This is a genomic window from Herbaspirillum sp. 1130 (assembly GCF_017833835.1).
GTDB classification, from domain to species: domain Bacteria; phylum Pseudomonadota; class Gammaproteobacteria; order Burkholderiales; family Burkholderiaceae_D; genus Herbaspirillum; species Herbaspirillum huttiense.
Map to the genome: position 1 here is coordinate 110,228 of NZ_JAFICQ010000004.1, position 55,897 is coordinate 166,124.

Genomic DNA, 55,897 nt, shown 5'->3' on the forward strand with positions numbered 1-55,897 from the left:
GGCGTCGATCTCGATATCGAGCGCGGCAAGGTGGTGTGCATTCTGGGCGCTTCCGGCTCGGGCAAGTCGACGCTGCTGCGCTGCCTGAACTGGCTGGAACCGCCCGACGCCGGCGAAGTATGGATAGGCGGCGAGCGAGTCGGCGTGAAGGAAGGGCCCCAGGGCAAGCCGGTCGCCCGTCCCGGAAGAGAAATTCGCGCCCAGCGCAGCCGTATCGGCATGGTGTTCCAGAGCTTCAACCTGTGGCCGCACATGAACGTGATCGAGAACGTCATGGAAGGCCTGATCTCGGTCAAGGGCATGTCGCGTCTCGCCGCCAGCGACATTGCCGCCGAGGCCTTGCGCAAGGTGGGCCTGGCGGGCAAGCATATGGCGCTGCCCGCCTCACTGTCCGGCGGGCAGCAGCAGCGCGTCGGTATTGCGCGCATGCTGGCCATGGTGCCGGAAGTCATCCTGTTCGACGAACCGACCTCGGCGCTCGATCCCGAATTGGTTGGCGAGGTGCTGGCCGTGATGCGCGGCCTGGCGGCAGCGCAGACCACCATGATCGTCGTGACGCACGAAGTTGCCTTCGCCCGCGAAGTAGCCGACCTGGTGGTGTTCATGGACGGCGGCAAGATCGTCGAGATGGGCCCGCCGTCGCAAGTCATCGATCAGCCGTCGTCTGCGCGTTTGCGCCAATTTCTTCAACGCTTCAACCCAGGATCCTCCCCATCATGACTTCTTCGACATCTGCTTGCGCTTCCCTTACCATCCCCGCCGGCCACGGCAAGGCCGTTCGCCTCAAAGCCGGGCAAGCCGTGCGTGTCGTCAACACGCATGGCACCCAGGTGGTCGACTGCTGGGCATGGAACGCCTACGACCTGGCCGAATACATGTGCATGGAAACCACGCGCGTGTGGAACCAGCGCCTGAATCCCATCGTCGGTGACAGTTTCGTCACCAACCAGCGCCACCCCATCCTGACGGTAGTGGAAGACGCCACACCCGGCGTCCACGACACCTTCATGGCCGCTTGCGACCGCCGGCGCTATGAACTGCTCGGCGTGAAGCACTATCACCGCAATTGCTGCGACAACATGTTCGAGGGCATGTTCGAGCTGGGCGTGACGCCGCCGCGCCCCAACCTGGCGTCATTCAACATTTTCATGAACATCCGTGTCCAGCCCGACGGTATCACGCTGAAGACACTGCCGACGGTGACCAAACCCGGCGACTTCATCACAATGCGCGCAGAGATGGATTGCTTCGTCGCCTTCTCTGCCTGTCCACAGGACATCGTGAAGATCCAGGGCCAGGGCGACAACACCCCCAAGCCGGTCGAAATCATGGTGCTGGAGGACTTTCACTCCGATCTGCCGGGAACGCCTACCTGGGTACCGCAGAACTGAACCGCTTGCGAACCCGGCCGCGCACACCGCCCCGCGCTTCACCCCCGTATATACGCCCCCAATCCCGCCACCAACGCAGCAAAGGTCACTGCACAACGCGGGCTCGCCCGCAAGTCCTCATGCATGGCAATCCAGGTTTCCATCTTGAGCGAGAATTTCCTCGGCAGCAGATGCACCAGTGCGTCATCCCTGGCCGCCAGCCCCACCTGGCAAATCCCGATGCCGAAGCCCGCGCGAATCGCCGCCAGTTGCGCCAGATCACTGTCGGCCCGGAATGCCAGGCCGGCGCGCGCGAGCCAGGGGAATTGCTCCAGTACCTTGCGCACAAAGGCGCTCTCCTGATCGAAACCAATCAGCGCATGGCCCGCCAGGGCATCAATCGAGTGCGGTACCCCATGTGCCGCCAGGTAACGCTGGTGTGCATGCAGTCCCACTTCGATGCTGCCCAGCCGCTTGGCGATCAGCGCATCCTGGACCGGCTTGAACATGCGCACGGCAATGTCCGCCTCCCGCTGCAACAAGTCATCAGCCCTGTTGGACATGACCAGCTCGATGCACAGCCCCGGATGCCGATGCTTGAGTTCGGCAAGGATCGGGGGCAGCACTTCCACGCTGATGACTTCACTGGCGGTCAGCCTGACCGTGCCGCGCACTTCCCTGCCGTGGCTGCTGGCGACCCGGCGCAGTGCGGCGGAAGTCGCCGCGATACCGGCCGCATAAGGCCTCAGTTCCAGCGCCGCATCCGTAGGAGAAAAGCCATCAAAGGAGCGCACGAACAGTTTCAGCCCCAGCGCCGACTCCAGCTGTTCGATGTGGCGGCCCACCGTCGGTTGCGTGAGCCCCATCTCGCGCCCGGCCGCTGACAGCGATCCCTTCTCCAGCACCTTGAGAAAACTGCGGTACCACTCCCAGTTCGGTTCGATGTCGGCCAGGGTATTCATTTATGTATAGACGCTAGGCTAATTTATTCAATTTTCATTTATACCGCAATTTCGCATACTGAGCATGTTCGTACTCACAACATCTTTCGGGAGAACCCCATGTCCAGGATTGCCCTCTTCGGTGCCGCCGGTGCCATCGGTCAAAGCATCGCCTCTGCCATCAGCGCGCAAGGTCTGCCCTATCGCGTAGTCGGCCGCAATGAAGCCAGTTTGCGCAAGGCCTTCGGGGCCGACCCGCTGGCCGAGATCGTCAGCTGGAACCCCGACTCGCCGGCTTCCGTGGAAGCCGCTGCACAGGGGATCGACACGCTGATCTATCTGGTCGGCGTCAACTACACGCATTTCGAGCTGCATCCTGAACTGATGCGCAAGACGCTGGACGGCGCGATCAGCGCTGGCGTCAGGCAGGTTCTGCTGATCGGCACGGTGTATCCCTACGGTCTGCCGCAGACCTCACCGATACGGGAAGACCACCCGCGCAATCCGCACACCTTCAAGGGCCGCATGCGCAAGGCGCAGGAAGACCTGCTGATGCAGGCCGACAGCACAGGACGCATCCGTGCAGCGGTGCTGCGTCTGCCGGATTTCTACGGCCCCGGCGTCGAAGCCAGCTTCCTGCACGGTGCGATCAAGGCGGCGGCGCAGGGCGGTACGGCAGACATGATCGGGCCACTGGATCGTCCGCACGAGTTCGTCTTCGTGCCCGATGTCGGACCGGTCGTGGCCAGGCTGATCAACACGCCTGCGGCCTTCGGCAGGATCTGGCACCTGGCCGGTGCCGGGGTGACGTCGCAACAGGCACTGGTGGAAGAAATGGAAAGGCAGACCGGGCGCAAGCTGAAGAAGCGCGTGGCGGGAAAGACCATGCTGCGCATCATCGGATTGTTCCATCCGATGATGCGCGAACTGGTGGAGATGCACTATCTGCAGACGCAGCCAGTGATCATGGATGATTCGGCGCTTCAGCAATTGATCGGGCCGATCAGCAAGACTTCCTATGCGGACGGTATCCAGAGGGCACTGGCCAGCCAAGGCGGAACATCCGTTTGAGCAGGCGAGCTCACGGCGGCCCCGTGCGATCAATCGAGCAGTTGCAACTGCCGCAAAAATTGTTTCTGCACGGAGAATATGAGCGGGGGTATTTCATCAAAAGGAGCGGCCCCCAATTGCTGCCGATCAATGCCCTGCACCTCAAAACACTGCGCGATATCCAGCCGGTCATTTCTCCCGGCCTGCGCATTCATTGCCTGAATCAGAAATGCGCTTCTCGCTGGCACAGCATGATCAATCGCGAACCTGAAAGAACGGCGAGCGGGCAAGTATGGCGTTGACGTCAGTTACCAGACGCACCTGCTCTGGTGCAGGGCTCGCTCCTTCATCACCATTGATCAGCAGATCAAGTTCGATGAGCACTTTGCGGTATTCATCCTCGTCCCGGATCACGCCCTCATTCCGGATCTTATGCAGATAGGTTTCTCCAAACAGAGCATCACGAGCGAGGATGGCCTTGAATGATGCCCAGCTCTTCGCTCCCATGGTCTCGCGGGCGACCACGAGCAGCTCCTTTTTCATGCCGTTCAGATAGGTCTTGCGAGCAGGCCTGTCCTGTTGAAGTTCGAAGGAAAGCAGTTCGCGACAGTGGGCGGCGAGCACGGACGCATCAGGTACCTTTTCAAGAACGCCCATCATGAACGTCAGCTCTGCCACCAGCCTGGTGATTTCGTCGGAGACGGCTCTTTTTTCATCTTTGCTCATGGTCGAAAGCGGATTTCACCGCAGGGTCCTCCAGGCTGAATACCGAAACACATTCGTTGATACCAGTCACCAGATACTCTTTCACATCCGGGTGAAGACCATGCAGGCAGGTGCCAGACCGAGAACGTTCCTGATCCGCCCAACCACCTTGCTGGATAAGGAAGAGCCATCCATTTTTGGTTGAGCAACCGGGCCAGTATTCCATCAGGTAGAGTTCGTCCAGGACTCTGAAACCCAGGATGGCTTCGAAGGATACAGCACACGCTGATTGGCCATACACATCGCGCACAACAATGCTCAGCCCGCTATGCGGTTGAAATTCTATACGTCCGATTTCTGTTGCATGCGCAAAGTCGAATCCGGACGCCAAGGCAATGGCAGCCACTTTTTTCATGATGCAGCTGAATATCTTTCCGCCCATCCAGGCGACGAAGCATGACATCAATCATGCTGATTGCGAATCCACCACAACATCGTTTCCAGCTTCTGTCGCCGGACCTCATCGTGCTCTGCATCCAGCACGGCCGCGAGGCACTCCCTGCAACGATCTGCGCCGTGCAGGAAAGCAAGATAACAAGGAAGCTGCCCGACACTGCGGTCCCAATGATCCAGTACCGACAGAATGAGACCGCGCAGATCGGCGGCATACGCCGGCCGCAACGCCATCAACAACAGGCCGCCCAGCGCCTGGCGCTCAAAAGCATTTTCCTGCGCAAATAAATCAGTCAGTGCTTTGGCCAGTTGCTGCTGTTCGCACTTGCCGAGGACCGAGCGAAGAAACGCCAGTTGCTGCGGATTCCTGGCACCGAAGCGATCCGCCGATGTGGTGACTTTTTCGTAGATTTCGCTGGCGTTCATTTTCCTGCCGATGTGCGACGACTGCTGACGATCGATTTACTTCCGCTCAAAACTTGAGACAAATGGCAGTGCGATGCGATTCACTATCGACGCTCGTCCATCTTTCCGCAATGACCTGCTCTTCCACTCATGGCAAGACATACGGCTTGCCGATCAACTTGGTCTCAAAGAGACGGAACACGGCTTTGGACGTATCAAGATCAGGATATTGCTGTTTGACTTTGTCCAGATATTGCGTGAAGTCGGCCCGCGTCTCCGGATAGAAGCGCCAGGGCATGGGGGCCTGCACGCAGTCGAGCGCGAAGTGCCCCACGTAGACGATCTCTCCGGCACCGACCTTGAAACTGCCTACCTTGGAGCGCCCGTCCTGAAACAGGCTCTTGCGGTCACCACTGAAATGCGCTGTTTGCGTCATGGAACGCGCCACATGAATCAGATAGAGACTGAATTCATACTCACCGGGATCAACCAGGAAGGCGTAATTGGAAAAGGGAATCTGCTGTGCATTGCCTGATTCCGCGCCCTGAATGACCAGCTCGGGACGCTGGCTCAAGGGCCGGGTGCCAGGCTCGATCTTGTCAAATCCCAACAACTGCAACTGTGCATAGTCGTTGCGGCCGCAGCCCCAGCTGCGTCCCCAGTTGGCTGAAATCAGCACGACGCCCTTGGTACCTGCAGCCTGCTCCTGCGCCGCGCTGGTGAAGGGCTGCGCGGGCTCGGCCTGGGCCGGGTCACCCAGCAGCAGGCACGTTGACGCAGTAAGGGACAAGAGCCAGTTTCTGGCTGACATTCCGGATATCGTCTTCCGCAGCTTCATGAGTTCCCCTTTTTCTTTGTTTATTTCAAGTTCACTGTGCAGTTGATAACGGCGCATTCAGTCCGATTATTCTTTCTTCGCACAACGCGACGACAAAATCGATCGTTCCAGAACATCGCTGACTTTTCGAATCGCTTCCGGGGTACAGCTTTCGGCATTTGGCGTTGGCGATATTTTTGCCGGCTGACGGGTGAAGCTTCGGTAAGCGAAGACAACCATGATGGCCACGGCAATGACTGCGATGACCAGATTGGCGCGTGGTTTCAAATCACGACTCCTCGTTGATACTTGAAAAAGGAGAATGATACCGTGCGCAATTTGCTTGCGCTCCTTCATATCAATTCAAATCCGGTTCACCGATCCCGCCCTTGGGCAAGCGCGAGCATTTCCGCCAGCATGTTGCGCAATGCCTCGGCCTCCACCGCAACCAAGCCGGAAGCGGTCCGCCTCTCGCCTTGCCTGACATACCTGCCCACCATCTGATAACCCAGCGAATACCCCACCCATCGCGGCAACGCCTCCGTCCCGAAGAACCAGGCCCCGTGATCATGATCGTCGCGACTCCACATCTGCAGCGCCAGCGCGATGATCTCGCTCATGCTCAGGATATCCAGCGTTTCCCACGGTTCCGGATCCCCGCCCAGGAGCTCTTGCGCGAAGTGCCCCGCCAGCCCCTCCGACACCAGCGCCTCGCCCAGGGTCGCCCCGTACCCGGGACCATCCCAGCGCGCGGCATGATGCAATTCGTGGGCGAACATGCGTTCCAACGAAGACTGTGCATTGGCCAGCAGCGCGGGATGACCGGGATCGATGGTGAGGTGGATCAGCCCGGGGCGCGGTGCATATCCCAGCAGCCCCTTCTCCGGCACCACCTGCTGTCCGGCCTGTATGACCACATCCAGCGGCTGCAAGGGCAACAGCTGCGCAGCCTTGGCATGCGTCTGCAGCAGTGCATCGCTTATCCATGCGCGCAAGGGCGTCAGGCTTGCACGCGCATCGAGAAAATGCAGATGAATCGTCATGAACCCCTCATGAAAATCATGGCCGTTCCGAAAGCCTGTGGGACAACGCATTGCGAAGGCTCCCTCTCCCCCTGCAGAGGGAGCATTGAACCACGATTACGTATCGATCATCGCCCCAATCCCCAGCGTCCTCTCAAAATGCCCCACCACCGCCCGCACCTTGGCCGAATGCTCACGGCTGCGCTGCCAGACGATATGCAGAGGCAAACCCTGCGTCACATGCGCGGGCAGGATAGCCACCAGGCTGCCCTCGCGCAAGGCCTGCTCCACCACCCAGGTTGCCAGCTGCGCAATGCCCAATCCCGCCTGCACCGCCGCCACCTGCGCCTCGGCCTGTCCAAGAATGATGCGCCCTTCCGCATGCTGCCGTACCACCGGCTGATCGCCGTCCTTGATGAGCCACGGACTGCTGCTGCCATCCGCACGCGCATACAGCACCGCATCATGTGCCTGCAATTCCTGCAGGGTGCGCGGCTCGCCACGGCGGGCAAGATAGGACGGCGCAGCGCAGAACACCAGTTCTTCATGTCCGAGGCAGGTATAACCCAGCGTGGCCGGCCAGACGTCGCCGCCCCCGATGCGTACCACCACATCGAGCCCCTCTTCCACCAGATCAACGAAGCGATCCGTGAAGGACACCTGCGGCGTGACCTGCGGATGTTTCTCCGCAAAGGCCAGCAGCGACCCCATGCCGCGCAGGCGGCCAAAGGTGGCCGGCATGTCCACGCGCAGGCGTCCCGAAGGCGCCAACTCATCCGAGGCCAGCATGTCCTCGGCGCTCTTCAACTCATCCAGCACGCGCACGCAGACCTGATAAAACGCATCACCCGCATCGGTCAACTCAACGCGCCGCCGGCCCCGCTGCAACAGCGGGCGCTTCAACCGCTCCTCCAGCCGCGCCACGGCCTTGCCCACCGCTGAATTGGTGAGATGCAGACGCTCCGCCGCCGCCGTGAAACTCCCGGCTTCGACGACGGCAACAAAGGTCTCGAGACCTTTCAGCCTTTCCAGTGGCGACATCTTGCACTCCCGCAGATGGAATATTTTTCCAGATAAGTGACGATTTTATATCCAACAGTGGACATTTTTTCTCACCTACCATGGCGGGCCCAAATTCAAAACGGAGTTTTTCCCATGCCAGCTGCCCCCAGCGCCACCGCGCGCACCCGCACTCAGCCAGCGCAAGATACGCAGGGCGGCAGTGCCTCGATCGCCATTCTCGCGGTGGCCGCTTTCGTCATCGTGACCACTGAATTCCTGATCGTTGGCCTGCTGCCCGCACTGGCGCGCGATCTGCGCATCAGCGTGGCCAGTGCCGGCCAGCTGGTCACGCTCTTTGCCGTGGTGGTGATGCTGTGCGGTCCGCTGCTCACGGCCAGCCTGGCGCATCTGGAACGCAAGCGCCTGTTCATCGTCATCCTGGTGATCTTCGCGCTCTCGAATGCACTGGCCGCCCTGGCCTGGAACATCTGGATCCTGGCCGTCGCGCGCCTGGTGCCGGCGCTGGCACTGCCGGTGTTCTGGGGCACGGCCAGCGAGACGGCGGCACAGATCGCCGGACCGCAAAAAAGCGGACGTGCAGTGTCGACGGTCTATCTGGGCATCTCGGCGGCCATGCTGTTCGGTATTCCGCTGGGCACGCTGGTGTCGGAGGCCGTCGGCTGGCGTGCCGCCTTCGGCCTGCTGGCGCTGCTGTCGCTGCAGGTGGCAGTGCTGATCGCGGCTGTGGTGCCGCGCGTGCGCAGTGCCCCCAGCGGTGGCATGGCGGCGCAGGCACGCATCCTGAAGAGCCCCTTCTTTCTGGCCAACGTGGCACTGTCGGTGCTGGTCTTCACGGCCATGTTCACGGGTTATACCTATCTGGCCGAGATACTGGAAAAATCCGCCGGCATCGCCCCCGCGCATGTCGGTTGGTGGTTGATGGGCTTTGGCGCGGTCGGCCTGGTCGGCAACTGGCTGGGCGGGTTGTGGGTGGATCAGAAGCCGCTCGCCACCACCGCCCTCTTCTGCGCCATCCTCGCGCTGGGCATGGCGGGCAGCATGCTGTTGAGCCTGGCGGGCTGGGCCTTTGCGCTGGCACTGGCGGTATGGGGCATCGCCAATACGGCGCTCTATCCGATCTGCCAGATCCGCGTGATGAAGGCTGCTTCGGGCGCACAGGCGCTGGCCGGTACGCTCAATGTCTCGGCCGCCAATGGCGGGATCGCGCTCGGTGCCGCCGTGGGTGGCGCGGCGCTGTCTTCGTGGGGCGCCGGTCAGGTGGGCTATCTGGCGGCGGGGATTGCGATGCTGACGGTGGTGATGGCTACCATCGTGGCGAAACTCTCACCGCGCTGACAGCACGCCGCTGCGCTCAGCGCCTCAACCAAGAAGGCCGGCATCAAGCCGGCCTTCCTCATTCAAGACGCATCACTCAAGCCACTTGCTGCACCCGCGCCGCCTTGGCCACGAAACTGCAGACCGCTTCGGTCACCTGCACCGTGGTCGCCTTGCCGCCCAGGTCCCCCGTATGCAGCGTCGGATCGGCCGTCACGGCTTCGATGGCCTGCATCACCTGCGCCGCTGCATCGTGCTCGCCCAGGTGTTCCAGCAGCATCACCACCGACCAGAAGGTACCCACCGGATTGGCCAGGCCTTTGCCCATGATGTCGAAGGCCGACCCGTGGATGGGTTCGAACATGGACGGATAGCGGCGCTCCGGATCGATGTTGCCGGTGGGCGCAATGCCCAGGCTGCCCGCCAGCGCAGCGGCCAGGTCGGAGAGGATGTCGGCATGCAGATTGGTGGCCACGATGGTGTCCAGCGTGGCGGGACGGTTGACCATGCGCGCGGTGGCGGCGTCGACCAGTTCCTTGTCCCACTTCACGTCCGGGAATTCCTTGGCAATCTGCACCGCGATCTCGTCCCACATCACCATCGCATGGCGCTGCGCATTGCTCTTGGTGACGACCATGAGCAGCTTGCGCGGACGCGACTGCGCCAGCTTGAAAGCGAAACGCATGATGCGCTCGACGCCGGCGCGGGTCATCATCGAGACATCGGTGGCCGCTTCGATGGGATGCCCTTGGTGCACGCGGCCACCGACTCCGGCGTATTCGCCTTCGGAGTTCTCGCGCACGATGACCCAGTTCAGGTCTTCGGCACGACAGCGCTTGAGGGGCGCGTCGATGCCCGGCAGGATGCGCGTGGGGCGCACGTTGGCGTACTGGTCGAAGCCCTGGCAGATCTTCAGGCGCAGGCCCCACAGGGTCACGTGGTCCGGAATGTGCGGATCCCCGGCCGAGCCGAACAGGATGGCGTCCTTGTCGCGCAGGGCATCGAGGCCATCGGCGGGCATCATCACGCCGTGCTGGCGGTAGTAATCGCCACCCCAGCCGAAGTCCTCGAAGTCGAAAGCGAGGTCGGCACGGGCGGCGGCCAGGGCTTGCAGCAACTGGCGGCCCGCAGGAATGACTTCCTTGCCGATGCCGTCGCCGGGGATGGTTGCGATGCGATAGGTTTTCATGTCTCCAGCCTTTCTTGATGAGATGCAGTGTGGGGTCTCGCAAAATGACGGCATACGCCGCGTCTTTGCATGCAGGCTACTTTACCCATACTGAAAGGATAGGAACCGGTGCTAGACTTAAAGCATTCTTAACCTGGATTCAACAATCCGTTTCTTGTTTCCCTTGCGAGGTTTCATGCAGGACACCGTCCTCCCCGCCGACCTGCGTTTCTTTTCCGTGCTGGCCATGGCCGGCAGTCTCTCTGCGGCCGGGCGCGAGCTGGGGCTGACCACGGCGGCGGTCAGCAAGCACCTCACGCTGATGGAAGCGCGGGCCGGCGTGCCGCTGGTCAACCGCACCACGCGCCGCATGATGTTGACGCCCGAGGGCGAGCTCTATCTGGAACATGCGCGCCGCATCCTCGACCAGATCGATGAATTGTCCGAACTGCTGGGCAGCTCCAAGCGCCGCCCGGAAGGCCTGCTGCGGGTCAATGCCACACTGGGATTCGGGCGCAGCCATGTGGCGCCGGTGATTTCCAAATTCGTGACGCGCCATCCGCAGGTGTCGGTGCAGTTGCAGTTGTCGGTGATGCCGCCGCCGCTGACCGAGGACAGCTTCGATGTCTGCATCCGCTTCGGCGAACCGCCCGATACCCGGGTGGTAGCGCGGCGGCTGGCGTCCAATGCGCGCCTGCTGTGCGCTTCGCCGGACTATCTCAGGCGCAGGGGCATGCCGCAGACGCCGCATGACCTGGCCAAACACAATTGCGTGGGCATCCGCCAGGGTGACGAGGCTTATGGGGTGTGGAAGCTGTCTTCGGGCAGCGGTGCTTCGCGCAAAACGGAGACGGTCAAGATCCGCGGCAACCTCACCACCAATGACGGCGAGATCGCGGTGAAGTGGGCGCTGGATGGGCACGGCATCCTCATGCGTGCCGAGTGGGATATCCGCAGCTATCTGGAACAGGGGCGGCTGGTGCAGGTGCTGCCGGGCTGGCAGACGCCCAATGCGGATATCTTTGCGGTGTATTCACAGCGCCAGCAGCTGTCGACGCGGGTGCGCAGCTTTGTGGATTTCATTGCGCGTGAGTTGGCTGAAACTTCGCCCAAGCCGCGTATTACCGTGTTGGGCACACGCGGCACGAAGCATTCACAGAAAAAGTAAGGCAGGAACAGAGCGGGCAAGGCCCGCAATGCACTCGCGAAGTTTCGTAAGTCACTTCCGTTGGCGAAGACCGCCAGCCTCAGGCGTCTTGGCTGACGCGGTTTTACTGCTGGCCTTCTTGGACTTGCGCACTCTTGCGCGCCTCGGGCAGCAGCTTCAGCAGCTCCGGCAGAGCCGTCTGCACGGTATCCCATACCACGTCGAGATTGATGTCAAAGTAGCCGTGGGCAATGCGGTTGCGCATGCCGCGCATACTGCGCCACGGTACCTCAGTATGTGCCTCCGCGAACTCGGGATAGCGGTCCATCACCTTCGTGGAGGCCTCACCGATGATGATGAGGCTCATGATGACGGCCTGCTGGGTTCGTTTATCGTCAACGAATTCCGCTTTGGACGTGCCCTTCACGAAGCTGCAGGCATCGCTGGCAGCCTGCTGCATGTGGTCCAGGTAGTCAGTCAAGCGGTTCACGCTCATACCGGTCTGGCCTCCGCGAGCACCTGCGCCCGGAACTTCGGTGGCAGATCGCCAGGGGTCAACAGATCGACATGCAGGCCCAGCAAGGCTTCCAGCTCATCCTGCAGGCCGCCCAGATCGAACAGCGTGGCGCCCGGCAGCGCATCGACCAGCAGATCGATGTCGCTGCCCTCGCGGTCGGTGCCGTGCAGTACCGAACCGAAGACGCGTGGATTGGCCGTGCGGAAGCGGCTTACCGCTTCGCGCACCGCGCTTCGCTTCATGTCAAGCACAACAGACGGCCGCATGGGGGATCCTTTCTTTTCAGAACTCGTTGAGATGATATGCAAGGAAGAATAGTGCCTCAAGCACTATTTCTGCATGCTTCATGCCCTGCCCCGAAGGCCGCCGCTGTTGCGCGGGCAGGACCGTCCGTCTTCCATCCGCCCCCACCCCCGCGTTAAGATAGCCGCCAACCCCGTCCACCCGCCCAGCCACTTCCTTCATGACGTCCAGCCAAGCGCCCGCCGATCTCGCCACCCGCCGTGCCGGCAAGCTCACCGACACCGTCTATGCCAGCCTGCGCGATGACATCTACGCCTTCCGCCTGCTGCCCGGCGACCGCTTTGCCGAGAACGACGTGGCCGAACGGCTGCAGGTCTCGCGCACGCCCGTGCGTGAAGCGCTCATGCGCCTGCAGAGCGAAGGCCTGGTGCGCGGCCACTTCCGCAATGGCTGGGAAGTGGTGCCGATCGACCTGGCGCGCTTTGCCTCCCTCTACGAATTGCGCGAGATGCTGGAGCTGCACGCCGTGCGCAAGCTGTGCTCCCCGCGCATCGCCCCGGGCGTGCGCCAGCAGCTGGTGGCCGAACAAGGCGCGATCTGGCAGTGCGCCCCCAGCGACCGCCTGCCCGACGGGCTGGCCGTGGCGGCCCTGGACGAAGCTTTCCACTGCGCGCTGGTGCAGGCGGCCGGCAACCCCGAGGCCGATACCGTCTATCGCCAGCTGGCCAACCAGCTGCGCATCATGCGTCGCCTGGACTTCGCCTATGGCGACTGCATCGATGACACCTACGCCGAACACCGCGCCATCCTCGATGCCATCGCCCGCAGCGATGCCGCTCTGGCTGGCGAGCTGATCGCGCGTCACATCGAAGACAGCCACACCGTGGTCGAGCGCCTCACCATCGCCCGCCTTGAACAGGTGCGCGCCGAGTCGGTGCAGGCTGCACCGGTGCCGGGCAACGCACCGGCAACGACACCCACCCGCCGCAAGCGTTTTGGCTGAAAAAGTGAAGCTTTGCGCCTGAACTGCGGGTCGCAGGCGGGTTTTTACGCTCCCGAAGAAGAATTGCACCGATTTTCCTGTGCCGGATTTGCCCTGGAGCAAATGGCACGAAAGCTGCTTTTGTGGCTGGCAGGATTTATGCATACATAAATTCAGTCCAGCGGCATCCTGCCCGATCCGGCAAGGCTGACCGTCCCACTCTGGCTTTCTGTACAGGAGAAACGCATGACCACCCTCACCCAAACCGCCCCGGCGAGCGCGCAGGGCCTGCTGCGCAACCGCTGGTTCCAGCTGTTGATCGGCCTGATCTGCATGATGGCCATCTCCAGTCCGCAATACGTGTGGACCTTGTTCACCAAGCCGCTCACGGCCAAGCTGGGCGTGCCGCTGTCGGAACTGCAGATCACCTTCTCGATGCTGATCGTGCTGCAGACCTTCTTCTCGCCTTTCCAGGGCAGCCTCATCGAGCGCTTCGGCGCGCGCCGCCTGATCGCCATCGGCACCTTCATGTCCGGCCTGTCGTGGATCCTGGCGGCGCAAGCCTCCACCATTGGCATGTTCTATTTGGCCTATGGCCTGGTGGGCGGACTCGGCACCGGCATCGTCTATGTCGGCGTGGTCGGCCAGATGGTGCGCTGGTTCCCGGATCGCCGCGGCTTTGCGGTGGGCATGGTGGCGGCCGGTTACGGCATGGGCGCCATCCTGACCACCTTCCCGATCTCGGCCTCGCTGGCCAGCGCCGGGCTGGAAACCACGCTCTGGCAATTCGGCCTGGTGTTTGCGGTGATCGGCGTGCTGGCCGCACAGGCCCTGCGCTCGCCTGACGCCAGCCATGCAGCCGCCATGCCGGCCCCGGCCATTGCCGCCAGCAAGCTCGACCTGGCGCCGCGCCAGATGCTGCGTACGCCCCTGTTCTGGCTGATGTTCGTGATGATGACCATGATGTCGACCTCGGGCCTGATGGTGACCTCGCAGATGGCCACCTTCGCGCGTGACTTCGGCGTGGCCAACGTGATGGTGTTCGGACTGGCCGCGCTGCCGCTGGCACTGACCATCGACCGTCTCACCAATGGCCTGACGCGGCCCTTCTTCGGCTGGATCTCGGATCGCTATGGCCGCGAGAACACCATGTTCTTCGCCTTCGCGCTGGAAGGCGTGGCCATGGCGCTGTGGCTGGCCACGCGCGAGAATGCGGTGCTGTTCGTGCTGCTGTCGGGCATCGTCTTCTTCGGCTGGGGCGAGATCTTCTCGCTCTTCCCCTCGACTCTGACCGACACCTTCGGCACCCGCAACGCCACCGCCAACTATGGCTGGCTCTACATCTCGCAAGGTATCGGCTCGATCTTCGGCGGCCCGCTGGCGGCCATGATGCATGAGAAGACCGGCAGCTGGCATCCGGTCTTCGGGACCGCCATCACGCTGGACATCCTCACCGCCTGTCTGGCGCTGATGGTGCTCAAACCCTGGCGCGCACGCTATCTGGCCAAGGCCGGCAACTAAGCCCCCTGCTCTCCCCGCGTTCCCCGATGCCGGCCTTGTGCCGGCATCGTCGTTTTTGCCCGCGCCTTCTCCTGATGCAGTGGCACATGGCTGCCGAGCTTGTACCGCGCAGGTACCGTATACTTGCAAGCTTGTTGCAAGTCATTGCAACTCGCCTGCAACGCGTCTGCAACTCCTTGCAGCCCTGCCGGTCTGACCCACCCGCGCCTCATCACAAGAACATCACCTGCTGCCTCATGGAAATCGTCTTCACCGTCCTGATCCTGCTGCTGGCCGTCGCCGTCTCCGGCGTGGTCGCGCGGCTGGCTCCCTTCAAGCTGCCGCTGCCGCTGTTCCAGATCGCCTTGGGCGCGGTGCTGGCCATGCCCATGTTCGGCCTGCGCATCAGCTTCGATCCGGAACTGTTCCTGCTGCTGTTCATCCCGCCGCTGCTCTTCACCGATGGCTGGCGCATGCCCAAGCGCGAATTCTTCCGCCTGGCGCGCCCCATCCTGGCGCTGGCCCTGGGTCTGGTGATGTTCACGGTGGTGGGCGTGGGTTACTTCATCCACTGGATGATCCCGGTCATCTCGCTGCCCTCGGCCTTTGCGCTGGCGGCCGTGCTCTCGCCCACCGATGCGGTGGCGGTCTCGTCCATCGTCGGCAAGGGCCGCCTGCCGGCCTCGATGCAGCACGTGCTGGAGGGCGAGGCGCTGATGAACGATGCGTCCGGCCTGGTGGCCTTCAAGTTCGCGATTGCCGCCGTCATCACCGGCACCTTCTCGCTGCTGGACGCCAGCATTTCCTTCGTGCTGATCGCCGCCGGCGGCATTGCCGTGGGGCTGATCGTGGCCTGGGGCTTCGGACTGATCCGCCGCAAGATCATCGAATGGGCCGGTGACGAGCCGGGCATCCAGGTGGTGCTGCTGTTGCTGATCCCTTTCACGGCTTACATCTTTGCCGAACACTTTGGTTTGTCCGGCATTCTGGCGGCGGTGGCAGCCGGCATGCTGATGCCCTATCTGGAGACGGCCGGTGGCGAATCGGCGGCCACGCGCTTGCAGGGACGCAGCATCATGACCATGCTGGAATTCGTCTTCAACGGCATGTCCTTCCTGCTGCTGGGCCTGCAATTGCCGGGCATCGTCAGCCTGGCCCACGTGGATGCGCAGATGGCGGGCAATGTGCCGGTGTGGCATCTGTTCGTCTACATCCTGGCCATCACGGTGGCGCTGATCGTGCTGCGCTTCGTGTGGGTCTGGATCAACCTGCGCATGCGCCGCTTCGCCTCCGCCCTGCGCGGCCAGAGCGGGCGCAACCGCAAGTTCGATTTGCGGCTCATCAGCATCACGGCGCTTTCCGGCGTGCGCGGGGCCATTACGCTGGCCGGTGTGATGTCGATCCCGCTGCTGCTGAAGGAACATACGCCCTTCCCGGCGCGTGACCTGCTGATCTTTCTCGCCACCGGCGTGATCCTGTGCTCGCTGCTGTTCGGCAGCTTCCTGCTGCCGTGGATGCTCAAGGATCTGCAGCTCGATGCCGAGGTCAAGCGCCGCCGCGCCGAGGAAATGATGGCGCGCCTGCGCCTGTCGGAGGCAGCCGTGCGCACCATCGAGGAGGCGCAGGAACGCATCGGCGTCAATCTCGATGAATCCGATCTGGCGTTGTTGATGGAAGTCAGCGGCAGTCTGTTGGCGACCTATCGCATGCGCATGAATGCGGAGAGTGATTCGGAAGAAACCCAGCGCGCGGCCAACCGCTTCAAGCAGTTCGAACGTGAACTGCGACTGGAGGCAATCCGCGCCGAGCGGCTGGAAGTGCACTACCTGCGCGCTGAACAGCGCATCAATGACGAGACCTTCCTGATGCTCATCAACCAGATCGACATGGCCGAGACCTGGTTGCTGGGATCATTGAACGGGCCGGGGCACTGATCCGCCATAGGGTAGTAAGTGCCCAGTCCCATTAAAAGCGCGAAAATCATATGTATGATTCTGCTACTGCTAGAAGAAAGATCGTCAGGTTCACCACTATTTCATTACCGAGCATGCTTCAATTAGCCCCGGCATTTCTCCAGAGGGCTATCCTTGATTCATCCACTACCGATTATCAGAGACGACGCGAAATTTTGCGCCCGCAGCTTGCGCCAGCAGTTGCCCACCAAAGAGCAAACTGCGCAACTGCATAGAGGCAGTGTTGAGATTGGGAGTTCCCTCTACCAAATACTTGGATTGCAGAACGTGCGGTTGAACTACTATGACCTCATAATCGCAGTTAGCCGTAATCGTAGCCAATGCAGCCAACATGGCTACGCCAGTCGCCGCGGAAGACACAAGACCTACGCTCCAAGGTTGGTCCCAAACTCTACCAACGTGGTGCTTTACTATACTCACGGTGAGATCGGGGATCATGCTTTTCGAAATCATACGACGTAGATTCTTCATCGCCTGCGCAGTAACGATCTCGTAGGCGCCAGCAGAGATTCTACGAGAGGTTTTTTTGCTATTCGCGCCCTTCACGTGTATCAACGTGATTTTAGGTATGCCAGTCGTCGCATTAACTAATTCAATGTGTATGAAGTCAGCAATTTCGCCGGAACCATCATCGCAATAAAGCCAGCATGCTCCTGGAGCTGGCTGCGACAATCCCATCTGCCGCAAGCCATCCTTGAAAACCCATTTAAATAGGCTGACATCTGCGTCCGTAAAAATATCTGCAATCGGAACCGGCAGTCCAGGCGGCTTCTCCTTGTCCACGTCGTAGTTAGTTCCAGGCGCGAAATCCAGAAACTCCAAGTCGAACGGCCGGTCTTGCACAACAGCAAGGCTCAGACTCGCATTGGCAATAGTGTGCCAGCTATCGTAATAAACTCGGATAAATTCAGGATCAGCTTCAATTCGATTCACAAAGTCGCTGAATTGTGCGGGTACTGCGCCCGTGACAGCAAGAACAAGCCGGTCCGACGTGAAGGTCGGTTGCAAGACAAACGCACACGTTGTTCCGTCTAATTTGTCGGTAACATTAATCGAAACATCCTTATTTGCAACTGCTGCGCCACCAATTTCAATATCAAAGCGCGACTTCAGGTCCTCAAGTTTTCGGCGGCGCTGACTACCTTTTAACGTATCGGCTTCAGCCCATTCAACGTCATATGCTGGACCAACTCCTGATAAATCGAATACATTGGTGGCCAGTCCCCAGTGAACCTGATAACTGAGCGTAGCAATTCGTGCTTGGGTCTCGACAAGAACGTCAAGAACAGCTTTTGCAATGTCACCCAAGTCTACCCAAGACTTTGACGGTCGGAACCAAAGCCCGCTTCGTTTCAAACTTACCCCTGCTTTGTCAGAGCGAACCGCTCCAGCCACGAACGTGGAATCACCAAATGGGTCGATTGCATCGGCCAAGTCCAATCCGCTAATTACTTTGCTATTCGGACGTACAGAAACGTTGCGGTGTGTACTTCCCAACCATAAGGTCTTCAGGGTTTTATCGGTGATATAGGCATTCACCAGCACGCGCTCATCGGCCGGCCGCCAACCAGTAATCTCTCCGGTGTAAAGAGCGTCAACCACTTCGGCTTTAATTTCGCTGTCGCTCACATGGATCAACGCAAACGAATCTAAAGCAAAGTAAGCGACTAAGTGGTTCAGTTGATCCTTAATGTGTTGAATTGCATTTAAATCTGACCCACTTTCTCAGGAAATTTGCATCCTAAGTTGACCCATGTTTAGACCACAATCCTGCTCATGACAGCGAGCGGGAGAACGGAGTGATAAACGTGGCCCTACTTGGAATTATTCGACGCTGGTACATTAGAGACCATATCTCAATCCGGGAAATCGCCCGCCGCCTGGACATCTCCCGCAATACGGTTCGCCGTTATATCCGGTCGGACGCGATCGAACCAGCATACCCAGCAAGGCATTCACCGAGCTCTCTTGATGAGTTTGCTCCCAGGCTCTCCGCTTGGCTGAGCGCTGAGTCCGTTAAATCTCGAAAGCAACGAAGAACCCTGAAACAGATGTTCCTGGATCTAAAAGAACTGGGATATGAAGGGTCGTATGACCGTGTGGCCGCCTTTGGTAGGCGGTGGAAGGTGGGTCAAATGGAGAGGGTCAAATCTGCGAGCAAATCAACATATATTCCGCTTTCATTCGCTCCTGGAGAGGCATTTCAGTTCGATTGGAGCGAAGACTGGGCCGTAATTTCTGGCGAGCGGACAAAACTACAAATTGCCCATTTCAAGCTCAGCCATAGCCGAGCATTTTTCCTGAGAGCCTATTTGCTCCAGACCCATGAGATGCTTTTCGATGCACATGGCCACGCCTTCGAGGCCTTCGGTGGAATTCCCCGTCGTGGCATCTACGACAACATGAAAACGGCTGTTGACAAAGTTAAGTCAGGCAAACAACGGGACGTAAATGCACGCTTCATGGCTATGGCCAGCCACTATCTTTTTGACCTCGAATTCTGCAATCCGGCATCCGGCTGGGAAAAGGGGCAAGTTGAGAAAAATGTTCGAGATAGCCGAAATCGAATCTGGCAGAAGGCCCCGGCGTTTGCCACGCTTGATGCGTTGAATCAATGGCTGGCAGCGGAATGCCAAAGGCTATGGAAGCAGGCTAGGCATCCTGAGCTAGACACCGCCGTGTGGGATGTATTGCAAAACGAACGTTCACATCTCATGCCACTAGGAAAGATATTTGACGGTTTTGTTGAGCAATCCAAACGTGTATCACCGACATGCCTCGTAACGCTTGACCGCAATCGATATAGCGTTCCTTCGTCATTCGCCAATCGTCCTGTAAGCCTCCGGATCTACGCGGATCACCTAGTCTTCATTGCCGAGGGGCGTCCCATAGCTGAGCACATCCGAGTCATCAATCGAGATCACGGGCCCGGCCAAACAATCTACGACTGGCGTCACTATTTGGCGGTTCTACAACGCAAACCTGGGGCATTAAGAAATGGAGCGCCGTTTTCAGAGCTTCCAACTGCCTTCAAAGAGATGCAATCTATTTTGCTACGGCGCGCCGGCGGAGATCGCGAAATGGTTGAGATTCTTGCCCTGGTTATGTTCCATGACGAACAGACAGTTCTAGCTGCTGTGGAAGGAGCCCTCAAAAGCGGCGCGCCATCTAAGCAAGTGGTGCTCAATATACTCAGCCGGTTATTGGATAACGGCCCCGCACCCAAAATCACAGCACCACAGGCACTCCAGTTGACTAAAGAACCGACGGCCGACGTTGGACGGTATGACACTTTGAGAGGAAAGGACAACGACCATGTCGACGCAGCCTGAGTCTATGATACAGATGTTGCGCGTCCTCAAGTTACGGGGCATGGCGCAAGCCGTGGCAGACTTAGCTGAGCAAAATTCCCCTGCATTTCAAGCGGCGCTGCCTGTTCTTTCAGATCTCGTCAAAGCAGAGGTTGCGGAACGGGAGGTGCGTTCGCTCGCTTATCAAATGAAGGTCGCCAAATTCCCGGCTTATCGCGATCTCAACGGCTTTGACTTCCAGGCCAGCGAGGTTAATGAGCCGTTAATCCGAAAATTGCATTCTTGCAATTTCATGGAGAGCTGGCAAAACATCGTTTTTCTCGGCGGTCCTGGCACTGGAAAGACGCACTTGGCCAGTGCCATTGGTATTCAAGCTATAGAGCGCCACAACGCCCGTGTTCGCTTTTTCTCAACCATAGAACTAGTGAACTTGCTGGAGCAAGAGAAGCAACAGGGAAGGACTGGAAACCTGGCTACTCGGCTGAAGCACACAGACCTCGTAATACTTGATGAGCTTGGCTATCTCCCATTTAGTCAAACAGGTGGTGCTTTGCTTTTCCATCTCATCAGCAAGCTTTACGAACACACTAGCTTGATCATTACAACGAACCTTGGATTTGGAGAATGGGGCGCCGTCTTCGGTGATCCCAAAATGACCACGGCCCTTCTCGATCGCCTTACCCATCACTGCCACATCGTAGAAACAGGTAATGATAGCTATCGCTTCAAGACCAGCTCAACTCGCGACATAAAGAAAGAGAGGACAACAGACTAAGTAACTATACGAAGACGGAAATTTTTGCGGGTCACGATTCGATGCAAAGCCAGGGTCATTATTAAACGCAATATCACACGGCCATAGGCCCAGACGCGTCGAATTTGTTGTGCTTCGCCAATCACAGCCCCTTATTTTAATTCTTTGTGATCTCAACTAGCCTCTGTGTTACCCCAACACCTAAAGTGAAGCTAATTAGTCTAAGTCTTAACGTAGGTATATCCCGTTACGTCTCACGTTACTATTGCGAGGAGGAAAGTACGTGATTCTTATTGTGAGGTAATTCTATGGCAATCAGATTTTTCTGTCACTTTGTCAGAATTGGGATGATTGCGATCTGCTCCCCGAGATTAGTATGGGAATGATGTAGAGTCTGCCCCATAAATAGAAGGAGCACATTTCTGCCGCATGCCGCGCATCGCTTATCTTCGCAACAGATCAAGCTCACCGCTTTATCGTCTAGCAAGGCGTCGGACCAGTCGTACAAATTGGCAGAAAAATCGCCGATTTCCTCATCCATTTTTTTGATGTGGCGAGCCAAAATACTTTCAAAGTCTAAAAGGTCACCGTGCAGTCGCGCACTCATAGCGATTAGCCATAGCAAAGAAGAAGATGTTCGGATCGTAATGCCAAGAACATGGATTTTTCACGCCTATTCGGCGAGGGCATGTACTACCTCCTAGCCGCACCAACGACAAAGCCCGCAACGCCCTTGTACCGGGCGTTGCGGGCTTTGTTGAATCCAGGTTAAGAATCCGGAATTGGCCGCTCATTGGCCAATGCGCGGCCAATTCACGTCACCGGCAAGGCAGGAATCAGGCTACCGAATTGACGGTCGTGCCGATGATCTCGCCGGTCGCATTGCGCGAAGCCTGCTCGCGGCGATTGCGTTCCTGGCGGGCGTTTTCGGCGCGGGTTTCATCGGCCTGGATTTCTTCGAGGCGACGCTGCTCGGCCTTCAAGGCGGCTGCGGCTTCTTCGGCGCGGCGCACGGCCACCGGATCGTTGGCCTTGCCAGTGGTCGGTGCATTGCCATTGGGGTCGGAGACGACGCCGTTGACGGCAGAGGAAATGTCCATGGCCATGATGGGCTCCCTTTGAAACGAAGGCTGAGGAATGATGACTGGCGGCGACAGGATGTGCCTTCCAGTGGAACGAATGCCGACTATGTTACGCCCATTGCAGCGCTCTGCCACAGGGAAAATCCTGAAATGGGGTGATTTTTGTGCGGACGGTACGGAGCGGCTTGCGCGGTCGTCAACAAATCCGGCTTTCCCGATATCGGCGTGGCAACTTCTTGCCACGCCGGCAAGAGGCCTCAGTGGCAATCCGGTACGTTCTGGTCGAGGTAGACCTCGAAGGCCACATTGTTGACCCACTTCTTGATGGCTTTGTCCCAGAACGCATCGTTCCATCGCACGGCCAGTTGCCGTGCGGCGGCCAGGTCGGCCGGGTCATTGCCGCGGACCTGCAGCACCAGCGCCTGGCGCGTCACCGGCGGCAGTTGCGCGGAAAACTTTTTCCATTCGGGCAGCTTCAACAGCGCCTTCATGAGCGTGTCGTCATGCACGGCAGCATCGCACTGGCCAATGCGCACGGCCAGCAGCGAATCGGCCGGGGCCGGCATCACTTTCTCGATGGCGGCATAGCGTGCGCTGAGGGTGCCGACATAGGGCGATCCGGCGGAGACGCAGACGGTGCGGCCTTTCAGGTCTTCCCATTTGCGGATGGTGGTATCGGTGCGCATGATGGCCATGCCACCGGCGCTGTAGCCGGTCGGAACCATGATGACGTCGGCCGCGCCCGCCTGGGCGACATCGATGCGCGTGAGCACGACATCAGGACGCACGCCCTTCAATGCGGCGCGGTCCTGCGTAGTGGGCTGGAGGTCGGCCTTGAGCTTCCATTGCACGGCGAGATCCTCGGCCGGCACGATGGCGATGTTTTCCGGGGTACGGAATTTCATGCCGCCCTTGTAGACCGGCGGCACGTGGTCCAGCCCGATGCGCACGGTGTCGCTGCGGCGCGCATCATCAAGCACGCCGGCCTGGGCGGCCCCCAAGGACAGGCAGGCCGACGCCAACAAGGCGAGGCGAACGAGGGTATGCATGGCGGGCATAGCTTCAGACGTACTGGTACTTGAGCAGGCGATGCTTGAGATTTTCCAGGATCACCTGGTCGATCAGCGCGGCCAGGATGGCGATGGTGAGGATGTTGGCCATCACGCCGATCATGTCGGCCGTCTCGCCCGAGTAGGCCAGCGTGCGGCCCAGGCCCTTGCCGAAACCGACCAGCATTTCTGCGGAGATCAACGCGCGCCAGGCATTGCCGAAGGCCAGCTGGGCACCGGTGATGAGTTCGGGCATCACTGCCGGCAGGTACACCCGGCGCAGCATGGACAGGCGCGAGGCCCCCATCACGCGGGCCGCCGAGACATGCACCTGCTGCACGCTCTCGGTGGCATTCATGACCGAGAGTGCGGCCGGGAAGAACGCGGCGATGGCCACCACCACCACGATGGGCAGGTTGCCGAAGCCCATCAGGATCAGGAACAGCGGGACCCAGGCAATCGAGGGAATCGATTGCAGGATCACGATGGCCGACTTCAGCACTTCACGGAAGAAGAACAGCACCGCACCGATCAGGCCGAATCCGATCCCCAGCACCAGCGCCGAGCCATAGCCCAGGCCCAGGCGATAGAGACTGCCGAAGAGGGCCGTGCGGAAACTGCCGGACTGCACTTCCTCCACCAGCCGCGCGGCCACCTCGGGCACGCCCGGCATCAGGAAGGACGGCAGCGACCAGGCCGCGATCTGCCACATCAAAAGGATGAAGACGATGGCCAGCAGCATGGCCAGTTTCTTGCGGAGTCCGGTAACGCGACGCTGTGAGCTCATAAGGACAGGAAAGACAATGGCCGGACAGGGTCCGGCCAGGGTGAAGACAAAAGGAAATCGATCAGGCGCAGTGCCGCATCACAGCTTGCGCGCGTTCTGCCACGACAGGTCGGTGATGGAATTCACATCGAAGGGCTTGCCGTCGCGGGTCTTGAGCGAACCTTGCGATTGCAGGATATCGGCGATTTCCTGCATGCGGTCCTGATCCTTCTTGCTGATCTTCGGGGTGAAGGTCTGGCTCTTGATGGCGTCGCGGATCACGTCCTCGCGCAATACTTCGCCGTGCTTCAGGGTCTTCAACACCGGTTCTGCGATGAAGTAGCCGGCGATCAGCTTGGAGGCTTCGGCAGGCTTCTTCTGCAGCAGGGTGATGGCGTCGCGTTGCGCATCCAGCGACTTCCAGACGGCATCGCGTTTCTTCTTCAGGGTCTCGCCGGAAGTGATGACGACCATGCAGGGGAAGGGCCAGACTTCGCCGATTTCATAGACCTGCTTGACCGGTGCGATCAGTTGCGCAATGCGCGCCTGCGGCTCGAACAGGAAGGCCGCATCGACGCGCTTGCCCACCAGCGACTGCACCGCCACCTGGGGCGAGACGCCCATCACGTTGACGTCATCGGGTTTTATTCCCGCATCGCGCAGCACCACACCCTTGAGCACAGTGTCAGCGGTACTGCCTTCGGCTTGCGAAGCGAGTGTTTTGCCCTTGAGGTCCGCCACCTTGTTGATGCCGGAATCCTCGCGCGCCACCAGGGCGTGATAGCCCAGCTGCGCACCGCCGACCACCTTCAGGTCCGCGCCCTTGGAGGCCCAGGCCACGGCATTGGAGAAGCCGAACACGCCGCTGTCGAGCTGGCCGCCGACGATGGCCTTGACCAGGTCGGTGCCGGACTTGAATTCGATCAGTTCCACATCCAGGCCGTACTTCTTGTAGAGGCCGGCTTCATAGGCGGCCATGGCCTGGGCATCGTCCATGACGCGCAGGTAGCCGATCTTGAATTTTTCCAGGGCCAGGGCGTTGCCGGAGAAAACCAGGGCAGCGGCGGTGATGGCCGGTGCCAGAATGCGTGCGAGTGTCATACTCCTACCCCTTCTAAGTTTTTGGAAAATTCGTCCTGCTCGGCGTGGATGCCCAGCAGGCAAAGGATTTCGCGGCGGATGGCCGCGAATTCGGACAGGTCGTGCGTCTTTTCGTGATGCACGAGATTGAATTCCTTCAAGACCTTGGCCGGACGCGGGCTGAACACGAAGATGCGGTCAGCCAGGAACAGCGCCTCATCCACATCGTGCGTCACCAGCACCACGGTCGGGCCCTGCTGGCGGATCAGGTCGCGCAGGGCATCCTGCAGGGTCATGCGGGTGAGCGCATCGAGCGCACCGAAGGGTTCGTCCAGCAGCAGCGCCTTGGGCTGCGAGATGAAGGCGCGCGCCAGGGCCGCGCGCTGGCGCATGCCGCCCGAGACCTGGTGCGGATAATAATTTTCGAAACCCTTGAGCTTGACGTTCTCCAGCCAGACACGGGCCTGGTCGGCGGATTTCTTCTTGTCGACATTCTGGAATTCCAGTGCCAGCGCCACGTTCTGCTGCAGCGTCAGCCAGGGATAGAGCGCGTTTTCCTGGAACATCAGGGTGCGCTCGGGATGCGGTCCGCGAATGGCCTGGCCGTCGGCGGACACGGTGCCGCTGCTGGCTTTTTCCAGACCGGCGGCCATGTGCAGCAGGGTCGACTTGCCGCAGCCGGAGGGGCCGACCAGCGCGACCAGCTCACCCGAGGCGATCTCGCGGGTGAATTCCTCGATCACGTGCAGGTCGCCGAAACGCTTGGCGACGTTGTTGAAAGATAGCTTCATGTGGTCCGCGGACGGGCCGCGCGTGGAATGGATGGAACGGAAGAGGCGCGCCGGTGCTGGCGCACGCGCCGGTCAGAAACTTCACAGGCTGCTCCAGCCTCCCCCATTGAGTCAGGCATGCACTGTACTGAGGCCGGCTATGCAAAACAACTACTTAAAAATCGTATGCTTATTCGTATTTCGAATAAGAAAGGTGGGCAAAACGCATAAAGGCGTCAGCCCTTCGTCAGCCTTTGCGCCTTCCATTGGGCCAACAGGCTCTGCACATCGGGATAGCGCAGCCGCACGCCCAGCTCATTCTTGATGCGCGCATTGTGGAGGCGGCGTGATTCCGACATGAAGGACAGCATCATCGGCGAGACGCTGCGTTCCAGCTCGCTGCGCGGCAGGCGCGGCGGACGGGAAAGACCGGCGGCATCGGCCACGGCGTCGAAGTAGTCGCCCATCTTGAGGTCGGTATCGTCGACAGCGTGATAGACGCGATTGGGCGCGCCCAAGCGCATCGCCGCCAGGCAGATGCGGGCCAGGTCGTCAGCGTGGATGTGGTTGGTATGCACGTCCTCCTGCGCCACCAGCGCCGGCAGGCCCTTGTGCAGGCGCTCCAGCGGCAGGCGGTCGGCGGCGTAAATGCCCGGCACGCGCAGGATGGAGAGCTTGCCCTGGCGGCGCCGGGCCCAGGCGCGCAGCACGGTTTCGGCATCCACCCGGCGCACGGCGCGGGCGTTCTGCGGACGCACGCTGCGGGTCTCGTCGAAACTTGCGCCAGCGCAATCTCCGTAGACACCGGTCGTGCTGACATAAACCAGGCGCGCGCCCTCGGGTAAAATGGCGGCCAAATTGCGGGTACGGCGGTCGATGCGGCCCTCGGACTGCGGCGGCGCCAGATGCACGATGGTCGGTGCCAGGCGCGCCAGGCGGCCCAGCGTCAAGGGCGCATCCAGGTCGGCCACGACGGGAATGGCCCCGGCAGCGCGCAGTTCGGCGCGGCGGTCCGGGTTGCTGGTCACGGCCAGTACGCGGTAGCGCGGCAGCAGCAGCGGCACCAGCCGCAGGCCGACATCGCCGCAGCCCAGGATCAGTACGCGGGGCAGGCCCAGTTTTTTCACGGTGTTCAATCCAAATTTATTCAGAAGCAGAATTGTATGAGTTTCCAAGTCACAGTCCAGCCCAGCGGTCGCCAATTCTCCTGCGACGCCAGCGAATCCATCCTCACGGCCGCCATCCGCGCCGGTGTCGGCCTGCCCTACGGCTGCAAGAACGGCGCTTGCGGCTCCTGCAAGGGCAAGCTGGTCTCGGGTGAGGTCGAGCACGGTCCGCACCAGGTGCGCGCCCTCTCGGAGCACGAGCAGCAGCTGGGCCATGCCCTGTTCTGCGTGGCCAAGCCGCACAGCGACGTCACCATCGAGGCACGCGAAGTGGCCGGCGTGGGCGAGATCCCGGTGCGCAAGCTGCCGGTGCGCGTGGCCAAGCTGGACAAGGTGGCCGACGACGTCATCATCCTCTCGCTGCAGCTGCCGGCCAACGACCGCCTGCAGTACAAGGCCGGCCAGTACGTGGAATTCCTGCTGCGTGACGGCAAGCGCCGCAGCTACAGCATGGCCACCGCCCCGCACAAGGATGAGCACATGAGCCTGCACATCCGCCACCTGCCGGGCGGCCTGTTCACCGACCAGGTCTTCACCACCCTGAAGGAGCGCGACATCCTGCGCATCGAAGGCCCGCTGGGTACCTTCTTCCTGCGCGAGGATTCCGACAAGCCCATCATCCTGCTGGCCTCCGGCACCGGCTTTGCGCCCATCAAGGCCATCGTCGAGCAACTGGAACATGCCGGCTCGAAGCGCCCGGTGACCCTGTACTGGGGCGGCCGCCGCCCGCAGGACCTGTACATGAACGCCCTGTGCCAGCAGTGGGAACAGGACCTGCCCAACTTCAAGTACGTGCCGGTGGTCTCGAATGCCCAGGCCGAGGACAACTGGAGCGGCCGCACCGGCTTCGTCCACCGCGCCGTGATGGAAGACTTTCCCGACCTGTCGGGGCACCAGGTCTACGCCTGTGGCGCGCCGGTCGTGGTGGAATCGGCACAGCGCGATTTCAGCGCCGAATGCGGCCTGCCGGAAGACGAGTTCTATGCCGATTCCTTCACTTCCGAAGCCGACCTGGCCAAGGCCGTGTCGGACACGCCGGCCGCCTGACGGGCCGGGTGCGGGCGCCGGTGCTGTCATGCCGGCGTCACGCACATTTGCGAAGATGCCGCGCAAGCCTGATGCCGCGCGGCCCGGCGAGATGCGATGAAATTGCAACGGTGGCCCGCCCGATGCGCCTGCAAGCGGCTCCGGCGGGAAATTTCTTTTTGACGCTCTGCGCAAAACGTCCTAAACTTCACCGCATGATCGCCAACGCCACATTCTTACGACGCCGCAGCCAACCTGAGAAAGGTTTGCTGCTGCGCGCGTGAAGTGAAACGAATCGCGAAGCCACAGGCAAACCCTGTGGCTTTTTTTTATTCGCCATTTTGGGTCTGTCGTGCGCCTGCCGCCTAGCGCTTAGTGCTCATGTGTCAGCAACGGTCTGCACCACCCTCCCAACCACCCTATTCTTGCAGGAGCCTCTCGATGCAATTGAACCAGTCCGACACCAACAAGCTGATGTATGTCACCAACCGCCCCGAGCTGGTCTTCACCGAAGGCCATGGCATGTGGCTGACCGACCACAACGGCAAGCGCTATCTCGACTACCTGCAAGGCTGGGCGGTCAACACCCTGGGCCACTCGCCGCAATGTATCGCCGATGCCCTCAACGCGCAGAGCAAGAAGCTGATCAACCCGTCGCCGGCCTTCTACAACGCGCCCTCCATGGAACTGGCCGAGCTGCTGACGGCCAACTCGGTGTTCGACCGCGTGTTCTTCGCCAACAGCGGTGCCGAAGCCAACGAAGGTGCCATCAAGCTGGCCCGCAAGTGGGGCAAGAAGAATCCGGCCGCCGATGGCTCCTCGCGCTTCGAGATCATCACCTTCAAGCACAGCTTCCACGGCCGTACTCTGGCGACCATGTCGGCCAGCGGCAAGGATGGCTGGGACACCATGTTCGCACCGCAGGTGCCGGGCTTCCCCAAGGCCATCCTGAATGACCTGGCCAGCGTCGAAGCGCTGATCGGCAGCCACACCGTGGCCGTGATGCTGGAGCCGGTGCAGGGCGAAGGCGGCGTCATCCCGGCGACCAAGGAATTCATGCAAGGCCTGCGCCGCCTGACCAAGGAAAAGAACCTGCTGCTGATCGTCGACGAAGTGCAGGCCGGCATGGGCCGTACCGGCCAGCTGTTCGCCTACCAGCACTCCGGCATCGAACCGGACATCATGACCCTGGCCAAGGGCATTGGCGGCGGCGTGCCGCTGGCGGCCCTGCTGGCACGTGAAGAAATCGCCTGCTTCGAAGCCGGCGAACAAGGCGGCACCTACAACGGCAACCCGCTGATGACCGCCGTGGGCGTGGCCGTGATCAAGGAACTGCTCAAGCCCGGCTTCATGGAATCGGTGCGTGAGCGCGGCCAGTACCTGCGTCAGCGTTCGCTGGAAATCTCCGAGAAGTATGGTTTCGAAGGCGAGCGTGGCGAAGGCCTGCTGCGTGCCCTGCAACTGGGCCGCGACATCGGTCCGCAGATCGTCGAAGCCGCACGCAACCTGGAACCGGTGGGCCTGCTGCTGAACTCGCCGCGCCCGAACCTGCTGCGCTTCATGCCGGCCCTGAACGTGACCAAGGAAGAGATCGACCAGATGTTCTCCATGCTGGAAGACGTCCTGGCCAAGATCGGGAAGTAAGCGATGGCGGGGCGCGCAAGGATGGCATGGACGCACAGGGCCGCTGCGCCCTCTTCCCGGTCGGCACTGGCTGCAGTATGTGCGGCACTGGTGCTGGCCGCCTGCGGCACGGCACCGACCGCGCCCCCCATCGCCCGGCTGCCCGGTGCCCCGCAATCGCAGGTACCGGCGCTGCCGGCCACCGACAATGGCAATGAAGTGGCGCTCTATGCGCTCTCGCTGATCGATACCGGCTACCGCTTCGGTGGCAAGAATCCGTCGGCGGGTCTCGATTGCAGCGGCATGGTCAGCTACATCTTCGGCCAGGCCGCCAATTACCGCATCAGCGGCAGTGCCGCCGACATCGCCCGCAAGGGCCGCCAGATCGATCCTTCGCAATTGCGCGCGGGCGACCTGGTGTTCTTCAACACCCAGAACCGTCCCTTCTCGCACGTGGGCATCTATCTCGGCGATGGCCGCTTCGTGCATGCACCTTCCACCAATGGCAAGGTGCACATCACGCGCATGGACAATCCCTATTTCTCGCGCCGCTTCGAAATGGCGCGCACCTACTTCAACTGAAGCGAAGTCTTGCGGGCGGGCCGTTTGCGCGGCGCGCTCTCCTGCTGCTGGCGGTTGCCGTATTCCCGGATCAGATTGGCGCTGTAGCGCGTGAAGGCGATGTCCATGTGCCGCCGCATGGCCGCGCGCGCCTGCTCGGGATTGCGCTCGCGCAGGGCCTGCATGATGAGGCCGTGCTCCTCGATGGCTTCCTGCCAGACGCGGGTGCCGTCGAAGTGGCTGTGCAGGCGCTCGAACAGCGGACCCAGACGGGCATCGAAGAGCTGCGTCACCAGCCCGACCAGCACGCTGTTGCCGGTGGCCTCGGCCAGGCGGATGTGAAAGAGGCGATCGGCTTCCAGCGGATCGATGCCCGCTTCGGCATGCGCGATCATGAGCGCATAGGCTTCCTCGACGGCAGCGATCTGCTGCTTGCTGCCATGCTGGACGGCGGCATAGGCCACTTCGCCTTCGATCATCTCGCGCGCACGGATCAGTTCCAGCGGTCCTTCCTCGCCGGACAGATCATGCCGCAACTCGCGCTGCATGGGCGGTGCACAGACATAAATGCCCGAGCCCATGCGCACTTCGATGTAGCCCTCCACCTCCAGCGCAATGAGCGCTTCGCGCAACGATGGACGGCTCACGCCCAGCTGTACCGACAGTTCACGCTCGGACGGCAGGCGTGAACCGACGGCGAATTCTCCGTCCACGATCAGCTTGCGCAGCTGGTCGCTGATCTGCCGATACAAGCGCTGCGGTTCGATCGCTTCGATGGGCATGATGGTCCTCAGGCGAGGGTCGCGGGAAACTCCAGATCGTAGGCGGCACCGGCTTCACGCAGCATGGGCGCAATGGTCGGATGCAGGGTCACGCCTTGCGCCAGCTGCTCGGCGCGGCGCTGCATGCCACGGTCGCCGGGCATGCGCACCTGGCCCACGCCGGGGCGCGGCGGATTGCTGCGGCAGGCCTGCGCGATGTGATCCATCTGGCGCTTGAAGTCCTGCTCGCCGCCGAAGGCCGACGGATCATAGAGCGACATGAACACCGTCGCCCCCCAGCCCGCTGCCGGATCGGCACGCCCGAAACCGGACAGGCCGCCCGTCAACGCCTCGATCAGCACGGCCAGCCCGAAGCCCTTGTGCCCTGCCGAGAGCCCGCCCAATGGCAGGATGGTGCCCGGCGGCGTGGCCGAGAGCACGGCCGGATCGCGGCTGGGATGGCCGGCGCCATCAATGAGCCACTCTTCCTCGAACTGCTTGCCGGCCTTGTGCAGGCGATTGCTCATGCCGTTGGTGGTGATGGAGGCCGAGATGTCGACCAGGAAGGGCGTGCCGGAAGTGGGAATGCCGGCCGCAATCGGATTGGGCGTGAATACCGCCTGCGTACCGCCGAAGGGGGCCACGCTCTGCACCGCAGGGTCCGAGCTGGCCAGGATCATCATGAAGCCCTCTTGCGTGGCACGCAGCAGATAGGCGGCCAGGCAGGCGATGTGATGGCTGTGGTGAATGGTCAGCGAAGCGGTGCCATAGTCGCGCGCCTTGGGGATCAGTGCATCGATGCCCTGATGCACCAGCCACGGCCCGGGCAGGCGGCGGCCATCCCAGGCCAGCGCGGCGGCGCGCTCCGAGAGCACCTCGGGTTGGCCGGTTTTGGCCATGCTGCCCTTTTCCAGTTCCTTGACGTAGGGGGCCAGCAGCGCCAGCCCGTGCGTGTCGTGGCCCAGCAGGTCGCCATCGACCAACGTGGCGGCGACGCTGTCAGCCTTGTCGGCCTCCAGGCCTGCACGCTGCAACAGAGTGGATGCGAACTGACACAGGGCGTCAGCGGAGAAACGTTCGGGCATTGCCATGGAACCACCTTTCCTTGCTTGAATCATCGATTGAAATCTTTTCACCTCAGGCCAGGGCCAGCGGCTTCCTGCGCACCAGCTTGAGCACCAGCGGCAACAACCACAGCAGCAGCGTGATCACGCCCAGCGTGCCGGCAATGGGGCGCTCGAAGAAGGCCAGGAACTGGCCGTCGGACTTGATCATCGAGGTCACGAAATGTTCTTCCAGCATGCCGCCCAGCACCACGCCCAGCACCGCCGGCGCCACCGGGAAACCGTTCTCTTCCATCACGTAGGCCAGCAGACCGAACACCAGCATGATGCCCACGTCGGTGACACTGTTGTTGGTCGCATAGGAGCCGACGATACAGAACAGCAGGATCAGCGGCATCAGGATGCCGCGCGGGATGGAGAGGATGCGCTTGGCCATCTTGATGCACCAGAAGCCCAGCGGCAGCATCAGCAGGTTGGCCAGGATGAAGACCAGAAAGATCGCGTACATCGACACCGGGTTGTCGACGAAGATCATCGGTCCCGGATTGAGGTTCTTCATGTAGAGCACGCCGATGACGATGGCGGTGATCGAATCCCCCGGGATACCGAACACCAGCGCCGGAATCCAGGCCCCGGCCAGTGCCGAGTTATTGGCCGCGCCCGATTCGACGATGCCCTCCGGATGGCCGGTGCCGAATTTCTCCGGCTCCTTCGACATCTTCTTGCTCATCGCATACGACATCCAGGCCGCGATGTCAGCGCCCGCGCCGGGCAGTGCACCGACCAGGGTACCGAGGACGCTGCCGCGCAAGACCGACTTCGGATATTTGAGCATCAGCCCCCACATGCCTTTGAAGACGTTGCCCACGCGGCTTTCCGCAACCTTCATGGTGAAGTCGCGCGAGACCGCGAAGCGCAGCACCTCGGACATGGCGAACATCCCGACCATCAGCGGCACCAGCGATACCCCGCCCAGCAGGTCAGGCTGATCGAAGGTGAAGCGCGGTGCACCGGCCGGATTGCCCATGCCGACGGAGGCGATGAACATGCCCAGGAACAGCGAGACGAAGCCCTTCAAGGGATTGTCGGAGGCGATGAAGATGGCGCAGGTCAGGCCCAGCAGCACCAGCCAGAAATATTCGAAGGAGGAGAATTTCAGCGCCAGCTCGGCCAGTGCCGGTGCCGAGAAAATCAGTACGAAGGTACCGAACAATCCGCCGATGACCGAGAACACCAGGCTGGCGCCCAGCGCAATCTCGCCCTGCCCTTTCATGGTCATGGCATAGGCTTCATCGGTATAGGCGGCCGACGAAGGCGTGCCGGGAATGCGCAGCAGGCAGCCGGGAATGTCGCCCGAGAAGATCGCCATGGCCGTGGCCGAGACCATGGCTGCGATCGCAGGCACCGGCGGCATGAAGAAGGTCACCGGTACCAGCAACGCTACCGCCATGGTAGCGGACAGGCCGGGCACCGCCCCCATGAAGAGGCCGAAGATGGAAGACCCGAGGATCACCGCCAGCACGTAGGGATCAAACACCATCGCCAGTGCGGCGTAGAGGTTGGCAAGCATGTCGTCTCCTTACCAGGCCAGGGGCGTGAGGATGCCCCAGGGCAAAGGCACCTTGAGCAGTTTGTAAAAGATGGTGTGGATCAGCAGCGCACTGGCCATCGCCACCGGCAGGGCCACCATCACGCGGGTGCGGAATGTCAGGAACAGCGCCAGCAGCAGCACGAAGGCCGTCGGCAGGAATCCCAAGGGTTCCGAGACCCCGATGTAGAACACCAGCGACAGCGGAATCAGCAGGAAGGAAAACACCGCATGGCCGCTGCGGAACCAGTCAGGCAGCGTGACCCAGCGCAAGTCCTGCTCATCAGCCCCCACCGTGGCAATGCGCGAAGCAGGTCCACCGCGCACAGTGCGCGCCTGCCGCAAACCGCGCAGGCCACGCAGCACCAGCAGCACGGCGCAGATCATCAGCCCGCCGGCCAGCGCCTGCGGAAATACGTTGGGCCCGATATCCTGCCCCATCGCGGGCAGGCGGGAAGAAGCGATCCAGAGCACGACCGCAAGGACAGCGATCAGCAGCCCGGACAAGGCATCATTGATTTTCATGGGACAGTCCCGAAGCGATGAGCACGATGAGAAGAGCGAGGCAGGCGCATCGATTGCGGTCAATGCGCCTGCTCCATGCCTGTTACCTGGCCATACCCAGGGTCTTGAGGATGGCGCCCATGTCCTCGTCGCTCTTGTCCATGAACTTGCCGAACTCGGCGGCATCGGCATATTGCGTACCGAAGCCGCGTCCGCTCATGAAGTCCTTGTATTCCTTGCTGTCATAGATCTTCTTGAGGCTGGCCGAGAGCTTGCCCTGCACATCGGCCGGCAGGCCCTTGGGCCCGACGATGCCGCGCCAGGCACCGTTGGTCCAGGTGCTGCCGGTGAGGCTCTTGAGCGTGGGCACCTTGGGATAGAGCGCCGCCGGCTCATTGGCCATGATCACCAGTGGAATGGCCTTGCCTGCGTCGATCAACGAACGGGCTTCCGGCAGCGAGGCTGCGACGATGTCCACCCCGCCCGCGGCCAGGTCCACCATGGCCGGCGCAGCGCCGTTGGAGGGCACGAAGCGCACCGCATTGGGCGCGACCTTGAGGTCATTCAACATGCCGGCCAGGCCCAGGTGCCAGATGCCGCCCTGCCCGGTGCCGGACGCCTTGAGCTTGCCCGGATTGGCCTTGATGGCCTTCAACAGGTCGTCGAAGTTCTTGTAGGGCGAATCGTTGCTCACGGTCAGCGCGGCCGGGTCGAAGTTCATCAGCGCCAGCGGCGTGAGGTCGCGCGGGGTCAGCTTGGTCAGGCCCTGGTGATGCATCATCGAAATCTCCACCGTGGCGATGCCGATGGTGTAGCCATCCGGCGTGGCACTGGCGATGGCCTGGTGGCCCACCGCACCATTGCCGCCGGTGCGATTGACCACGTTGACCGGCTGGCCCAGGTCCTTCTCCAGCAAGGCGCCGATGATGCGGGCCGTGGCATCGGTACCGCCGCCGGCGCCCCAGGGCACGATCAGCGTGACCGGACGTTCGGGCCAGGCGGCAAAGGCCGCGGGGGCGGCCAGGACAGTGCAGGCCGCGCCTGCGGCCAGGATGGTCTTGAACAAGGTTCTGCGGGTCAACTGCATGGTCTCCTCCGTTGTCATCTGCGCTCATTGCGCGCAATGGGGTGCGGCTAACGCTTTGGCAAAGGACTTTCGTTACCGCTTCTCTGACCTGCGGGGAGCGCCGGAGTGATTGGCCATGCGGAAGAGATTTTCCCCCGCTGGTCTCCTGTGTTGTCTCTGTTGCGCAGGTCTCATGCCTTGCTGCTTGTTCTTGTAATCCGGACCGGGCCGGTGAGGCTGCATCATGCTGCTGGCCGCGCCCCCGCATTGGGATGAGTCGCGCAGAGGTCATGTGGTCTGACCAGCGGAGGCTAGAATTTCACATCACCCAGGCAGTGTCAAGGATGAATCGAATGGAACAAAAAAATTCATCCTTGGTGCCATGCAGCATTAATACCCCGTCGCAAAGCCTTGCCAGCTCTGGCTTTCAGGCGGGCTGTGTGTTTTACTGCATGTTGCAGCGGCGACGCAAAAAGCCAGCCTCACAATGCTGACAAAAAGCTTTCTCGCGATCTGGTATTACCACTTGACCAAACAAATCCGGCTGCAATAGACTCGCAGCCAATTACACAAGTCACGTCGCTTCAGCGTGCTTCGCCACCGTCGGGGACGGGGCAGGCCGCAGGGCAGAACGGACGGCACAGACCCAGCCGCCACGGCGGCTCCAGGCAACGGAGACATCCCATTGGCTTATCCAGGCACAGCATCGCATGTGAACCGCAGGACGCCGGTTGGCCGGGCGCAAACGCGCTGCGCCGCTACCGCTGCCAGCGTGCGTGCGCGCCGCGCCTTGCATCGCTGCTCCGCTTTCGGGTCCCTGCTGGCCTTCCTGCTGATTGATTTTTCCCGCTATTTCTTTGACCAGGGCGACAGTCATCCTGTCGCCGCGCGCGCTCTCGCCTGAGTTTGACAAAGACCAGGTTCGCGCAGGCAGCAAGCATTGAACGGCACTGCCGGCCTCATCCGGCTGGCAGCACATGGATCGCATGAAGCAGGGCAAGGGACGCAGTGCGCGCTTGCGCACGCACCTTGCCAGGGAAACGACAATGACTGACGACACCAAGAAAAAATCCACCCGCCGCAGCCAGGCCTGGTTTGGCCGCCAGGACCGCGATGGTTTCATCTACCGCTCCTGGGTGAAGAACCGCGGCATCCCGCACGACCAGTTCGATGGCCGTCCGGTGATCGGCATCTGCAATACCTATTCCGAACTGACCCCCTGCAATTCGCACTTCCGCGCCCTGGCCGAACAGGTCAAGATCGGCATCTGGGAAGCCGGCGGTTTCCCGCTGGAGTTCCCCGTGATGTCGCTGGGCGAGACGCTGCTGCGCCCCACCGCCATGCTCTACCGCAACCTGGCCAGCATGGATGTGGAAGAGTCGATCCGCGCCAATCCGCTCGATGGCGTAGTGCTGCTCATGGGCTGCGACAAGACCACGCCGGCGCTGCTGATGGGCGCGGCTTCAGTGGATGTGCCGACCATCGGCGTCTCCGGCGGCCCGATGCTCTCGGGCAAATACCGTGGCCGTGAACTGGGTTCCGGTACGGGCGTATGGCAGATGTCGGAAGACGTGCGCGCCGGCAAGATGACGCAGGAAGAATTCTTTGAAGCCGAGAGCTGCATGCATCGCTCGCACGGACATTGCATGACCATGGGCACGGCTTCCACCATGGCCAGCATGGTCGAGGCATTGGGCGTGGGCCTGCCGCACAATGCCGCCATTCCGGCCGTCGATGCGCGCCGCAACGTGCTGGCCCGCAACGCCGGCCGGCGCATCGTGCAGATGGTGGACGAAGACCTGGTGCTCTCCAAGATCCTCACCCGCCAGGCTTTTGAAAATGCCATTCGCGTCAACGCCGCCATCGGCGGTTCCACCAATGCGGTGATCCACCTGCTGGCCATTGCCGGCCGCATCGGCATCCAGCTCGACCTGAAGGATTGGGACGACATCGGCCAGCAACTGCCCTGCCTGCTGGACCTGCAGCCTTCGGGCAAATTCCTGATGGAAGATTTCTACTATGCGGGCGGCCTGCCGGCGGTGATCCGCCAACTGGAAAGCGTGATCGACAAGACCGCCCTGACCGCCAACGGCAAGACCCTGTGGGAGAACTGCCAGGATGCGCCGAACTGGAATCCGGAAGTCATCCGCAGCTTCGACCAGCCCTTCAAGGAAGCGGCCGGCATCGCCATCCTCAAGGGCAACCTGGCCCCGGACGGCGCCGTCATCAAGCCATCGGCCGCCACCCCTGCCCTGCTCAAGCATCGCGGCCGTGCCGTGGTGTTCGAGAACAGCGACGACCTGCACAAGCGCATCGATGACGAGAACCTGGATGTCGATGAAACCTGCGTGCTGGTGCTCAAGAATTGCGGTCCCAAGGGGTACCCCGGCATGGCCGAGGCGGGCAACATGCCGCTGCCGCCGAAGGTGCTGCGCAAAGGCATCACGGACATGGTGCGCGTCTCGGATGCGCGCATGAGCGGGACCGCCTACGGCACCGTGGTGCTGCATGTCTCGCCGGAAGCGGCCGCCGGTGGGCCGCTGGCGCTGGTGCAGAACGGCGACTTCATCGAACTCGATGTGGAGGCACGCAAGCTGCACCTGGATGTGTCAGATGAAGAACTGGCGCGCCGCCGTGCGCAATGGCAAAAGCCCGAGCTGCCGCCGCAGATGCAGCGCGGCTGGGTCAAGCTCTATGTGGACCACGTGCAGCAGGCCAACCAGGGTGCGGACCTTGATTTCCTGGTCGGCAAGAGCGGACCTTACGTGCCCAAGGACAATCACTGAACTGGCCTGCCCTTGCCTCCAGCAACGGCGGCAAGGGCAGGAGAAATTTTCAAAGCCAACTGGCTTGACCGAATTCCACCTGCAGCAACGCATCAGGCATCACAAGCTTCACAGGCTTCAACAAGCAGCATTAAGCAAAAGTTAAGGGTCATTCAAACAGCATTAAATTCAGCTTAATACCAGCATCCGTCGTACCCCCGGACCACGGTACAGCCACACAAGCGGCGGCCGTGTTCCAGGAAGTAGTTGCATCAGGTGGACCAAGACAACCATCACGGAGACGAGCAATGAAAGTACTGATTACGGACTACGATTTCCCCGACGTCGACCTGGAGCTTGCGCTCTACAAGGAAGCCGGTGTGGAAGTCGTGACCGCGCAATGCCGCACGGAAGAGGAGGTGATCGCCGCCTCCGCAGGATGCCAGGGCCTGCTGGTGCAATACGCACCGGTGAACGCCAAGGTCTTTGCGACCCGTCCTGAAATCCGCATCGCCAGCCGCTATGGCGCGGGCTTCGATACCATCAACACGGCCGATGCCGCAGCACACGGCGTGTGGGTCGCCAACTCGCCCGACTATGGCGTGGGCGAAGTGGCCACCCATGCACTGGCCATGGCACTGGACCTGATCCGCAATATCACCGTCTATGACCGTGCCGTGAAAGCCGGCGAATGGCACTACACCACGGCCGGCATCATTCCGCGCGCTTCCGATCTCACCATCGGCATCATCGGCCTGGGCCGCATCGGCAAGCGCATGGCACATATCTCGCGCAATCTCTTCAAGCGCGTCATTGCCTATGATCCCTACATCATTGATGGCGATTTCCCCGCCTACGTGGAACGCGTGAACCGCGAAGAACTGTTCGCCCAGGCGCATGTGGTGTCGCTGCATACGCCCTTGAACGACGAGACGCGCAACATGATCGACGCTTCGCTGCTCAATCTCCTGCAGCCGCAGAGCTATCTGGTGAACTCCGCACGCGGCGGCCTCATCAAGATCGACGACCTGCTGGCCGCGCTGGAAAACGGCCAGCTCAAGGGTGCCGCGCTGGACGTCCTGCCGGTGGAGCCGCCGCAGACAGCCTCGGCTATCGTGCAGCATCCACGTGTGCTATTGTCGCCGCACGCGGCTTTCTTCTCGGATGTCGCAGCGCGCGAACTGCGGCGCAAGGCGGCCCAGAACCTGATCGACTGGGACCGCAACGGACGGCCCTCCTACGTGGTCGTTCAGGGCAAGAACAAATAAGTCAAAACAATCACCCCGGCAACGGGGCGCCAACGCAGCACCGCGCCGGCCGCCAGCCGGCGCAGCATCAGTGTAGACAACGAAAAAAAGGAAGACCGGCAGGATCTTCCACGCGTCCCTCCACAGGACGTGCCTGAACAAAGTGCGTTGTGAACGGCTCCGCCTGGAACCGGTTCCGCAGCGTCGATACGAGGATAGACACGAGGAGCATTTGATGGCATCAGTACAGATCCGCGCAGTCAAGAAACAGTTCGGCAGCACCCAGATCATCCGGGGCGTCGACATCGATATCGCCGATGGCGAATTCACCGTCCTGGTCGGTCCGTCCGGCTGCGGCAAGTCGACGCTGCTGCGCATGCTGGCGGGACTGGAGGAAATCACCGGCGGCGAGATCCTCATCGGCGGCACCGTGGTCAACAACGTCCAGCCCAAGGACCGCGACATCGCCATGGTGTTCCAGAACTACGCGCTCTATCCGCACATGACGGTGCGCGACAACATGGCCTTCTCGCTGACCCTGGCCAAGAAGGACAAGTCCTTCGTGGAAGAACGCGTCAAGAAGGCCGCCGACATCCTCGGCCTGAACCAGCTGCTGGACCGCTATCCGCGCCAGCTCTCGGGCGGCCAGCGCCAGCGCGTGGCGATGGGCCGCGCCATCGTGCGCGATCCGCAGGTGTTCCTGTTCGACGAACCGCTCTCCAACCTCGATGCCAAGCTGCGCGTGCAGATGCGCACCGAGATCAAGGAACTGCACCAGCGCCTCAAGACCACTTCCATCTATGTCACCCACGACCAGATCGAAGCCATGACCATGGCCGACCAGATCGTGGTCATGCGCGATGGCCTGGTGGAACAGCGCGGCCGTCCGCTGGACTTGTACGACCATCCGGCCAACCTGTTCGTGGCCGGTTTCATCGGCTCTCCTGCAATGAATTTCATCCCTGCCACCCTGCGCCGCAACGGTGGCGGTGGCGCAGCAGAAGTCGAGTTCGCCGATGGCACCCGCGTGCCAGCGCCCTATGGCAGCGCCCTGCAGGGCAATGACGGGCAGAAGGTTACCTACGGCGTGCGTCCCGAGCACCTCGCCATCGGTGCGGCCGGGCAAGGCATTGCCACCAAGGTCATCGTGGTGGAACCGACCGGGGCCGATACCGAAGTGTTCTCGCGCTTCGGCGAGACCAGCCTCACCTCGATCTTCCGCGAGCGCCATGATTTCGGCGCGGGTGACGTGATCCATCTGGTCCCCGACCACAGCCGCACGCACCTGTTCGATGCCGAATCGGGCAAGTCGCTGGCGGCCCGCTGATCCACCGCACCATCCCTGCAGTCCCAAGCACCACCCGTAGCGCAGCATCACAAGAAAAAGAGTCCATCCGCAAGAACAGCCGTTCGAGAGCGGTCCAATTCGACTTTCAACCGAAGGAGTAGGAGACATGAGCAAGCTGACACGACGCGAATTCCTGGTCACCAGCGCTGCCGCCGCAGCCGCATCGAGCATGGGCGTGAACGCCTTTGCCGCAGGCCCCGGCGCGGCTGGCGCCGACAGCATCAAGTACCCCATCGAACAGGGCGCGACCCTGCGTATCCTGCGCTGGAAGCGTTTCGTCCAGGGCGATGAAGACCTGTGGAACGCCAACGTCAAGAAATTCACCGAACTGACCGGCGTGGCCGTGCGCACCGACAGCGAAGGCTGGGAAGACGTGCGTCCGAAATCGGCTGTGGCCGCCAACGTGGGCAGCGGTCCGGACATCGTGCTGGGCTGGTTCGACGACCCGCAGCAGTACCCGACCAAGCTGATCGACATGACCGACCTGGCCGACTCGCTGGGCAAGCGTTATGGCGGCTGGTACGACGTCTGCCGCAAGTACGGCACCAAGGACGGCAAGTGGATCGCCCTGCCGCTCGGCGTGATCGGCAATGCCCTGGTCTATCGCGAAAGCCAGATCAAGGCGGCCGGCTTCGATGCCATTCCCAAGGACACGGCCGGCTTCCTCAAGCTGTGCCAGGCCTTGAAGGCCAAGGACACTCCGGTCGGCTTCGCCCTGGGCAAGGCCGTCGGTGACGCCAACAACTGGGCGCACTGGCTGCTGTGGTCGCATGGCGGCAAGCTGGTGGACAAGAACGGCCAGGTCGCCATCAACTCGGCCGAGACCCGCGCCGCGCTGGAATACGCCAAGCAGCTCTATGCCACCTTCGTGCCCGGCACCCTGTCGTGGCAGGATCCGTCCAACAACAAGGCCTACCTGGATGGCCAGATCAGCCTCACGGCCAACGGCATCTCGGTGTATTACGCCGCCAAGAACTCGCAGGATCCCAAGCTGCAGGACATCGCCAAGGATACCCAGCACGCGCACTTCCCGGTCGGCCCGGCCGGCAAGCCCACCGAGCTGATGCAGATCACGCAGATGATGGTGTTCAAGCACACCAAGTTTCCCAATGCGGCCAAGGCCTTCGTGCAATTCATGTTCGAGCCGGACCAGTACAACCCGTGGATGAAGGCTTCCATCGGCTATGTCAGCCAGCCGCTGAAGGCCTACGAGAAGAACCCGGTCTGGACCGACGATCCGAAGGCCACGGTGTACCGCGACTCGGCCTCGCTGATGCTGGACCATGGCCACGAAGGCCCGCTGGGACAGGCCTCGGCGGCTTGCATGGCGGACTACGTGGTGGTGGACATGGTGGCCGAGGCCGCCTCGGGCGCCAAGACCGTGCAGCAGGCCATCGATCGTGCGGCCGAGCGCGCCAAGCGGTATTACAAGACCTGATGGCAGCAGCCTGAACGTCAGCAGGGCGGGTCCGGGTTCCCTCGGGACAGCGGGCAAAGGGGCAGGTTGTCAGGGCTTGCCGACCCGGTCCCGCCGCGCTGGCGCATCGCGACGCGTCACTACCGTATTGGCCGCAGGCCTGGCTTGCGGCCCTTTCATCGAGGCACATCATGCTATCCCGATTCCTGAACAACCGTAACGTACTGGGCATGCTGTTCATGGCCCCGGCCGTGCTCCTGCTGGTGGTGTTCCTGACCTACCCGCTGGGCCTGGGCATCTGGCTGGGCTTCACCGATACCAAGATCGGCGGCGAAGGCAGCTTCATCGGCCTGGACAACTACACTTACCTGGCCGGCGATTCGCTGGCGCAGCTGTCGCTGTTCAATACCGTGTTCTACACGGTCAGCGCCAGCATCCTGAAATTCGCACTGGGCCTGTGGCTGGCCATCCTGCTCAACAAGAACGTGCCGCTGAAGACCTTCTTCCGCGCCATCGTGCTGTTGCCCTGGATCGTGCCGACAGCACTGTCGGCCCTGGCCTTCTGGTGGCTGTATGACGCACAGTTCTCCGTCATCAGCTGGGCCCTGCACAAGATGGGCCTGATCGACCGCTACATCGACTTCCTGGGCGACCCGTGGAATGCGCGCTGGTCCACCGTCTTTGCCAACGTCTGGCGCGGCATTCCCTTCGTGGCGATCTCGCTGCTGGCGGGCCTGCAGACGATCTCGCCCTCGCTCTATGAGGCGGCCGCCATCGACGGTGCCACGCCCTGGCAGCAGTTCCGCCACGTGACGCTGCCCTTGCTCACGCCCATCATCGCGGTGGTGATGACCTTCTCGGTGCTGTTCACCTTCACCGACTTCCAGCTGATCTATGTGCTCACCCGCGGCGGTCCGCTCAATGCGACGCATCTGATGGCCACGCTCTCCTTCCAGCGCGCCATTCCGGGCGGTGCCCTGGGTGAAGGCGCGGCACTGGCAACCTACATGATTCCCTTCCTCCTGGCAGCGATCATGTTCTCGTATTTCGGCCTGCAACGTCGCGGCTGGCAACAAGGAGGTGACAAATAATGGCCAAGAAAAAAGACGACCAGCAGGAAACCCAAGGCATGGATTTCCTGCAATCGACACCGCGCCGCTGGGTGACGATCTACATTCCGCTGCTGATCTTCCTGTTCGTGCTGCTGTTCCCGTTCTACTGGATGGTGATCACGGCCTTCAAGCCGGACAATGAATTGCTCTCGCAGACCGGCAACCCCTTCTGGGTCGTTGCCCCGACGCTGGCGCACTTCAAGAAGCTGCTGTTCCAGACCCAGTATCCGGCCTGGCTGCTCAACACGGTGATCGTGTCGGTGGTATCGACCTTCGCCTCGCTGGCGGCCAGCGTCTTTGCCGCCTATGCGATCGAACGCCTGCGCTTCCAGGGCTCCAAGCAGGTCGGGCTGGGCATCTTCCTCGCCTACCTGATCCCGCCCTCGATCCTGTTCATTCCGCTGGCGGCGATCGTGTTCAAGCTGGGGCTGTTCGATACGCGCTGGGCGCTGATCCTGACCTATCCGACCTTCCTGATCCCGTTCTGCACCTGGTTGCTGATGGGCTACTTCCGCTCGATTCCTTATGAGCTGGAAGAGTGCGCGCTCATCGATGGTGCTACGCGCTGGGAGATCCTGGTCAAGATCATCCTGCCGCTGGCGGTGCCGGGCTTGATCTCGGCGGGCATCTTTGCCTTCACGCTGTCCTGGAACGAGTTCATCTATGCGCTGACCTTCATCTCCTCCTCCGAGGTGAAGACGGTGCCGGTGGGGATCGTCACCGAGCTGGTGGAAGGCGACGTCTATCACTGGGGCGCACTGATGGCCGGGGCGCTCCTGGGCTCGCTGCCGGTGGCGGTGGTGTATTCGTTCTTCGTGGAGTATTACGTATCGGGGATGACGGGGGCGGTGAAAGAGTAGCCTGCCTCCGCTTCCGCCTGCGATGAAACGGCACCCTCAGGGGTGCCGTCTTTTTGCCTGCCATCAACACCCGATGCAAAGGTCAGATGAAGTCAGGATTGCAAGGTGCGTGCTCGTTGCAAGCGCAACACGCATGGCTTTCAACCAAAGCTCATCAGCGGTTAAGATCGCGGTGACGCATCGCGTCAGCCATGAAGAAACGGCATCCTGCTCCGGATGCCAGTTCGTTCCAACAATAACGAAAAACGTAAAGGGAAGGGCAACATGGAATTCACTTATCACAATATCCTGCTGGACAACGGGACCTACACCAAGCCAGATACCATTCTTCTGCAGGATCACCCCCAGGCGATCTCGGCGAGGAAAGTTCTGAACCTGGCCTTTCCCGGCAACCGCCGCAATTACCGGATCATCGACCTGGGATGCCTGGAAGGTGGCTACACGGTGGAATTTGCCCGCATGGGATTTGAATCCATCGGGTTGGAGGTACGGGAGGAAAACTTTGCGTGCTGCAATTACGTGAAGCAGAACCTGAACCTGCAGAACCTGCATTTCGTCAAGGACACGGCCTGGAATCTGGATCGCTACGGTCCTTTCGATGCCTCGTTCTGCTGCGGTCTGCTGTATCACTTCGACAAACCCCGCGCCTTCCTGGAAAAGCTGGCGCGTCACACCAAGAAGGTGATGATCCTGCAGACGCACTTTTCCACATCACTGGAAGATGGCGTGAAGTATTACAGCCTCTCCCCCATGCAGGTCAATGAAGGCCTCAACGGTCGCTGGTACCACGAGTTCCATCCCAGCACGCCCTACGAGGAGCGCGAAAAACTGCGCTGGGCGTCCTATGAGAACGATCGTTCCTTCTGGATACAGAAGGAACATCTGCTCGGACTGATCCACGACCTGGGCTTCACCACGGTGTTTGAACAGTACGACAACTGGGCCCCCAACATGGGAGAAAACCTGGAGAAGAACTACGCCGGCACGCTGCGCAGTACCTTCGTGGGCATTCGCGATCTGTAAGCCGCAACCGTAAAAAAATCCCCGCGTTGTGCAGACGCGGGGATCGTTGATAGCCCGGCAGATGCCGGACCATCGCTCACTACTGCTGCTCACTACTGCTTGGCCAGTGGCGCACTCCCCGCCTCCACCGTTTTCTTCTCCGGCAGCTGCTTGCGCACCTTGGCCACGTCGGACGCGTTCACCGAAGACGCCTGGTTACCCCAGCTGCTACGGATGAAGGTGACCACATCGGCCACTTCCTGGTCCGACAGCCGGCTGGCAAAGCCCGGCATGGCGAACTGGGTCGGGGCCTTGTGCGTCCACGGCATTTCGGCCCCCTCCAGCACGATGCGGATCAGCGAAGCCGGGTTCTCGGCATTGACCGTCGGCGACAAGGCCAGGGTCGGGAAGGTCTCGTCATAGCCCTTGCCGCTGCTGCGATGGCAGGCCGCGCAATTGTTCAGGAAAGCCATCGCACCCGGACTCTGGTCGCTGCCTTTGCGCAAGGCCTGGTGGGTCTTGTCGTCATAGGCCAGCGCTGGCGTGCCCTCCTTCACCGCCTTCAAGGACTTCAGGTACTTGGCCATGGCCGAGAGATCTTCCTCGGTCATGTACTGGGTACTGTTGGCCACCACGTCGGCCATGCCGCCAAAGGCAGCGGAATGGCTGTTGCGGCCGGTCTTGAGGAAGGCCACGATGTCAGCCTCGCTCCAGTTGCCCAGACCATCGCGGGCATCACCGCGCAGGTTGTTGGCCAGGTAGCCGTCGATCACGCCACCGGAGAGGAACTGGCTGCTGTCATTGGACAGCGCCTTTTCCTGCATGCCCGCGCCGCGTGGCGTGTGGCAGGCACCACAGTGGCCCAGGCCTTCCACAAGGTATTGGCCGCGGACCAGCGGACTGTTGTCCTCAGGACCATCGGCCGCCACTGCCGGCGCGAACACCTTGCGCCAGACCGACAACGGCCAGCGCATCGACAGGGGCCAGGTGATGTCCACACCGCGATTGGGTGCGGGATCGGCCTGCACGCCCTGCATGAAGTAGGCATAGAGCGCCTTCACGTCTGCCGGCTTGACTTTGGCGTAGGAGGGATACGGCATGGCCGGATAGAGCGACGCGCCATCCTTGCGGATGCCGTGACGCAGCGCACGGTCGAAATCCTCTTCGCTGTAGTTGCCGATGCCGTGTTCCTTGTCCGGCGTGATGTTGGACGAATACACCGTGCCGATGGGCGTAGCAATGGGCAAGCCACCCGCAAAGGGCTTGCCGCCCTTGGCGGTGTGGCAGGCCACGCAGTCCCCGGCCTTGGCCAGGTACTCGCCACGCTGCACCAGCTGCTGGTCGGCCGAGGAAGCGGCGGCATTGCTCTGCGCTGCTGCGGTGAAGGCGGACAGCGACATGACGGCCGCACAGGCGGCGATGAAATAATGCTTGATCATGATGGTCGTCATCCTTATGCCTGCACCAGCGGGCCGGGGTTTTTCAGATACTGCTCACGGATGGCCTTGGCGGAGTGATACGCCAGCGCCGTGACCAGCCCGGTCGGGTTGTAGCCCATGTTCTGCGGGAAGGCGCAAGCGCCGTAGACGAACACGTTGGGCACATCCCAGCTTTGCAGGTATTTGTTGACCACGCTGTTCTTGGGTGTGGTCCCCATGATGGCGCCCCCGGTGAGGTGGGTCGATTGATAGACCCGCGTATCCCAGGACGACCCGGTCTTGCGTACCGCCTTGACGACCTTCTCCGGATTCATGGCCTGGCCGACCTTCTCCATCTCGCCGGCGATGTAGGTCAGCATCTTGCCTTCGTTCTCCTTCCAGTTCAGGGTCATGCGCAAGAGCGGCTGGCCATTGGCATCCTTGTAGGTCGGATCCAGCGACAGATAGCAATCGCGATACGCCATCACCGAACCGGACATGCCGATGGTGAGCGTGCGCTGGTAGGCATCCTGCACGCTGGCCTTCCATTCCGAACCCCAGTTGGGGACCTTCTCGCCCGGCATGGTGCCGGCCTGCTTGATGGGACGGCCGCCATAGCGCACGTGACGAATCGAGGCACCGCCGATGAAGCCCAGCGGGCCGTGATCGAACTGGTCGGCGTTGAGGTCGTCCATGCCCACGCCACCTGCACCGGTGCCGATGAACGGATTGAACTGCGTGCCCTTGGGCATGACCACGTTGATGCCGCCGTTGTACTGGTAGGCGAAATTCTTGCCGACCACGCCTTCGCCGGAGACCGGGTCATAGGGCTTGCCGATGCCCGAGAGCAGCAGCAGGCGGACGTTGTGGGTCTGGAAGGCGGTCAGCAGGACCAGGTCGGCGGGCTGCTCGACTTCGCGGCCCTGGGCATCGATGTAGGTGACGCCGGTGGCGCGCTTGCCGGAGGCATCCAGGTTGACCTTGATGACCTGGGCCTTGGTACGTACCTCGAAGTTCTTGCGCTTCAACAGTACCGGCAGGATGGTGGTCTGCGGCGATGCCTTGGAATACATGTAGCAGCCGTAGTTTTCGCAGAAGCCGCAGTAGTTGCAGGGGCCGATGCGCACGCCATACGGATTGGTGAAGGGCTGCGAGGCATTGGCCGCGGGGGCCGGATAAGGGTGGTAGCCGACGTCGCGCATGGCCTTCTCGACCAGCGAAGCGCTGTACTGGTACTGCAGCGGCGGGGTCGGAAATTCATCGCTGCGCTCGCCTTCCAGCGGATTGCCGCCGGCCACGATCTGGCCCTTGAGATTGCCGGCCTTGCCGGAAACCGCCATGACCTTTTCCGAGAAATCGTAAAACGGCTCCAGCTCCTTGTAGGTCACGCCATGGTCCTGGATGGTCATGTCCTCGGGGATGAATTTCTTGCCGTATTTCTGCTCGTGGTGCGTGCGCATTTCCAGCTCTTCGGGCAGGTTGCGGTACATCATGCCGTTCCAGTGGAAACCCGCACCGCCCACGCCATCGCCCAGCAGGAAGGAACCATGCTGGCGGTACGGCACGGCCACATCCGAGAGCGTATGACGAATCGTGACGGTCTCGCGCGAGAGATCCTGAAACAGCGCGCCGCGCACGGAGTATTTCAGTTCATCGACAGCCTTCGGATAAGGCGTGTCGGTGTTGGTGTCACGCATGTCGCCGCGTTCCAGCGCCAGCACGTTCAGGCCGGCTTCGGTGAGCTCCATGCCCATGATGGAGCCGGTCCAGCCCAGGCCCACCATCACTACATCCACTTTGTCTTTTTTGATAGCCATGATCAGCCCTTCTCTCCCAGAATCGACACGGGGCCGTATGGATATTTGACGTTGTATTGATCGACCCAGTCGGCGTAATCGGCGCGTGCACCGGGGAAGCCGACCATCTTCCAGCCGCCCATCTTCTGGTTGCCGCCGTACATCGGGTCGGCAAAATAACCTTCCTTGGTATTGCCCAGCATGAAGCTGAAGAAGGTCTTGGCGGGCACGGTATCGAAAGCGATCTTGCCGCCTTCCATCATCTTGAGCACCTCCAGCTGCTTGGCCTTGTCGAGTTCGGCGAAGACCTTGCCGTGGTTCTTGCTGCACCAGTCATTGCAGGCAGCGATGCCCTGGCGGTAGATGTCGCGCGGCACCAGCGAGAGCTGGTAGCCGAGTTCCGGCACGCTGTCCGGGTGGAAGGGACCTTGCATGTACCAGAGCTTGCCGGCGCCGTAGGGGGTTTCCATCTGGCGGTCGATGAACTCGGGCACGCCGGTTTCGAGCGCACCGGCACCGTACTGGTCGGAGGGGATGAGGTGATCGACGGCGGCGTTGAGGAAGGCCCATTCGGGCGCAGTGAAGTAGGTCGGCGTGTAGGCGCGGGGCTTGCCGGGTTCGCTGCTGTCGGCCATTGCCGGCTGGCTGACTGCAACGGTGGTGGCTCCGCCTAGCGTGGTCGCGGCTGGGACGATGGCCAACACCTGGCGCAGGAAGCGCCGCCTGGGCTCTTTATCTTGTGGCATGAGTATCCTTTGGACGTGGGATTTGACGAGGGCAATGCAGGATGCTGGCGCGAGCGGCGCGGCAAGGATGAACGCTCCCCTGCGTACCGGACGGACGCACTCTCTTCTTGTTATGGTGAGACTGCCTGTGCAGCGGCTCCGGGCACCGCTGCACAGGTGGATGAATCAGTTCGGCAGGGCATCGGCCCTGCCCTGCTTCAGGACTTCAGGCCAGCACTTCGCCGAAGAAGGCCTGCAATGCGACCGCGGCGCGTTCTGCCGTCTGGCGGTGGTAGAAGAAGCCGGGATGGTTGGCATCCGGATCGGTGAAGGAGTGGCCGGCCAAGCCATAGTTGACCAGTTGCCAGTCAACCTTGAGCGCGCTCATTTCGTCGATGAAGCCATTGACCTGATCGCGCGGCACCGACGGGTCCTGCACGCCGTGCAGCACCAGGACCGCTCCCTTGACCTTGCTCTCGCCCGGGGCCGGGGTATCGAGCGCACCGTGCAGCGACACCGTGCCGCGCACGTCCGCACCATCACGCGCCAGTTCCAGCGCAGCGGTGCCGCCGAAGCAGAAACCGCTGGCGCCCAGCTTGCCGGCATCGAGCTTGACGAAGGTCTGCTCGCGCAAGACCTTCAGCACGCCGTGCATGCGCTTGCGCAGTTCGGCGCGATCCTTCTTCAGCGGGAGGATGGCGGCCAGAGCTTCGTCCGGATTGGTCGGACGCAGGCTCTTGCCGAACACGTCGGCCACCAGGATGGCATGGCCGGCACCGATGGTGGTGGCTGCGATTTCCAGCGCCTGCTGGCGCAGGCCGAAATAGTTGGGGATGGTCAGCACGCCCGACACCGGCGGCTGTGCCTTGTTGTAGAGCAGGACGCTTTCGTAATCGATGCCATCGGCGCTATGGGCGATGGTCTCGATGCCGAGGTCGGTGACGGGGATGCCGAGCTTCTCGGCGATGGCGGCGGTGTTCCAGGAAGTGGACATGGATGGTGGCTCCTTTGGTTGGCAAACGCCGCCCGGCGTGGAGACCGGGCGGCGTTCAGGAAACTTTTGTTTGGCGCGAAGATGAACCACAGGGGCAATTGCTGCTGCATGGCCGTGCTGTTTCCAGCTCAGCCATGCCCTTGCCTTGACCGTGTTCGGGCAGCAATGTTCGCACAAACAATGCATTTCTGCAGAAGGTCAGACCAGTGAAGCACGAACAAATGCGAGGCCGGTCCCTACAACATCCATACAAGCAGCGTGGTGATCAGCGACAACTTGACTTTTACTTGCGAGCAATGGATTCTTGCCCGACCCCATCGGCAGACCTCTTCCATACAACGACCAATACAAGAGCTTCCATGAACGATCATCCTGACTTGCCTGAATCTCCCCTTCCCTCGCCTTCCGTTCCGGCGGCGCCCGGCAATTTCGCGACCGCCCTGCGTGACTCGGCCGACCACAGTGCACCGCAGGCCTTTACCTTCAGCGGACGCGGCTCCGAATATTTCCGCATCTGGATCGTCAACCTGCTGCTGTCGATCGTTACGCTGGGCATCTATTCGGCCTGGGCCAAAGTGCGTCGGCTGCGCTACTTCTACGACAACACCTCGGTGGCCGGGGCCAGCTTCGACTATCACGGCAACCCCGTCGCCATCCTCAAGGGACGCATCCTCGCCGTCGTGCTGATCGTCGCGTACCAGATCGCCGGCTACATCAACCTCCTGCTGGGCCTGATTGCCGCGCTGGCCTTGATGCTGGCCAGTCCCTGGCTGATCTGGCGCAGCCTGCAGTTCAAGCTCTACAACACCAGCTATCGCGGCATCCGCTTCGGTTTTCGCGGCAGCTTCGGCGGCGCATTCAAGAATTTCCTGCTGTGGCCCATGCTCTCGGGTATCAGCCTGGGCCTGTTGATGCCGATGGCGGCGCAGCGCTTCAAGCGCTTCCAGCACAATGAAGCGCGCTTCGGTGCCACCCACTTTTCCTTCCACGGTTCGGTCGGCGCCTTCTATCTGGCCTTCGCGGCCGGTATCGGCGGCTGGATCGCCGGCTCGGTGCTCATCGTGGTCGGCTTTGGCGGCGTGGCACTGTTCCAGTCGGTGCAGTCGGGTGCGGGCTCGATCGCCGCGTTCGGGCTGATGTTGTTCGCCCTGTATGCCTGGTCTTTCCTGATCATTCCGCTGTGGATCACGCTGCTGCAGAACCTGGTGTGGAACAATACGCGCCTGGGCGAGCATCGCTTCGAAAGCCGCATGCGCTGGGGCCGCACCGCCATCATCCTGCTCACCAACGTGCTCGGCATCGCCTTCACGCTGGGTCTGTTCACCCCCTTCGCGCAGATCCGCATGATGCGCTACCGCATCGAGTCGGTCACGCTGCTGCCGGCGGGCAGCCTGGATGACTTCATCGCTTCCAGCGAATCACCCGGCTCGGCCACCGGCGAAGGCCTGGGCGACCTGCTCGACTTCGACCTGTCGATGTAAGCCATGACCGTCTCCGCTTCCTACTACGACGGCAAGACGTCAAAGCGCCACCAGGTGACGCTGGCCGTCAGCGATGGCATGGCCCAGGTGCGCGGCGAGGTGGAGCGGGACTGTCCGATCACCCAATTGCGCGTCTCCGAGCGCCTGAACCGGGCAGCACGCAAGGTCAGCTTCCCCGATGGTGCCTATCTGGAGATCATCGACGGTGCTGCCTTCAGCGCCCTGCTGCACGACACCGGCCACCGCGATTCACTGGTGGTCCGGCTGCAGCAAAGCTGGCGGCATGCGCTGGCGGCCTGCGTGGCGCTGGTCGCGGTGGTGGTACTGAGCTACCTGTACCTGCTGCCGCTGGCCGCGCAGGGCATCACGGCCATCCTGCCGGTGGCGGTGGATCGCCAGGTCGGTCAAGGTACGCTGGACTTTCTCGACCAGCACGTGCTGGCACCCAGCCAGCTCGACGCCCAGCGGGCCAAGGGCATCACGTCGCGCTTTCGTGCCCTGACCGCGCCGATGGCGGATGCGCCCGACTACCAGATCGTGTTCCGCAAGAGCCGCATCGGTCCCAACGCCTTCGCCCTGCCCTCGGGCCAGATCGTGGTCACCGATGAGATCGTGCAGCTGCTTGATGATGATGACGCCCTCATGGGGGTGCTGGCCCATGAACTGGGCCATGTGCACCGGCGCCACCTGATGCGGCGGCTGATCCAGAGTTCGGCCATCGCGGCCACGGCCACCTTGCTGTTCGGCGATGTCTCGGCGGTCCTGGCCAACATCCCGACGGTCTTGCTGGATCTGAAGTATTCGCGCGATATCGAACGCGAGGCCGATGATTACGCCATCGCCATGTTCAAGGCCAATGGCCTGCCGCGCCAGAAACTGGCGCTGGTGTTCGAGAAACTGGAAGACATGGGCAAGAGCAAGGACAGTCCGGCAGCACGTTACCTGTCCAGCCATCCGGCCAATGAGGAACGCATCGCGCACATCCTCGGTGCCCGCTGAGCGCAAGTACTGCCTGCAATAAAAAACCCGGTGCGCAGGCGCGCACCGGGCTTCCGCCATCAAACTGTCGCACGTCTGATGTCCCGGCTAACCCGGGCTCTCGTTTCCTTCCACCAGTGCCTTGAGCGAATCCAGCACCAGTCCGTTGCTGCGGATCCAGTCCTGGCCACTGCGCTCGCTGATCACATCATCCTGGTCCGGCGAGGACAGATCGATGATCTCGCTCTCCAGCGATTCGATCGAGAGCGCCGTCGTAAACGCCTTGACGACCGGCTTGGTCAGGTCCTTGTGATTCTGGCGAATCACCAGCGCTGTGCGGCCTGAACGCAGCTTGACGATGGATCCGATGGGATAGATGCCCAGCGTCTTGACGAAGGTCAGGAAGATGGGGCGATCGAAGTGGCCGCTCCAGCTGGCCATGCGTGCCAGCGACTCAGCCGGGTCCCAGGCGGATTTGTAGGTGCGGTCGGAGGTGATGGCGTCATACACGTCACACACCGCCGCCATGCGCGAATACAGATCGATCTGGTTGCCCTGCTGACGCCCCGGATAGCCGGTGCCATCGATCTTTTCGTGATGATGCAGGCAGACGTCGAGCACATAATCCGGCACCCCCGCGAAGCCGCTCAGGTATTCATAGCCCAGCGTAGGATGGCGCTGGATGATGCGGAATTCCTGATCGGTCAGCTTGCCGGGCTTGTTGAGCACGTCGAGCGGAATGAAGGCCTTGCCCACATCGTGCAGGTAACCGGCCAGTCCGGCTTCCTTGCAGGCCGTATTGTCCATGCCCAGGGTGCGTGCCAGTGCCACCATCATGGTGCAGACGGCAATGGAATGCAGGTAGGTGTATTCGTCGGCGCGCTTCAAGCGGATGATGCTGAGCAGTGCATTCGAATTGCGCGTGACCGAGGCGGCGATTTCTTCCACCAGGTCCTGGCATTGCGCGACATCCAGGGTCTTGCCCAGGCGCGCCTGCCGGAACATCTGCTGCGTCGATACCTTGGCGCTCTCGTAGAGCCGCAGGGCTTCGCTGAGTTCGTTGCGATACTCGTCCTCTGGCGTGAGCGGCACCGGCTTCACACGCGGTTCTGCAGCCACGTCCATTGCTTCGACGGCGCTACCCGGAATGACATCCCGGCCCAGCGCGACGTCGATCCAGCAGAACTCAAAGCCGGCGCTGCGGGCGCGGCTGATGTCTGCGGCCTGCTCGATCAGGAACTTGCTGCGCCAGAACGGATTGTCGATCCAGGGGCCATCGAAACCGGAAAAATACATGCCCACGGCCAAGTCGTCGACGCTGATCTTTTTGAGTTGTGTCATCTGAGCCTGAGTGAAGTTGCTTCGCCGCGACATCGCCCCGGCTTGTGGCCCGACTGTATTACATCTTGAGCGGATTGATTAGCGGAAAATTCCTGATGACACTCGTTAGAGAAACGATGCAATCTCCAAAACGTACAGTGTTGTCCGTGCAGACAAAGAAAAACCCGGGGCGCTGGCGCGGCCCGGGGCGGCAGGTGAGGCAGGCGTGACGAGTCAATGACTCGCGATGTCAGTGACGCTGCTCTTCCTGCGACATGCTCGACAAGCCCGAATACAGGCTGCAGCAATGCGGCGCACCGCGGTGCGAACCGGTGTCGAGTTCACTGGAGTCATTGAGAAAATCAACCAGCTTGCGATAGAGTTGTGCGAAGTAGTGCATGACTTACCCCCTTTCACTATTGACTGATGGCAGGCTCCCGAAGGTTTTCTGCCAGTGCCGGTCTGTCCATGGTGTCGACTCATACGGCCGGCACGAACCGTATAAATTGTTTATATCATTTATTCTAGGTGCATGCAGGCCGCGCGTCTATCAGGATTTATCTGACATGGCTGTGGTTGTTGCGCGTAATCATCACTTCAGTCAACCCTACACGCAGCCTGCCTGCACCTTCAGCCATGTCCGGAAAGCCGCCATGGCGGCGGTTTGCGGGCGTGACTTCAAGCGCGTGAGCCAGTAGGCACCGAGCACGATGCGCTGTTCGAAGGGGCAGACCAGCCGCCCCTGTCGCAATTCGCGCTCGAACATCATCACCGGCAACAGCGCCACGCCGGCCTCTTGCGCAGCCGCTTCAGCCAGCGCCAGCGAGGAGTCGAATACGAAGCCGCGCAAGGGCGGGCAAGGCGCAGCGGCGGCCGCAAACCAGCGGCGCCACTCGTCACTGCGATAGGACCGCAGCAGCGTCTCGGCCGCCAGGTCGGAGGGCGTGCGCAAGCGCGCGGCAATCTCCGGTGCGCACATGGGTGCCAGTGGCGCTTCGAACAGACGTTCAGCCTCGGTGCCATGCCATGCGCCATCGCCAAAACGAATCGCATAATCGAGCCCCTCACCGGCCAGGTCGACACGGTTGTTGTTGGTGAGCAGGCGCAGGTCGACGAAGGGATGCTGCTGCTGGAATTCGCGCAGGCGCGGCATGAGCCAACCCACGGCGAACGTTCCGACCACCCCGACGGTGAGCACCTCGCGGCGCCGGCCATCTTCGAACTGGGCCAGCACATCGGCGATGCGCCCGAAGGATTGCGCCACCACCGGCAGCAGCGCCAGCCCTTCGTCGGTGAGGGCCAGGCCGCGTGGCAGGCGACGGAACAGGGTCACGCCCAGCCGCTGCTCCAGATTCTTGACCTGCATGCTGACGGCGGTCTGGGTCACGCTCAATTCCTCGGCGGCGCGCGTGAAGGAGAGATGGCGGGCCGAGACTTCGAAGGCGCGCAAGGCATTGAGGGGCAGGTACATGAACACTCCAGGCATCAGTTTTTCTTGGGCTTGCGTCCAATTATCGTGAATTGTGAGCACCGCGACTACTGCCTATGATGCAGCCCTGTTGCCATCATTCATCGAGGAGTATCCATGTCTGGACGACGTCATTTTCTGTCCGTCGCCGCGCTGGCCGGTGCCGGCCTGATCAGCCGCAGCTGGGCGGCCAGCCTGCAAGGCGCAAGTAAAACTGTGGACTCATCCGCACTGACCGCCACGCTGTCGCGGCTGGAAGCCGATATCGGCGGGCGTCTGGGCGTGTCGCTGGTCGATACCGCCGGCGGCCGCCACTGGGGCTATCGTGCCGATGAGCGCTTCCCCATGTGCAGTACCTTCAAGTTCCTCGCGGCGGCCGCCGTGCTGCGTCGCGTGGACGAGGGCAAGGAGCAGCTGGCGCGCCGTATCGTCTATCGCCAGCAGGACCTGGTGCCCTACTCGCCCACCACCGGCAAGCACACCGGCGGGGATGGCCTGTCGCTGGCACAGCTGTGCGAGGCCGCCATCACTCTTTCGGACAACACCGCCGCCAATCTCATGCTGGAGAGCATGGACGGTCCCGCCGGCATGACGCGCTTCGTGCGGTCGCTGGGCGATGACCTGACCCGGCTGGATCGCAATGAGCCCACGCTCAACGAAGCCGTTCCCGGCGACCCGCGCGACACCACCACTCCGGCCGCGATGACGGCCGACCTGCGCCAGCTGGTGCTGGGCAATGCGCTGACGCCGGCCTCGCGCCAGCAGCTTGCGCAATGGCTGGTGGCCAACCAGACTGGCGACAAGCGCGTGCGCGCCGGCCTGCCCAAGGGCTGGAAGGTCGGCGACAAGACCGGGACGGGACGGCTGGGCACGGCCAACGATGTGGGCGTGGTGTGGACAGAGAAAGGCGCAGCGCTGCTGTTTGCGGTCTATCTCACCGAAAATGCGGCCACCGATGCCCGGCGTGATGCGGTGCATGCAGAAGTGGGCCGCCTGATCGGTCAGCTCATGACGTAAAAAGTTGCTGCTGTTCAGCTGGCGAAACTGAACGAAACTGCACCGATCCCCTCCAGCGCACCCTCGATCTGCCGCCCTGCGCGTGCAAGCTGCAGCCCGGTGCAGGAGCCGGTCGTGATGACCTGGCCCTGGCGCCATGGCTGGCCAC

At 61.7% G+C, this 55,897-nt stretch carries 56 protein-coding genes (2 of these 56 cut by a window edge); 23 read left to right on the top strand and 33 right to left on the bottom strand.

All coding sequences use genetic code 11. From position 1 onward, the window contains the following. Together JOD78_RS18250 and JOD78_RS18255 are read left to right on the top strand one after the other, a co-directional pair. Positions 1-720, top strand: the 3' portion of a protein-coding gene (locus tag JOD78_RS18250; RefSeq protein WP_209567268.1) for an amino acid ABC transporter ATP-binding protein. The gene continues 96 nt to the left of window position 1, outside the view; the window shows 720 of its 816 coding nt (coding positions 97-816); the start codon falls outside the window, past its left edge; it ends in the stop codon at positions 718-720. Next, positions 717-1,391: an urea carboxylase-associated family protein gene (locus tag JOD78_RS18255; protein WP_209567271.1), complete on the top strand. Its 675-nt coding sequence runs from the start codon at positions 717-719 to the stop codon at positions 1,389-1,391. Before JOD78_RS18250 ends, JOD78_RS18255 begins: the two co-directional genes overlap by 4 nt. A gap of 38 nt (positions 1,392-1,429) precedes the next feature. On the opposite strand, the gene JOD78_RS18260 is transcribed toward JOD78_RS18255, so the two are convergent. Then, the gene (locus JOD78_RS18260; RefSeq protein ID WP_209567683.1) at positions 1,430-2,323 is read right to left on the bottom strand and encodes a LysR family transcriptional regulator; all 894 of its coding nucleotides are present in this window, start codon (positions 2,321-2,323) and stop codon (positions 1,430-1,432) included. A gap of 108 nt (positions 2,324-2,431) precedes the next feature. Between JOD78_RS18260 and JOD78_RS18265 the strand changes: the two genes are divergently transcribed. Beyond that, the gene (locus JOD78_RS18265; protein ID WP_209567272.1) at positions 2,432-3,382 is read left to right on the top strand and encodes an NAD-dependent epimerase/dehydratase family protein; all 951 of its coding nucleotides are present in this window, start codon (positions 2,432-2,434) and stop codon (positions 3,380-3,382) included. Positions 3,383-3,411: 29 nt separating this feature from the next. Here the strand turns inward: JOD78_RS18265 and JOD78_RS18270 are convergent, their stop codons facing one another. The 8 genes from JOD78_RS18270 to JOD78_RS18305 form a co-directional block, all read right to left on the bottom strand. Further along, complete coding sequence (locus tag JOD78_RS18270; RefSeq protein WP_158601284.1) at positions 3,412-3,576, bottom strand: hypothetical protein; 165 nt, start codon at positions 3,574-3,576, stop codon at positions 3,412-3,414. Positions 3,577-3,616: 40 nt separating this feature from the next. Then, complete coding sequence (locus JOD78_RS18275) at positions 3,617-4,087, bottom strand: hypothetical protein (protein WP_209567273.1); 471 nt, start codon at positions 4,085-4,087, stop codon at positions 3,617-3,619. After that, positions 4,074-4,529 (bottom strand): hypothetical protein, encoded by a 456-nt coding sequence (locus JOD78_RS18280; RefSeq protein WP_121045101.1) that lies wholly within the window; start codon positions 4,527-4,529, stop codon positions 4,074-4,076. Before JOD78_RS18280 ends, JOD78_RS18275 begins: the two co-directional genes overlap by 14 nt. Then, the gene (locus tag JOD78_RS18285; RefSeq protein WP_209567274.1) at positions 4,529-4,945 is read right to left on the bottom strand and encodes a hypothetical protein; all 417 of its coding nucleotides are present in this window, start codon (positions 4,943-4,945) and stop codon (positions 4,529-4,531) included. Before JOD78_RS18285 ends, JOD78_RS18280 begins: the two co-directional genes overlap by 1 nt. A 127-nt stretch (positions 4,946-5,072) precedes the next feature. Next, positions 5,073-5,819, bottom strand: coding sequence for a hypothetical protein (locus JOD78_RS18290; RefSeq protein WP_209567275.1), 747 nt, complete (start codon positions 5,817-5,819; stop codon positions 5,073-5,075). A 9-nt stretch (positions 5,820-5,828) separates the two neighbouring features. Next, entirely contained in the window at positions 5,829-6,098 is a 270-nt protein-coding gene (gene trbK / locus JOD78_RS18295) for an entry exclusion lipoprotein TrbK (RefSeq protein ID WP_209567276.1), read from the bottom strand. A 17-nt stretch (positions 6,099-6,115) separates the two neighbouring features. Continuing rightward, positions 6,116-6,784 (bottom strand): DUF2268 domain-containing putative Zn-dependent protease, encoded by a 669-nt coding sequence (locus JOD78_RS18300; protein ID WP_209567277.1) that lies wholly within the window; start codon positions 6,782-6,784, stop codon positions 6,116-6,118. 96 nt (positions 6,785-6,880) lie between these two features. Further along, a complete protein-coding gene (locus JOD78_RS18305) occupies positions 6,881-7,804 on the bottom strand; it encodes a LysR family transcriptional regulator (protein WP_209567278.1) in 924 nt (307 codons plus the stop codon). Positions 7,805-7,918: 114 nt separating this feature from the next. Here JOD78_RS18305 and JOD78_RS18310 point away from each other — a divergent pair, with 114 nt between their 5' ends. Continuing rightward, complete coding sequence (locus JOD78_RS18310; RefSeq protein ID WP_209567279.1) at positions 7,919-9,121, top strand: MFS transporter; 1,203 nt, start codon at positions 7,919-7,921, stop codon at positions 9,119-9,121. 76 nt (positions 9,122-9,197) lie between these two features. Here the strand turns inward: JOD78_RS18310 and JOD78_RS18315 are convergent, their stop codons facing one another. Further along, on the bottom strand, positions 9,198-10,289 hold the full coding sequence (locus tag JOD78_RS18315; RefSeq protein WP_209567281.1) for a tartrate dehydrogenase: 1,092 nt from the start codon (positions 10,287-10,289) through the stop codon (positions 9,198-9,200). 175 nt (positions 10,290-10,464) lie between these two features. Here JOD78_RS18315 and JOD78_RS18320 point away from each other — a divergent pair, with 175 nt between their 5' ends. Beyond that, on the top strand, positions 10,465-11,436 hold the full coding sequence (locus JOD78_RS18320; protein WP_209567283.1) for a LysR family transcriptional regulator: 972 nt from the start codon (positions 10,465-10,467) through the stop codon (positions 11,434-11,436). Between the two features lie 103 nt (positions 11,437-11,539). On the opposite strand, the gene JOD78_RS18325 is transcribed toward JOD78_RS18320, so the two are convergent. Next, positions 11,540-11,911, bottom strand: coding sequence for a DUF86 domain-containing protein (locus JOD78_RS18325; RefSeq protein WP_121045124.1), 372 nt, complete (start codon positions 11,909-11,911; stop codon positions 11,540-11,542). Further along, positions 11,908-12,198, bottom strand: a complete 291-nt coding sequence (locus JOD78_RS18330) for a nucleotidyltransferase family protein (protein ID WP_121045125.1) — start codon at positions 12,196-12,198, stop codon at positions 11,908-11,910. Before JOD78_RS18330 ends, JOD78_RS18325 begins: the two co-directional genes overlap by 4 nt. A 197-nt stretch (positions 12,199-12,395) precedes the next feature. On the opposite strand from JOD78_RS18330, the gene JOD78_RS18335 reads away from it, so the two are divergent. The 3 genes from JOD78_RS18335 (at position 12,396) to JOD78_RS18345 (ending at position 16,591) form a co-directional block, all read left to right on the top strand. Continuing rightward, the gene (locus tag JOD78_RS18335) at positions 12,396-13,178 is read left to right on the top strand and encodes a GntR family transcriptional regulator (RefSeq protein ID WP_121045129.1); all 783 of its coding nucleotides are present in this window, start codon (positions 12,396-12,398) and stop codon (positions 13,176-13,178) included. A 225-nt stretch (positions 13,179-13,403) separates the two neighbouring features. Beyond that, on the top strand, positions 13,404-14,678 hold the full coding sequence (gene oxlT / locus JOD78_RS18340) for an oxalate/formate MFS antiporter (RefSeq protein ID WP_121045131.1): 1,275 nt from the start codon (positions 13,404-13,406) through the stop codon (positions 14,676-14,678). Positions 14,679-14,914: 236 nt separating this feature from the next. Then, positions 14,915-16,591 (top strand): Na+/H+ antiporter, encoded by a 1,677-nt coding sequence (locus tag JOD78_RS18345; RefSeq protein WP_209567285.1) that lies wholly within the window; start codon positions 14,915-14,917, stop codon positions 16,589-16,591. Positions 16,592-16,756: 165 nt separating this feature from the next. Here JOD78_RS18345 and JOD78_RS18350 read toward each other — a convergent pair whose 3' ends face one another. Continuing rightward, positions 16,757-18,259 (bottom strand): hypothetical protein, encoded by a 1,503-nt coding sequence (locus JOD78_RS18350; protein ID WP_209567287.1) that lies wholly within the window; start codon positions 18,257-18,259, stop codon positions 16,757-16,759. A 170-nt stretch (positions 18,260-18,429) separates the two neighbouring features. Here JOD78_RS18350 and istA point away from each other — a divergent pair, with 170 nt between their 5' ends. After that, the gene (gene istA / locus JOD78_RS18355) at positions 18,430-19,962 is read left to right on the top strand and encodes an IS21 family transposase (protein ID WP_209567289.1); all 1,533 of its coding nucleotides are present in this window, start codon (positions 18,430-18,432) and stop codon (positions 19,960-19,962) included. Then, on the top strand, positions 19,946-20,716 hold the full coding sequence (gene istB, locus JOD78_RS18360; protein ID WP_245202201.1) for an IS21-like element helper ATPase IstB: 771 nt from the start codon (positions 19,946-19,948) through the stop codon (positions 20,714-20,716). The genes istA and istB overlap by 17 nt, the downstream gene beginning before the upstream one ends. Positions 20,717-21,023: 307 nt before the next feature. On the opposite strand, the gene JOD78_RS18365 is transcribed toward istB, so the two are convergent. The 7 genes from JOD78_RS18365 to JOD78_RS18395 all read right to left on the bottom strand — a co-directional run bounded on the left by JOD78_RS18365 (position 21,024) and on the right by JOD78_RS18395 (position 26,569). Continuing rightward, positions 21,024-21,302, bottom strand: a complete 279-nt coding sequence (locus tag JOD78_RS18365) for a hypothetical protein (protein ID WP_209567291.1) — start codon at positions 21,300-21,302, stop codon at positions 21,024-21,026. Between the two features lie 229 nt (positions 21,303-21,531). After that, the gene (locus JOD78_RS18370; RefSeq protein ID WP_034338578.1) at positions 21,532-21,801 is read right to left on the bottom strand and encodes a hypothetical protein; all 270 of its coding nucleotides are present in this window, start codon (positions 21,799-21,801) and stop codon (positions 21,532-21,534) included. Positions 21,802-22,034: 233 nt separating this feature from the next. Then, positions 22,035-22,826, bottom strand: a complete 792-nt coding sequence (locus JOD78_RS18375; RefSeq protein WP_209567293.1) for a transporter substrate-binding domain-containing protein — start codon at positions 22,824-22,826, stop codon at positions 22,035-22,037. A 13-nt stretch (positions 22,827-22,839) separates the two neighbouring features. Then, on the bottom strand, positions 22,840-23,613 hold the full coding sequence (locus tag JOD78_RS18380) for an ABC transporter permease (protein WP_088754909.1): 774 nt from the start codon (positions 23,611-23,613) through the stop codon (positions 22,840-22,842). Positions 23,614-23,691: 78 nt separating this feature from the next. After that, positions 23,692-24,693: an ABC transporter substrate-binding protein gene (locus tag JOD78_RS18385; protein WP_121045135.1), complete on the bottom strand. Its 1,002-nt coding sequence runs from the start codon at positions 24,691-24,693 to the stop codon at positions 23,692-23,694. Then, on the bottom strand, positions 24,690-25,463 hold the full coding sequence (locus JOD78_RS18390; RefSeq protein WP_121045137.1) for an ABC transporter ATP-binding protein: 774 nt from the start codon (positions 25,461-25,463) through the stop codon (positions 24,690-24,692). The genes JOD78_RS18385 and JOD78_RS18390 overlap by 4 nt, the downstream gene beginning before the upstream one ends. A gap of 215 nt (positions 25,464-25,678) precedes the next feature. Continuing rightward, on the bottom strand, positions 25,679-26,569 hold the full coding sequence (locus tag JOD78_RS18395; RefSeq protein WP_209567295.1) for an NAD-dependent epimerase/dehydratase family protein: 891 nt from the start codon (positions 26,567-26,569) through the stop codon (positions 25,679-25,681). A gap of 36 nt (positions 26,570-26,605) precedes the next feature. On the opposite strand from JOD78_RS18395, the gene JOD78_RS18400 reads away from it, so the two are divergent. From JOD78_RS18400 to JOD78_RS18410, 3 genes are all read left to right on the top strand, one after another. After that, positions 26,606-27,655: a CDP-6-deoxy-delta-3,4-glucoseen reductase gene (locus tag JOD78_RS18400; protein WP_034334029.1), complete on the top strand. Its 1,050-nt coding sequence runs from the start codon at positions 26,606-26,608 to the stop codon at positions 27,653-27,655. A 420-nt stretch (positions 27,656-28,075) separates the two neighbouring features. Continuing rightward, positions 28,076-29,278 carry an acetylornithine transaminase gene (locus JOD78_RS18405; protein WP_034334028.1) on the top strand — a complete coding sequence of 401 codons (1,203 nt, stop codon included), beginning with the start codon at positions 28,076-28,078 and terminating at the stop codon, positions 29,276-29,278. Between the two features lie 3 nt (positions 29,279-29,281). Next, on the top strand, positions 29,282-29,839 hold the full coding sequence (locus tag JOD78_RS18410) for a C40 family peptidase (protein WP_134137433.1): 558 nt from the start codon (positions 29,282-29,284) through the stop codon (positions 29,837-29,839). Here JOD78_RS18410 and JOD78_RS18415 read toward each other — a convergent pair. From JOD78_RS18415 to JOD78_RS18435, 5 genes are all read right to left on the bottom strand, one after another. Beyond that, positions 29,827-30,600 carry a FadR/GntR family transcriptional regulator gene (locus JOD78_RS18415; RefSeq protein WP_204725800.1) on the bottom strand — a complete coding sequence of 258 codons (774 nt, stop codon included), beginning with the start codon at positions 30,598-30,600 and terminating at the stop codon, positions 29,827-29,829. The two genes, JOD78_RS18410 and JOD78_RS18415, sit on opposite strands and share 13 nt — an antisense overlap. An 8-nt stretch (positions 30,601-30,608) precedes the next feature. Further along, the gene (locus JOD78_RS18420; protein ID WP_209567297.1) at positions 30,609-31,670 is read right to left on the bottom strand and encodes an Ldh family oxidoreductase; all 1,062 of its coding nucleotides are present in this window, start codon (positions 31,668-31,670) and stop codon (positions 30,609-30,611) included. Positions 31,671-31,716: 46 nt separating this feature from the next. Continuing rightward, positions 31,717-33,213: a tripartite tricarboxylate transporter permease gene (locus JOD78_RS18425; protein ID WP_134137436.1), complete on the bottom strand. Its 1,497-nt coding sequence runs from the start codon at positions 33,211-33,213 to the stop codon at positions 31,717-31,719. Between the two features lie 9 nt (positions 33,214-33,222). Further along, positions 33,223-33,756, bottom strand: coding sequence for a tripartite tricarboxylate transporter TctB family protein (locus JOD78_RS18430; protein ID WP_209567299.1), 534 nt, complete (start codon positions 33,754-33,756; stop codon positions 33,223-33,225). A gap of 82 nt (positions 33,757-33,838) precedes the next feature. Beyond that, positions 33,839-34,822, bottom strand: a complete 984-nt coding sequence (locus JOD78_RS18435) for a tripartite tricarboxylate transporter substrate binding protein (protein ID WP_209567300.1) — start codon at positions 34,820-34,822, stop codon at positions 33,839-33,841. A 1,025-nt stretch (positions 34,823-35,847) separates the two neighbouring features. On the opposite strand from JOD78_RS18435, the gene JOD78_RS18440 reads away from it, so the two are divergent. The 7 genes from JOD78_RS18440 to JOD78_RS18470 all read left to right on the top strand — a co-directional run bounded on the left by JOD78_RS18440 (position 35,848) and on the right by JOD78_RS18470 (position 44,573). Continuing rightward, positions 35,848-37,587 carry an IlvD/Edd family dehydratase gene (locus JOD78_RS18440; protein WP_121045155.1) on the top strand — a complete coding sequence of 580 codons (1,740 nt, stop codon included), beginning with the start codon at positions 35,848-35,850 and terminating at the stop codon, positions 37,585-37,587. Positions 37,588-37,874: 287 nt separating this feature from the next. Continuing rightward, complete coding sequence (locus JOD78_RS18445) at positions 37,875-38,834, top strand: C-terminal binding protein (protein ID WP_209567302.1); 960 nt, start codon at positions 37,875-37,877, stop codon at positions 38,832-38,834. A 214-nt stretch (positions 38,835-39,048) separates the two neighbouring features. Further along, positions 39,049-40,140 carry a sn-glycerol-3-phosphate ABC transporter ATP-binding protein UgpC gene (ugpC, locus tag JOD78_RS18450; RefSeq protein WP_209567304.1) on the top strand — a complete coding sequence of 364 codons (1,092 nt, stop codon included), beginning with the start codon at positions 39,049-39,051 and terminating at the stop codon, positions 40,138-40,140. Positions 40,141-40,267: 127 nt separating this feature from the next. Beyond that, positions 40,268-41,599 (top strand): extracellular solute-binding protein, encoded by a 1,332-nt coding sequence (locus JOD78_RS18455; protein WP_121045161.1) that lies wholly within the window; start codon positions 40,268-40,270, stop codon positions 41,597-41,599. Positions 41,600-41,769: 170 nt separating this feature from the next. After that, positions 41,770-42,669, top strand: coding sequence for a sugar ABC transporter permease (locus tag JOD78_RS18460; RefSeq protein WP_134137442.1), 900 nt, complete (start codon positions 41,770-41,772; stop codon positions 42,667-42,669). Beyond that, positions 42,669-43,550, top strand: coding sequence for a carbohydrate ABC transporter permease (locus JOD78_RS18465; RefSeq protein ID WP_039784561.1), 882 nt, complete (start codon positions 42,669-42,671; stop codon positions 43,548-43,550). Before JOD78_RS18460 ends, JOD78_RS18465 begins: the two co-directional genes overlap by 1 nt. Before the next feature lie 264 nt (positions 43,551-43,814). Beyond that, positions 43,815-44,573 (top strand): class I SAM-dependent methyltransferase, encoded by a 759-nt coding sequence (locus JOD78_RS18470; protein ID WP_034330406.1) that lies wholly within the window; start codon positions 43,815-43,817, stop codon positions 44,571-44,573. Positions 44,574-44,665: 92 nt separating this feature from the next. Here the strand turns inward: JOD78_RS18470 and JOD78_RS18475 are convergent, their stop codons facing one another. From JOD78_RS18475 to JOD78_RS18490, 4 genes are all read right to left on the bottom strand, one after another. Continuing rightward, the gene (locus JOD78_RS18475) at positions 44,666-45,991 is read right to left on the bottom strand and encodes a cytochrome c (protein ID WP_209567687.1); all 1,326 of its coding nucleotides are present in this window, start codon (positions 45,989-45,991) and stop codon (positions 44,666-44,668) included. Between the two features lie 14 nt (positions 45,992-46,005). Next, complete coding sequence (locus JOD78_RS18480; RefSeq protein WP_121045165.1) at positions 46,006-47,787, bottom strand: GMC family oxidoreductase; 1,782 nt, start codon at positions 47,785-47,787, stop codon at positions 46,006-46,008. 2 nt (positions 47,788-47,789) lie between these two features. Then, positions 47,790-48,512, bottom strand: a complete 723-nt coding sequence (locus tag JOD78_RS18485; RefSeq protein ID WP_134137445.1) for a gluconate 2-dehydrogenase subunit 3 family protein — start codon at positions 48,510-48,512, stop codon at positions 47,790-47,792. A gap of 205 nt (positions 48,513-48,717) precedes the next feature. Further along, positions 48,718-49,485: a dienelactone hydrolase family protein gene (locus JOD78_RS18490; RefSeq protein WP_121045169.1), complete on the bottom strand. Its 768-nt coding sequence runs from the start codon at positions 49,483-49,485 to the stop codon at positions 48,718-48,720. A gap of 359 nt (positions 49,486-49,844) precedes the next feature. Between JOD78_RS18490 and JOD78_RS18495 the strand changes: the two genes are divergently transcribed. After that, positions 49,845-50,966: a YjgN family protein gene (locus JOD78_RS18495; protein WP_134137446.1), complete on the top strand. Its 1,122-nt coding sequence runs from the start codon at positions 49,845-49,847 to the stop codon at positions 50,964-50,966. A 3-nt stretch (positions 50,967-50,969) separates the two neighbouring features. Beyond that, a complete protein-coding gene (locus tag JOD78_RS18500) occupies positions 50,970-51,965 on the top strand; it encodes a M48 family metallopeptidase (RefSeq protein ID WP_209567306.1) in 996 nt (331 codons plus the stop codon). An 87-nt stretch (positions 51,966-52,052) separates the two neighbouring features. Here the strand turns inward: JOD78_RS18500 and JOD78_RS18505 are convergent, their stop codons facing one another. The 3 genes from JOD78_RS18505 to JOD78_RS18515 form a co-directional block, all read right to left on the bottom strand. After that, complete coding sequence (locus JOD78_RS18505; protein ID WP_204725805.1) at positions 52,053-53,285, bottom strand: HD-GYP domain-containing protein; 1,233 nt, start codon at positions 53,283-53,285, stop codon at positions 52,053-52,055. 229 nt (positions 53,286-53,514) lie between these two features. Continuing rightward, positions 53,515-53,664, bottom strand: a complete 150-nt coding sequence (locus JOD78_RS18510) for a hypothetical protein (RefSeq protein ID WP_166675078.1) — start codon at positions 53,662-53,664, stop codon at positions 53,515-53,517. A 207-nt stretch (positions 53,665-53,871) separates the two neighbouring features. Then, the gene (locus JOD78_RS18515; RefSeq protein WP_134137450.1) at positions 53,872-54,735 is read right to left on the bottom strand and encodes a LysR family transcriptional regulator; all 864 of its coding nucleotides are present in this window, start codon (positions 54,733-54,735) and stop codon (positions 53,872-53,874) included. A 114-nt stretch (positions 54,736-54,849) separates the two neighbouring features. On the opposite strand from JOD78_RS18515, the gene bla reads away from it, so the two are divergent. Beyond that, positions 54,850-55,749: a class A beta-lactamase gene (gene bla / locus JOD78_RS18520; protein WP_134137451.1), complete on the top strand. Its 900-nt coding sequence runs from the start codon at positions 54,850-54,852 to the stop codon at positions 55,747-55,749. A 14-nt stretch (positions 55,750-55,763) separates the two neighbouring features. On the opposite strand, the gene JOD78_RS18525 is transcribed toward bla, so the two are convergent. Beyond that, positions 55,764-55,897, bottom strand: the end of a protein-coding gene (locus JOD78_RS18525; protein ID WP_134137452.1) for a fumarylacetoacetate hydrolase family protein. Its footprint extends 610 nt past the window's final position; the window shows 134 of its 744 coding nt (coding positions 611-744); its start codon lies beyond the right edge, outside the window; its stop codon occupies positions 55,764-55,766.

Coding starts and splice junctions, on each gene's coding strand:
- JOD78_RS18255 (WP_209567271.1), top strand. CDS start 717: ATGACTTCTTCGACATCTGCTTGCGCTTCCCTTACCATCCCCGCCGGC.
- JOD78_RS18265 (WP_209567272.1), top strand. CDS start 2,432: ATGTCCAGGATTGCCCTCTTCGGTGCCGCCGGTGCCATCGGTCAAAGC.
- JOD78_RS18270 (WP_158601284.1), bottom strand. CDS start 3,576: ATGAATGCGCAGGCCGGGAGAAATGACCGGCTGGATATCGCGCAGTGT.
- JOD78_RS18275 (WP_209567273.1), bottom strand. CDS start 4,087: ATGAGCAAAGATGAAAAAAGAGCCGTCTCCGACGAAATCACCAGGCTG.
- JOD78_RS18280 (WP_121045101.1), bottom strand. CDS start 4,529: ATGTCATGCTTCGTCGCCTGGATGGGCGGAAAGATATTCAGCTGCATC.
- JOD78_RS18285 (WP_209567274.1), bottom strand. CDS start 4,945: ATGAACGCCAGCGAAATCTACGAAAAAGTCACCACATCGGCGGATCGC.
- JOD78_RS18290 (WP_209567275.1), bottom strand. CDS start 5,819: ATGCGCCGTTATCAACTGCACAGTGAACTTGAAATAAACAAAGAAAAA.
- trbK (WP_209567276.1), bottom strand. CDS start 6,098: ATGAAGGAGCGCAAGCAAATTGCGCACGGTATCATTCTCCTTTTTCAA.
- JOD78_RS18300 (WP_209567277.1), bottom strand. CDS start 6,784: ATGACGATTCATCTGCATTTTCTCGATGCGCGTGCAAGCCTGACGCCC.
- JOD78_RS18305 (WP_209567278.1), bottom strand. CDS start 7,804: ATGTCGCCACTGGAAAGGCTGAAAGGTCTCGAGACCTTTGTTGCCGTC.
- JOD78_RS18310 (WP_209567279.1), top strand. CDS start 7,919: ATGCCAGCTGCCCCCAGCGCCACCGCGCGCACCCGCACTCAGCCAGCG.
- JOD78_RS18315 (WP_209567281.1), bottom strand. CDS start 10,289: ATGAAAACCTATCGCATCGCAACCATCCCCGGCGACGGCATCGGCAAG.
- JOD78_RS18320 (WP_209567283.1), top strand. CDS start 10,465: ATGCAGGACACCGTCCTCCCCGCCGACCTGCGTTTCTTTTCCGTGCTG.
- JOD78_RS18325 (WP_121045124.1), bottom strand. CDS start 11,911: ATGAGCGTGAACCGCTTGACTGACTACCTGGACCACATGCAGCAGGCT.
- JOD78_RS18330 (WP_121045125.1), bottom strand. CDS start 12,198: ATGCGGCCGTCTGTTGTGCTTGACATGAAGCGAAGCGCGGTGCGCGAA.
- JOD78_RS18335 (WP_121045129.1), top strand. CDS start 12,396: ATGACGTCCAGCCAAGCGCCCGCCGATCTCGCCACCCGCCGTGCCGGC.
- oxlT (WP_121045131.1), top strand. CDS start 13,404: ATGACCACCCTCACCCAAACCGCCCCGGCGAGCGCGCAGGGCCTGCTG.
- JOD78_RS18345 (WP_209567285.1), top strand. CDS start 14,915: ATGGAAATCGTCTTCACCGTCCTGATCCTGCTGCTGGCCGTCGCCGTC.
- istB (WP_245202201.1), top strand. CDS start 19,946: ATGTCGACGCAGCCTGAGTCTATGATACAGATGTTGCGCGTCCTCAAG.
- JOD78_RS18365 (WP_209567291.1), bottom strand. CDS start 21,302: ATGAGTGCGCGACTGCACGGTGACCTTTTAGACTTTGAAAGTATTTTG.
- JOD78_RS18370 (WP_034338578.1), bottom strand. CDS start 21,801: ATGGCCATGGACATTTCCTCTGCCGTCAACGGCGTCGTCTCCGACCCC.
- JOD78_RS18375 (WP_209567293.1), bottom strand. CDS start 22,826: ATGCATACCCTCGTTCGCCTCGCCTTGTTGGCGTCGGCCTGCCTGTCC.
- JOD78_RS18380 (WP_088754909.1), bottom strand. CDS start 23,613: ATGAGCTCACAGCGTCGCGTTACCGGACTCCGCAAGAAACTGGCCATG.
- JOD78_RS18385 (WP_121045135.1), bottom strand. CDS start 24,693: ATGACACTCGCACGCATTCTGGCACCGGCCATCACCGCCGCTGCCCTG.
- JOD78_RS18390 (WP_121045137.1), bottom strand. CDS start 25,463: ATGAAGCTATCTTTCAACAACGTCGCCAAGCGTTTCGGCGACCTGCAC.
- JOD78_RS18400 (WP_034334029.1), top strand. CDS start 26,606: ATGAGTTTCCAAGTCACAGTCCAGCCCAGCGGTCGCCAATTCTCCTGC.
- JOD78_RS18405 (WP_034334028.1), top strand. CDS start 28,076: ATGCAATTGAACCAGTCCGACACCAACAAGCTGATGTATGTCACCAAC.
- JOD78_RS18410 (WP_134137433.1), top strand. CDS start 29,282: ATGGCGGGGCGCGCAAGGATGGCATGGACGCACAGGGCCGCTGCGCCC.
- JOD78_RS18415 (WP_204725800.1), bottom strand. CDS start 30,600: ATGCCCATCGAAGCGATCGAACCGCAGCGCTTGTATCGGCAGATCAGC.
- JOD78_RS18420 (WP_209567297.1), bottom strand. CDS start 31,670: ATGGCAATGCCCGAACGTTTCTCCGCTGACGCCCTGTGTCAGTTCGCA.
- JOD78_RS18425 (WP_134137436.1), bottom strand. CDS start 33,213: ATGCTTGCCAACCTCTACGCCGCACTGGCGATGGTGTTTGATCCCTAC.
- JOD78_RS18430 (WP_209567299.1), bottom strand. CDS start 33,756: ATGAAAATCAATGATGCCTTGTCCGGGCTGCTGATCGCTGTCCTTGCG.
- JOD78_RS18435 (WP_209567300.1), bottom strand. CDS start 34,822: ATGCAGTTGACCCGCAGAACCTTGTTCAAGACCATCCTGGCCGCAGGC.
- JOD78_RS18440 (WP_121045155.1), top strand. CDS start 35,848: ATGACTGACGACACCAAGAAAAAATCCACCCGCCGCAGCCAGGCCTGG.
- JOD78_RS18445 (WP_209567302.1), top strand. CDS start 37,875: ATGAAAGTACTGATTACGGACTACGATTTCCCCGACGTCGACCTGGAG.
- ugpC (WP_209567304.1), top strand. CDS start 39,049: ATGGCATCAGTACAGATCCGCGCAGTCAAGAAACAGTTCGGCAGCACC.
- JOD78_RS18455 (WP_121045161.1), top strand. CDS start 40,268: ATGAGCAAGCTGACACGACGCGAATTCCTGGTCACCAGCGCTGCCGCC.
- JOD78_RS18460 (WP_134137442.1), top strand. CDS start 41,770: ATGCTATCCCGATTCCTGAACAACCGTAACGTACTGGGCATGCTGTTC.
- JOD78_RS18465 (WP_039784561.1), top strand. CDS start 42,669: ATGGCCAAGAAAAAAGACGACCAGCAGGAAACCCAAGGCATGGATTTC.
- JOD78_RS18470 (WP_034330406.1), top strand. CDS start 43,815: ATGGAATTCACTTATCACAATATCCTGCTGGACAACGGGACCTACACC.
- JOD78_RS18475 (WP_209567687.1), bottom strand. CDS start 45,991: ATGATCAAGCATTATTTCATCGCCGCCTGTGCGGCCGTCATGTCGCTG.
- JOD78_RS18480 (WP_121045165.1), bottom strand. CDS start 47,787: ATGGCTATCAAAAAAGACAAAGTGGATGTAGTGATGGTGGGCCTGGGC.
- JOD78_RS18485 (WP_134137445.1), bottom strand. CDS start 48,512: ATGCCACAAGATAAAGAGCCCAGGCGGCGCTTCCTGCGCCAGGTGTTG.
- JOD78_RS18490 (WP_121045169.1), bottom strand. CDS start 49,485: ATGTCCACTTCCTGGAACACCGCCGCCATCGCCGAGAAGCTCGGCATC.
- JOD78_RS18495 (WP_134137446.1), top strand. CDS start 49,845: ATGAACGATCATCCTGACTTGCCTGAATCTCCCCTTCCCTCGCCTTCC.
- JOD78_RS18500 (WP_209567306.1), top strand. CDS start 50,970: ATGACCGTCTCCGCTTCCTACTACGACGGCAAGACGTCAAAGCGCCAC.
- JOD78_RS18505 (WP_204725805.1), bottom strand. CDS start 53,285: ATGACACAACTCAAAAAGATCAGCGTCGACGACTTGGCCGTGGGCATG.
- JOD78_RS18510 (WP_166675078.1), bottom strand. CDS start 53,664: ATGCACTACTTCGCACAACTCTATCGCAAGCTGGTTGATTTTCTCAAT.
- JOD78_RS18515 (WP_134137450.1), bottom strand. CDS start 54,735: ATGTACCTGCCCCTCAATGCCTTGCGCGCCTTCGAAGTCTCGGCCCGC.
- bla (WP_134137451.1), top strand. CDS start 54,850: ATGTCTGGACGACGTCATTTTCTGTCCGTCGCCGCGCTGGCCGGTGCC.